The organism is Aerococcus sp. UBA6277 (assembly GCF_002440555.1).
Taxonomy (GTDB): Bacteria; Bacillota; Bacilli; order Lactobacillales; family Aerococcaceae; genus Aerococcus.
Genome location: NZ_DJUR01000016.1, coordinates 1 through 51,199 on the forward strand (window position 1 = coordinate 1; position 51,199 = coordinate 51,199).

42 protein-coding genes, 1 pseudogene and 1 riboswitch are annotated in these 51,199 nt (G+C 40.8%); of the genes and pseudogenes, 40 read left to right on the plus strand and 3 right to left on the minus strand.

Annotated features, from left to right (window positions below; translation table 11 throughout):
* Nucleotides 1–93: 93 nt before the first annotated feature.
* The gene (gene yidC / locus B2V22_RS02595) at nt 94–1,020 is read right to left on the minus strand and encodes a membrane protein insertase YidC (protein WP_290490332.1); all 927 of its coding nucleotides are present in this window, start codon (nt 1,018–1,020) and stop codon (nt 94–96) included.
* A 90-nt stretch (nt 1,021–1,110) separates the two neighbouring features.
* A complete protein-coding gene (locus tag B2V22_RS02600) occupies nt 1,111–1,389 on the minus strand; it encodes an acylphosphatase (RefSeq protein ID WP_290490333.1) in 279 nt (92 codons plus the stop codon).
* Between the two features lie 193 nt (nt 1,390–1,582).
* Between B2V22_RS02600 and B2V22_RS02605 the strand changes: the two genes are divergently transcribed.
* The 12 genes from B2V22_RS02605 (at nt 1,583) to B2V22_RS02660 (ending at nt 15,078) form a co-directional block, all read left to right on the plus strand.
* Entirely contained in the window at nt 1,583–1,960 is a 378-nt protein-coding gene (locus B2V22_RS02605; protein WP_290490335.1) for a DUF1033 family protein, read from the plus strand.
* A gap of 1 nt (nt 1,961) precedes the next feature.
* Nucleotides 1,962–4,385 (plus strand): DNA translocase FtsK, encoded by a 2,424-nt coding sequence (locus B2V22_RS02610; protein ID WP_290490337.1) that lies wholly within the window; start codon nt 1,962–1,964, stop codon nt 4,383–4,385.
* A gap of 89 nt (nt 4,386–4,474) precedes the next feature.
* Nucleotides 4,475–5,053, plus strand: a complete 579-nt coding sequence (gene pgsA / locus B2V22_RS02615; RefSeq protein WP_290490339.1) for a CDP-diacylglycerol--glycerol-3-phosphate 3-phosphatidyltransferase — start codon at nt 4,475–4,477, stop codon at nt 5,051–5,053.
* Nucleotides 5,054–5,167: 114 nt separating this feature from the next.
* Nucleotides 5,168–6,394 carry a competence/damage-inducible protein A gene (locus tag B2V22_RS02620; RefSeq protein WP_290490341.1) on the plus strand — a complete coding sequence of 409 codons (1,227 nt, stop codon included), beginning with the start codon at nt 5,168–5,170 and terminating at the stop codon, nt 6,392–6,394.
* An 89-nt stretch (nt 6,395–6,483) separates the two neighbouring features.
* Nucleotides 6,484–7,575, plus strand: coding sequence for a recombinase RecA (gene recA / locus B2V22_RS02625; protein ID WP_396159498.1), 1,092 nt, complete (start codon nt 6,484–6,486; stop codon nt 7,573–7,575).
* A 229-nt stretch (nt 7,576–7,804) separates the two neighbouring features.
* Nucleotides 7,805–9,376, plus strand: a complete 1,572-nt coding sequence (rny, locus tag B2V22_RS02630; protein ID WP_290490342.1) for a ribonuclease Y — start codon at nt 7,805–7,807, stop codon at nt 9,374–9,376.
* Nucleotides 9,377–9,663: 287 nt separating this feature from the next.
* Entirely contained in the window at nt 9,664–10,101 is a 438-nt protein-coding gene (locus tag B2V22_RS02635; RefSeq protein ID WP_290490344.1) for an AAA family ATPase, read from the plus strand.
* Nucleotides 10,073–10,864, plus strand: a complete 792-nt coding sequence (locus B2V22_RS02640; protein ID WP_290490346.1) for a hypothetical protein — start codon at nt 10,073–10,075, stop codon at nt 10,862–10,864. The genes B2V22_RS02635 and B2V22_RS02640 overlap by 29 nt, the downstream gene beginning before the upstream one ends.
* A gap of 30 nt (nt 10,865–10,894) precedes the next feature.
* Nucleotides 10,895–12,451 carry a VWA-like domain-containing protein gene (locus B2V22_RS02645; protein ID WP_290490347.1) on the plus strand — a complete coding sequence of 519 codons (1,557 nt, stop codon included), beginning with the start codon at nt 10,895–10,897 and terminating at the stop codon, nt 12,449–12,451.
* 9 nt (nt 12,452–12,460) lie between these two features.
* Complete coding sequence (locus B2V22_RS02650) at nt 12,461–12,910, plus strand: hypothetical protein (protein WP_290490349.1); 450 nt, start codon at nt 12,461–12,463, stop codon at nt 12,908–12,910.
* Nucleotides 12,911–13,046: 136 nt separating this feature from the next.
* Complete coding sequence (locus tag B2V22_RS02655) at nt 13,047–14,762, plus strand: DUF2075 domain-containing protein (RefSeq protein ID WP_290490351.1); 1,716 nt, start codon at nt 13,047–13,049, stop codon at nt 14,760–14,762.
* Entirely contained in the window at nt 14,752–15,078 is a 327-nt protein-coding gene (locus tag B2V22_RS02660) for a nucleotide pyrophosphohydrolase (protein WP_290490352.1), read from the plus strand. Before B2V22_RS02655 ends, B2V22_RS02660 begins: the two co-directional genes overlap by 11 nt.
* 58 nt (nt 15,079–15,136) lie before the next feature.
* On the opposite strand, the gene B2V22_RS02665 is transcribed toward B2V22_RS02660, so the two are convergent.
* A complete protein-coding gene (locus B2V22_RS02665) occupies nt 15,137–16,678 on the minus strand; it encodes an Nramp family divalent metal transporter (RefSeq protein WP_290490354.1) in 1,542 nt (513 codons plus the stop codon).
* A gap of 307 nt (nt 16,679–16,985) precedes the next feature.
* On the opposite strand from B2V22_RS02665, the gene mutS reads away from it, so the two are divergent.
* The 28 genes and pseudogenes from mutS to B2V22_RS02805 all read left to right on the plus strand — a co-directional run bounded on the left by mutS (nt 16,986) and on the right by B2V22_RS02805 (nt 50,969).
* A complete protein-coding gene (gene mutS, locus B2V22_RS02670; RefSeq protein ID WP_290490356.1) occupies nt 16,986–19,595 on the plus strand; it encodes a DNA mismatch repair protein MutS in 2,610 nt (869 codons plus the stop codon).
* 12 nt (nt 19,596–19,607) lie between these two features.
* The gene (gene mutL / locus B2V22_RS02675) at nt 19,608–21,662 is read left to right on the plus strand and encodes a DNA mismatch repair endonuclease MutL (RefSeq protein WP_290490357.1); all 2,055 of its coding nucleotides are present in this window, start codon (nt 19,608–19,610) and stop codon (nt 21,660–21,662) included.
* 240 nt (nt 21,663–21,902) lie between these two features.
* Nucleotides 21,903–22,343: a peptide-methionine (R)-S-oxide reductase MsrB gene (msrB, locus tag B2V22_RS02680; protein ID WP_026465353.1), complete on the plus strand. Its 441-nt coding sequence runs from the start codon at nt 21,903–21,905 to the stop codon at nt 22,341–22,343.
* A 4-nt stretch (nt 22,344–22,347) separates the two neighbouring features.
* On the plus strand, nt 22,348–22,980 hold the full coding sequence (gene ruvA / locus B2V22_RS02685) for a Holliday junction branch migration protein RuvA (RefSeq protein ID WP_290490360.1): 633 nt from the start codon (nt 22,348–22,350) through the stop codon (nt 22,978–22,980).
* A gap of 27 nt (nt 22,981–23,007) precedes the next feature.
* Nucleotides 23,008–24,069: a Holliday junction branch migration DNA helicase RuvB gene (gene ruvB / locus B2V22_RS02690; protein ID WP_290490361.1), complete on the plus strand. Its 1,062-nt coding sequence runs from the start codon at nt 23,008–23,010 to the stop codon at nt 24,067–24,069.
* On the plus strand, nt 24,070–25,194 hold the full coding sequence (gene queA / locus B2V22_RS02695) for a tRNA preQ1(34) S-adenosylmethionine ribosyltransferase-isomerase QueA (RefSeq protein WP_290490362.1): 1,125 nt from the start codon (nt 24,070–24,072) through the stop codon (nt 25,192–25,194).
* Between the two features lie 42 nt (nt 25,195–25,236).
* Complete coding sequence (locus B2V22_RS02700) at nt 25,237–28,734, plus strand: DNA polymerase III subunit alpha (protein ID WP_290490364.1); 3,498 nt, start codon at nt 25,237–25,239, stop codon at nt 28,732–28,734.
* Between the two features lie 101 nt (nt 28,735–28,835).
* Nucleotides 28,836–29,807, plus strand: coding sequence for a 6-phosphofructokinase (gene pfkA, locus B2V22_RS02705; protein WP_290490366.1), 972 nt, complete (start codon nt 28,836–28,838; stop codon nt 29,805–29,807).
* A gap of 30 nt (nt 29,808–29,837) precedes the next feature.
* Nucleotides 29,838–31,604, plus strand: coding sequence for a pyruvate kinase (gene pyk, locus B2V22_RS02710; protein WP_290490368.1), 1,767 nt, complete (start codon nt 29,838–29,840; stop codon nt 31,602–31,604).
* A gap of 228 nt (nt 31,605–31,832) precedes the next feature.
* Nucleotides 31,833–33,029 (plus strand): chorismate synthase, encoded by a 1,197-nt coding sequence (aroC, locus tag B2V22_RS02715; protein WP_290490370.1) that lies wholly within the window; start codon nt 31,833–31,835, stop codon nt 33,027–33,029.
* A 7-nt stretch (nt 33,030–33,036) separates the two neighbouring features.
* Nucleotides 33,037–34,320: a 3-phosphoshikimate 1-carboxyvinyltransferase gene (gene aroA / locus B2V22_RS02720; RefSeq protein ID WP_290490372.1), complete on the plus strand. Its 1,284-nt coding sequence runs from the start codon at nt 33,037–33,039 to the stop codon at nt 34,318–34,320.
* Between the two features lie 34 nt (nt 34,321–34,354).
* Nucleotides 34,355–34,879, plus strand: coding sequence for a shikimate kinase (locus tag B2V22_RS02725; RefSeq protein ID WP_290490374.1), 525 nt, complete (start codon nt 34,355–34,357; stop codon nt 34,877–34,879).
* Between the two features lie 232 nt (nt 34,880–35,111).
* A complete protein-coding gene (locus B2V22_RS02730) occupies nt 35,112–35,972 on the plus strand; it encodes a CvfB family protein (protein ID WP_290490376.1) in 861 nt (286 codons plus the stop codon).
* Nucleotides 35,973–36,093: 121 nt separating this feature from the next.
* Nucleotides 36,094–36,993, plus strand: a complete 900-nt coding sequence (gene xerD, locus B2V22_RS02735; protein ID WP_290490378.1) for a site-specific tyrosine recombinase XerD — start codon at nt 36,094–36,096, stop codon at nt 36,991–36,993.
* Between the two features lie 257 nt (nt 36,994–37,250).
* Nucleotides 37,251–38,163: pseudogene (locus B2V22_RS02740) on the plus strand (ABC transporter ATP-binding protein).
* Nucleotides 38,153–39,448 carry an ABC transporter permease gene (locus B2V22_RS02745; RefSeq protein ID WP_290490379.1) on the plus strand — a complete coding sequence of 432 codons (1,296 nt, stop codon included), beginning with the start codon at nt 38,153–38,155 and terminating at the stop codon, nt 39,446–39,448. Before B2V22_RS02740 ends, B2V22_RS02745 begins: the two are co-directional and overlap by 11 nt.
* Nucleotides 39,449–39,972: 524 nt before the next feature.
* Nucleotides 39,973–40,386, plus strand: coding sequence for a GNAT family N-acetyltransferase (locus B2V22_RS02750; RefSeq protein WP_290490380.1), 414 nt, complete (start codon nt 39,973–39,975; stop codon nt 40,384–40,386).
* A gap of 15 nt (nt 40,387–40,401) precedes the next feature.
* Nucleotides 40,402–41,157 carry a segregation/condensation protein A gene (locus B2V22_RS02755; protein WP_290490382.1) on the plus strand — a complete coding sequence of 252 codons (756 nt, stop codon included), beginning with the start codon at nt 40,402–40,404 and terminating at the stop codon, nt 41,155–41,157.
* Nucleotides 41,154–41,783: an SMC-Scp complex subunit ScpB gene (scpB, locus tag B2V22_RS02760; RefSeq protein WP_290490384.1), complete on the plus strand. Its 630-nt coding sequence runs from the start codon at nt 41,154–41,156 to the stop codon at nt 41,781–41,783. Before B2V22_RS02755 ends, scpB begins: the two co-directional genes overlap by 4 nt.
* 24 nt (nt 41,784–41,807) lie before the next feature.
* Complete coding sequence (locus B2V22_RS02765) at nt 41,808–42,530, plus strand: pseudouridine synthase (RefSeq protein ID WP_290490386.1); 723 nt, start codon at nt 41,808–41,810, stop codon at nt 42,528–42,530.
* A 63-nt stretch (nt 42,531–42,593) separates the two neighbouring features.
* A riboswitch (FMN riboswitch) is annotated at nt 42,594–42,711 on the plus strand.
* 108 nt (nt 42,712–42,819) lie between these two features.
* Nucleotides 42,820–43,440 (plus strand): ECF transporter S component, encoded by a 621-nt coding sequence (locus B2V22_RS02770; protein WP_290490388.1) that lies wholly within the window; start codon nt 42,820–42,822, stop codon nt 43,438–43,440.
* An 87-nt stretch (nt 43,441–43,527) separates the two neighbouring features.
* Nucleotides 43,528–44,595, plus strand: coding sequence for a helix-turn-helix domain-containing protein (locus tag B2V22_RS02775; RefSeq protein WP_290490390.1), 1,068 nt, complete (start codon nt 43,528–43,530; stop codon nt 44,593–44,595).
* Entirely contained in the window at nt 44,579–46,060 is a 1,482-nt protein-coding gene (locus B2V22_RS02780; RefSeq protein ID WP_290490392.1) for a RecQ family ATP-dependent DNA helicase, read from the plus strand. Before B2V22_RS02775 ends, B2V22_RS02780 begins: the two co-directional genes overlap by 17 nt.
* Nucleotides 46,061–46,156: 96 nt before the next feature.
* Nucleotides 46,157–46,957 carry a LysM peptidoglycan-binding domain-containing protein gene (locus B2V22_RS02785; RefSeq protein ID WP_290490394.1) on the plus strand — a complete coding sequence of 267 codons (801 nt, stop codon included), beginning with the start codon at nt 46,157–46,159 and terminating at the stop codon, nt 46,955–46,957.
* A gap of 24 nt (nt 46,958–46,981) precedes the next feature.
* A complete protein-coding gene (cmk, locus tag B2V22_RS02790) occupies nt 46,982–47,662 on the plus strand; it encodes a (d)CMP kinase (RefSeq protein ID WP_290490396.1) in 681 nt (226 codons plus the stop codon).
* 175 nt (nt 47,663–47,837) lie between these two features.
* Entirely contained in the window at nt 47,838–49,124 is a 1,287-nt protein-coding gene (gene rpsA / locus B2V22_RS02795; RefSeq protein WP_396159486.1) for a 30S ribosomal protein S1, read from the plus strand.
* 96 nt (nt 49,125–49,220) lie between these two features.
* Nucleotides 49,221–50,531 carry a ribosome biogenesis GTPase Der gene (gene der / locus B2V22_RS02800; RefSeq protein ID WP_290490398.1) on the plus strand — a complete coding sequence of 437 codons (1,311 nt, stop codon included), beginning with the start codon at nt 49,221–49,223 and terminating at the stop codon, nt 50,529–50,531.
* Nucleotides 50,532–50,693: 162 nt separating this feature from the next.
* Nucleotides 50,694–50,969, plus strand: a complete 276-nt coding sequence (locus tag B2V22_RS02805) for an HU family DNA-binding protein (protein ID WP_290490400.1) — start codon at nt 50,694–50,696, stop codon at nt 50,967–50,969.
* The last annotated feature ends 230 nt before the right edge of the window (nt 50,970–51,199 follow it).

Consider the following 51,199-nt stretch of genomic DNA (forward strand, 5'->3'; position numbering starts at 1 on the left):
ATTTGACGAAGAGCCTTTTTAATAGCGTAAGAAAAGCCCTCTGGCTAGCGTATTGAACGACAAGTCAGAGGGCTTTTATTGTGCAGTCAGTTGTTATTTACGTTGTTTGCCAGCATTACGGTTTGTTTTGCTGTCACTATTTGTTAAGCGTTTGTTTGTAGATTCTTTCTTAACAGAATCAGTCACATCTTTACGGCCGCTAGAAGGTTTCTTCACCTTGATTGGATTCTCAGCCATTTCTTTATCTACTTCTGCCTGAATTCTTGGCTTGAAGTAGAAAGTGGTAAATAATGATTGAAGAATTGACCAAATGGCACCTGCTAAGAAGTAAAGTGTTAACCCGGCTGGTGTTGTAAATACGATGAATCCCATCATAACTGGTGTCATGAATAGGGTAGAACGCATTTGTGCTTTTTGTTCTTCTGGCACACCTTGCAAGGCAATGAATGATTGAATCACGTACATTACAATGGTGATAATGGCTAATACCATATGAGATTCTCCAAGTGAGATACCGAAGAATTCAGAGTTGGCAATTTGTTCACTGACGCGGATAGCGGTGTATAAACCAGAGATGATTGGTAATTGTAATAATAATGGTAAACAACCCATACCACCAAACATAGAAACGTTATTTTCGCGCATAAATTCTTGTTGTTCAGTCGCTAATGCCATTTTCTCTTCTTGCGTTGTGGCATTTTTCTGACGCTCTTGAATTTCTTTTAAGTATGGTTGGAAAGCAGCCATCTTAATTTGTTGACGCGTTGAACTTTTCAGCTGGTTCAGGGTAAGTGGCAATAGAATAATACGAATGGCAATAGTAATAATGATAATGGCAATTCCGTAATTACCAGCAAACTGATCAGCAATCCATACGATAAGTTGACCAATCGGTTCTACTGTTAGGCGGTACATAATACCATCTGGATTATTTGGGTTGGCACATCCACCCAAAAATACCACGAGTGACATCACTAACACCATTAGCGATAGGCGTTTATTTATTAAACGGCTTGACAATACTTCACGTCCTTTAATTTACATAGTTATTTGATTTTTGTTTAAGTATCTTGACTAACGTTACTATTGTAGCTAATTTAGGGGGTTATTTCAATAAACGGTGCGAAAATTTACCATTTCCTCACTATTGAAGGTTTCAACGACTTGGATATTATCGACATAGGCGGATGGATTTTCCGGCATTTCTTTGACTTCTTCAACAAAAGCACGCAAGGTGTCATCATCTGCTTGAACAAGAATTTCTACTGATCCATCATTCTTATTCTCAACAGTACCCGCTACTTTCATTCTTTTGGCGATTCTTTCGGTAAAATAACGAAAACCTACACCTTGCACACGTCCGGTAACAACAATTCGACTTGTTTTCATGAATATCCCTTCTTTCATTATGATTATTTAATTATACTAGATATGAAGCTGATTAACATCAGCCTAAGTACTGATTTTTAAATAGATTTTTTATTAAAATGAAGTCCTCTCTTTACGTTAGGTCAAAACATCACCAAGATGAAAATCGACCATAAGTTTGGTATAATAGGATGCTGATTGGAGAGTGAAGCAGATGAGTTTCCAAGTATATCAAATAGATGGATTCGACGAGCCATGGTGGTTTAAAGATGACTGGCATGAGCATGTTGTCGCTGTTCAAACGGCTGACAGTTTAGAAGAAGCAGCACGTATTTTTCAAGGTGAATCATTAAAGTTGCAGAGCTTGTTTCCGAAGACGCGTAGTCGAGTAGAAGGCATGCGCGCTTTCTGGCAACCGGGTGAAACGGATTGGTGTGAACCCTGTGCAAATGATGAACAAGTCTACCATAGCCTAGTCCTTTATGAGAACCAACAAGCTTTAAGTGAAGCACGCGTAAAAGAATTAACCAGTATTTTAGACAATATCAATCACCGTTCGAGCGGTAAAAATCATTTAAAAGAGGAGGGTTAGCGTGGCAAGAAAAAAGAAAAGACGAACTAAAAAACAACAAGAACTATTCCGCATGCAATTATTTTCTGGGATCTCATTATTTTTCGCCATTATTGGTGTATTAGAGCTTGGTGCACTGGGTCGATTATTCATGCATCTGATGGAATTTTTTGTTGGGGGACTAGCCATTCCTGTATTCATTATTGAAATTATCTTCACAGGCTGGGTTCTTGTGACGGGGCATGGCCCATTAGTTTTAGGTAAAATCATGAACACGGTGATTTGGGCAGTACCTATCCTAGCTATATTAATGCATGCTTGGGATTATTTAGCCATTGCCTTATCCAGTGATACATCTGTATTAGAGGTGACATGGCAACGGGCTATCGCCAATTTTACCGCTGAAGGTGCCGGTCAACCCTTGGGTGGTGGGCTTTTAGGTGGTTTATTATACACCTTCACCTTCTACACAGTAAGTCAATTGGGGACCTATATTTTCGTGGGCATCGCTTTAATGATCCTATTGTGCTACTTGTTCAGTATTACCTGGTTAGATCTAGTCGAAGGGATTCAGTCCATTACCAGTGTGGTCTTTAATTGGTTAGGTGAATTCTGGGACACAACGATACAACAATTTTCAAGTTACCGTGAGGACCGGGAAAAATATAAGGCAGATCAATCTAAACAAAAAGCTAGCCGAAGTAAAGCTGTTAAAAAAAGCAAGCTGTCTAATGAAGACCAAGAGAGTTCGGAAAACAACAACCGCATTAAACCAAAACAAGAGGATATAGACGACGAAGATTTAGTCATTGTCGGGCCAAGCGCTAGTGCAAGTAATGGCAACCAACCAGTCGAAATAGAACAAACTTCTCTTGAAATTGGCACGCAGGCTGATGAATTCCGCAAGGCTGAACAAGCAAATGCGCAAGCTAGTCCAGATACTGACGACCAAGATGTTGATACTGAACCAGATGACGGTAAAGACATTGTCATGGATATGGCTGCAGAGCCAGATAATCCAGAGTACAAATTACCACCAGCCCACTTGTTGACGCCAATTAAAGCGACAGACCAAAGTGGCGAATATGCTGTTATTAAAGAAAATGTCCGTAAACTCGAAGCGACTTTTAAGAGCTTTAATGTGGATGCTAAAGTCACTAAGGCTAACTTGGGACCAGCTGTAACAAAATATGAAATTCAGCCAGCGATTGGGGTAAAAGTAAGTAAGATTGTTGGATTAGCCGACGATATCGCCTTATCACTAGCTGCTAAAGATATCCGGATTGAGGCGCCAATACCAGGTAAATCATTTATCGGGATTGAAGTGCCCAATCAAGATGTATCCTTGGTTTCCTTCCGTGATTCTTTCGAGCATCAACTGCAATCGGGTAAAGTCTTGGAAGTCCCATTAGGAAAAGATATTTCAGGCAATATTCGTTCAGCAGACTTGACCAAGATGCCCCATTTACTGGTTGCTGGGTCTACCGGATCTGGTAAATCAGTCGCTATCAACGGGATTATTGTATCCATTTTGATGAAGGCCAAGCCTAATGAAGTCAAATTGATGATGATCGACCCTAAAAAAGTGGAACTATCGATTTATAACGGTATTCCACACTTGTTAACACCAGTTGTAACCAATCCAAGAAAAGCAGCTCAAGCCTTACAAAAAGTCGTTCAGGAGATGGAACGTCGTTATGAATTGTTTGCTGCTTCGGGCCAACGGAATATTGACGGTTACAATGACTTCGTTCATGAAGAAAACCTTAATGAAGGTACCGCACATCCGACCCTACCTTATATCGTTGTGATTGTAGATGAGTTAGCCGACTTGATGATGGTCGCTTCTAAAGAAGTAGAGGCCGCAATTACCCGTCTAGCGCAAATGGCACGTGCAGCTGGTATACATATGATCCTAGCGACACAAAGACCATCTGTTGACGTTATTACAGGGATCATCAAGGCCAACGTACCATCAAGAATTGCCTTTGCGGTATCCTCAGGAACTGACTCAAGAACCATCATCGACCAAAATGGGGCTGAGAAATTATTGGGTCGAGGAGATATGCTCTACCTACCTATGGGTGAGTCGAAACCAATTCGTGTTCAAGGGGCCTTTATCACAGATGACGAAGTGGAACAAGTGGTTTCTTTTGTAAAAGACCAACAAGAACCAAATTATGTTGAATCTATGATGCCAACTGAGACCAAAGAATCAGCGCCAGGTGAAGATTTAGATGAAATGTGGGATACTGTCCTAGAATTTGTTAAAACCCGTGAAACCGTCTCAATTTCTATGTTACAACGTCAATTTAGGGTCGGTTACAACCGGGCCGCCCGTCTAGTAGATGATATGGAACAACGCGGAATTGTCGGCCCACAAGAAGGGTCTAAACCACGTACGGTTAACATCTTCCAAGAAAATGGCGACGAACCAACCGAATAGGTTATGTAATAGACCGATACATACATTTGCCAAGTAAAAAAATGTTATACTATATTTAACATGGTAGACAGTCAACTAGGAGGGATTATTTGAATTTACCAAATAAATTAACCATCATTCGGATTATCATGATTCCAATCTTCATGATTTTCGTATCTATTCCAGCGAGTGGAGATGGGACACAAGTACTCGGCAGTCAGTGGTACTGGCAATACGTGGTGGCAGCTATCATTTTCGCAGTCGCATCATTCACCGACTGGCTAGACGGTTACATCGCACGTCGCGACAATCTTGTCACTAATTTCGGTAAATTTGCCGACCCGTTAGCCGACAAGATGCTCGTTGCAACAGCCTTTATCGCCTTAGTTGGTATCGATTTAGCCCCAGCATGGTTAGTCTCAATCATTATCATGCGCGAATTAGCTGTCACCGGACTCCGTCTATTACTAGTGGAAAAAGGGACAGTCATGGCAGCTGGGAGTGCTGGGAAATTGAAAACATTCACCCAGATGCTTTCCATTATCTTCCTGTTAATCGGGGATTTCCCTTTAGGGTTCTTGCCGTTTTCAATCGGACAAATCCTACTATATCTAGCATTAATCTTCACCATCTATTCAGGTGTAGACTACTTCGTTAAAAATATTTCCGTATTTTCAGATGGATTATAAGCACAATTTTTAAGGGCTTCGGTTTTTACCGGGCTCTTTTTTGTTCTATAATATACAGGTATCACTATGCGCAAACGCATAAATAAAACGTATATACTAATAGGTGGGAAAAGAATGAAAGTAGAAATTATAGCTGTTGGAACTGAATTGTTAATGGGACAAATCGCGAATACAAATGCACAATTTATTGCACGAAAATTGAATGAATTAGGCTTTGACCATTACATACAAACGGTCATTGGCGATAACCCTGAACGGTTAAAGAAAGTGACTGCTCAGGCTGAACAAAGGTCGGATATCATCATTTATACAGGTGGTTTAGGCCCTACCCGGGATGATTTAACTAAACAAACTATTTCAGCATACTTAAATCAACCACTCATTCACGATGAAGAGGGGATGAAAACCATCAAAGCAGCCTTTAAAGGCAGAGTTATGACTGAAAACAATCTGGCTATGGGACTGACTTTTGAAGCAGGACATACTTTCCCCAATGATGTAGGGCAAGCGCTTGGTACAGCGATTGAACATGATAACCATACCTATATTCTACTGCCAGGACCACCATCTGAAATGAAGCACATGTTCAACCATTATGTAGTTGATTATTTACTAGACCAATATCAAAATGATATCGTACTAACGTCTAAATACCTGCACTATTTTGGGATTGGTGAATCGCAATTAGCTGATACTATTGATGACTTAATTATAAGTCAAGAAAATCCAACTGTTGCCATTTACTTCGGAAATTTCATGGTAACAGTTAGACTAACTGCAGCGGGCAAAAATGAAGCAGAAACCAAGCCTTTATTAGAAAATATGGCTACAGACATCAATGACCGGTTAGCCGACTATTATGTAGGTGAAGGAGAAAACTTAGGCATCAATGAAGTATTGGTAGAGAAATTGACTGAGCGCGACCAAACGATTGCCTTTGCTGAAAGCTTCACTGGGGGACTAGCAGCTAAGAAAGTTGTCGATGTTCCAGGCGCTTCAAAAGTCTTACAAGGGTCAGCCGTCACTTATACAGAAACAGCCAAAGCCAATGTCTTGAATGTGAAAGAGGACACACTGCAAACTTACGGTATGGTGAGTGCAGAAACAGCCACTGAAATGGCAGAAAATATCCGAGATCTATATCAATCTGACTTTGGGATATCCTTTACAGGCGTCGCTGGACCAGACGCAATGGAAGGGAAAGTGGTGGGGACTGTCTATATTGGTATCGCCCAAGCTGGCCAAGAAACTAAGGTTTTAACACCGGCATTAAGGGGCAGCCGTCAAAATATTCAATATCGTTCAGTCTATTCAGCTTACTTTGATATCATTAAAAATTAACAGAACATTCGTTCGCTTTTCTCTTGCTTATTCAGCAAAAGAATTATAAAATAAAAGAAACGCAAGAGAACATTTAGGAGGATTTACGCATGACTATGGATAAAAACGATAGCAACCGTCAAAAAGCACTAGACGATGCAATGAAAAAAATTGAGCGTAACTTTGGTAAAGGCTCAATCATGAAAATGGGTGAACGCGGAGACGCTAGAGTCTCTACTGTTCCAACAGGTTCATTAACATTGGATATTTCTTTAGGAGTTGGGGGCTACCCACGCGGTCGTATTATTGAAGTCTACGGACCAGAATCATCTGGTAAAACGACTGTTTCATTACATGCAATTGCAGAAGTACAAAAACGCGGTGGTATTGCAGCCTTTATCGATGCTGAGAATGCGCTAGATCCTGAATATGCAGCTAAATTAGGTGTAAACGTTGATGAGTTACTCCTTTCTCAACCAGACACTGGGGAACAAGGTTTGGAGATCGCTGACGCTTTAGTATCTTCAGGTGCCATTGATATCATCGTTGTCGATTCAGTTGCAGCCTTAGTACCACGTGCCGAAATTGAAGGTGAAATGGGTGACTCTCATATCGGTCTTCAAGCCCGTTTAATGTCTCAAGCATTACGTAAATTATCAGGTACCATCAACAAAACGAAAACAATCGCCATCTTTATCAACCAAATTCGTGAAAAAGTTGGGGTAATGTTTGGTAGTCCTGAAACAACACCAGGTGGTAGAGCCTTGAAATTCTACTCTACAGTACGTTTAGAAGTGCGTCGTGGTGAACAAATTAAAGAGAGCGGTAGCGCAATCGGTAACCGTACTAAAATTAAGATTGTTAAAAATAAGGTAGCACCACCATTCAAAGTGGCAGAAGTTGACATCATGTATGGGGAAGGGATTTCTCAAGAGGGTGAATTAGTTGACTTGGCAGCTGAATTAGACATCATTAACAAGTCCGGTTCTTGGTATTCATATGGTGAAGATCGTATCGGTCAAGGTCGTGAGAATGCAAAACAATTCTTACGCGAAAACCCAGAAATTCGTGAAACGATTGATGGACAGGTTCGTCAACACTTTGGTTTTGGCCAAAATGGTAAATTAAGCGAAGAAGAACTAGCGGCCTTAGAAGCAAATGATGAAGGGCAAGTGGAATTGTTGGAAGAAGCAACAGAATAAAAATTATTTTTAAATAGATAACGACCATGCCTTTCCCACTGAATCACTATTGGAAAGGCATTTTTTGCCATCTTTTTTGAAAAGGCTAACATGCTTTTGATTGCCGACTTGATTGACATTCATTCCACTTAAATATAAAATGAACTTATGTGCATGTAATGCATGTTTTATAATATTTTAATATTTACGAAAAAAAAGAACACAATTAAATAGATACGGAGGTGAAACTATGGGATTTACTGAAATTGCCTTCGCTATCATTGCTTTAATTGTTGGTCTATTGGGTGGCGTTTATGTAGGGAAGAAGTCTTTATTACAAGAACAAGAACGTGAAAAAGACGAAGCACACATAACCGCACAAGGAATCATTGAAAATGCTAAACGTAGCGCAGAATCTGAGCGGAAAGAAATTATCTTAAACGCAAAAGAAGAATTGCAACGATATAGAAATGAAGTAGATAGTGAAGTTAGAGATCGCCGTAGTGAAGTTAAGAAACAAGAAGACCGTTTAAACCAAAAAGAAGAAAAATTGGATAGACGAGATGCATCTATTTCTGACAAAGAAAATAAATTAAGTAATGAAGAACAGTCTTTACGTGATCGTAAGAAAAAGGTTGCTGAGACTGAAAAAGCAGCAGACGCATTAATTGAAAAACGAAATGAAGTTTTAGTTAGTGTAGCAGCTATGTCTCGTGAAGATGCCAAAAACTTATTACTAAAAGAGATGGAAGAAACATTAGCGCATGAAAAAGCCTTATTAATCAAGAAGGCAGAGCAAGAAGCTAATGACACGGCAGATCGAGTTGCAAAACAAATTGTACTTCAAGCTATTGAACGTTCTGGAGCGGATACAGTTACAGAATCTACAGTTACAGTTGTCCACTTACCAAATGATGATATGAAAGGTCGTATCATTGGTAAGGAAGGGCGAAACATTAAGACATTAGAATCCTTAACCGGAATTGACTTGATTGTGGATGATACACCTGAAGCTGTTGTATTAAGTGGATTTGATCCAATTCGTCGTGAAATTGCAAAAATCGCTTTAGATAAATTGATTGGAGATGGAAGAATCCATCCAGCCAAAATTGAAGAGGCAGTTGAAAAAGCTCGTAAACAAATGGATAGTAAAGTTAGAGAAATCGGTGAAGAAACTGTTTTTGATTTAGGTATTCATTCTCTTCACCCTGACTTAGTGAAAACATTAGGTCGCTTATACTACCGAACAAGTTACGGCCAAAATGTTTTGAATCACAGTATAGAAGTTGCTAAATTAGCAGGGGTGATGGCAGCAGAACTTGGTGAAGACGTACAGTTAGCTAAACGCGCTGGTCTAATGCATGATATCGGTAAAGCCGTTGATCATGAAGTAGAAGGGTCTCACGTACAAATAGGTACGGAATTTGCTATCAAATACCAAGAACCTGAAACTGTTATTAATGCCATTGCTAGCCATCATGGTGATGTTGAAGCAACAAGTGTCATCGCTAGCTTAGTTGCCATTGCTGATGCACTTTCGTCAGCACGACCAGGTGCACGCAGTGAATCATTAGAAAACTACATCCAACGATTACGTAGCCTTGAAGCTATTGCCAAAGATTATGACGGCGTTCATAATGCTTACGCAATTCAAGCTGGACGAGAAATTCGTGTAATGGTTAAACCAGATGAAGTAGATGATTTAAAAGCAATTGAATTAGCACATGACATTTCAAAACGCATTGAAAATGAACTGGATTACCCAGGACAAATTAAAGTAATCGTGATACGCGAAAAACGAGCGGTTGATTACGCAAAATAGTTTACCAAAGGAGCATGCAAATGCTCCTTTTTAGTTGGTCAATTTTAGTTGGTAATGGCCATTAAAACTTATTATGTTAAGGATAAATCTACCAGAAAAACCATCTTTTAACAGTGTCTGACAATAAAATAAGATTCTTTGAAAAGGACTATAATACAGTTTTTTTGAATACAATCATGTATTTATAAAGATTACAATAGATAAAAATATTTGGAAATAGGTAGATTTACGAGCGTAATCTCGTATAATAAAAAAGAAACGATGAATACAGAAGGTGTGAACAGATTATGACAGATAGAGTTGCTGGTTTACCTTATACAGCTGTATATAAGGGGCTAAATTTAATCCTGCAGCAAGATACGGATATTGTGCCAAATATTGTCGGCCACGGTGGAATTGGAAAGTCCCAAATGGTGCGTGACTTAGCCAAACATAACGGTTTTGGTTACTTTGAAATTACCTGTTCATTACTGCAACCAGGGGATTTGACCATGCCAGTTCCTAAAGAAGACCATATCCAGTACTATTTAAACCCTCAAATTCAAGGGGCCATTACAGAAGCAGAAGCTAATCCAGACCGCAAAGTCATTCTTTTTTTGGATGAATTTAACCGGCCAATCGCCATGGTGCAAGGGGAATTGATGAACCTGGTCTTACAACGTAACTTGATGGGCCACCCCCTTACCGGACAATGTGGTGATTATTACCGCAGAAAACCCGTCTAGTGATGTGGAAGGTTTTGAGAACACTTCATATGCTACAAATGCCCGTGACATGGCCATTAACGACCGGACCATGCGGATTCGAATGGGTGCCAACTTAGAAGATTGGCTTACCTCTTTTGCCCAAAAGACACGCACAAGTAATCCAAGTCGGACCATGATTCATCCCTTGATCACTGAATTCTTGCAGGCTGATGGCCGTCAATATTTCATTGTCATTGATGAAACAAGGGATAAAAACCCAACGCCACGTGCCTATGAACGATTATCTAACCTCCTGTACGCTTTTGAAGATGCGGGTCATGATATTTATCACCCAACGGATGACTACCTTGAATTCTTGGTTGAAGGAATCGAGGGGAATATTGGGGACGAAGCGGGTCAAGTTTTTGTGACTTTCTTGAGACAGCAACAAACAGATTTTATTAAACCAACAGAGATTATCCAAACGCAGGGCCCGGACTTAGACCAAGCCATCCTTGGCCGCTACCAAGCGATGCCAATCGTGCGTCGTAAACGTGTAATTGAAGATTTAACGGATTATATCATTAACCAACCGAATTTAATTGAAGACAAGCATCTGATCAGCCGTTATACAGATATTTTCGTCGCTTCTGAACCGGATGAAATTTATATTTTAATCAAACGAATGCATGACGGGCCGGATGATTCGGCTATTGCGAACTTCTACCAAGCCTTGAACCAAAATCCTGACTTTGTGGAGAAAACGTTTGACATCACTATGGCTGTGAACGCTAACCAATAGGCAATAATCAGGAAGAAAGGGGGTGCCTAAGTGAGTGAGCAGGTATTATTTTCCAACTTTGAATTTGAAAATATCGAGTCGACCTATCGGAAAATGAGCATCGCTTATATAACCTTTCTAAACCATGGTCAATACGAGGACTATGAGAAATTTGCTGACGCCCAAAATCAACTGTTGGGGATTTTGACGGCCACCCTTATGAACAATCAAGACTCTCAAAAGGGGGCAAGAGATGTACTTTTTGCGGGGATTCTCTTCCATACCGACCGGGAGATGAATGGATCACTAGCAAAACCGATTACCGTTGGTTTCCGTGGTTTAGACCTGGTTATGACCATTAATCCAATCCTATTCTATCTTTATTATGAAACACCCGAGGGGATGCTAGCGGCCATTAGACAGATGTGTTACCACGTTTTATTTGGCCATATCGTTGAGTATGATTGGGCTTTTAAAGATGAGGAATCAGCTAAAGTCATGACTGTGGCTATGGAAGCTGAGGTGAACCAATATGTGGATGACCTACCTGATACGGTAGTAACCTTGAAATGGGTCAAGCATATCACAGAAAATAGACACATTTTGCCTAAAGCAGGGACCTTGTATTATTATAATGAGTTAAAAGCGGTCAAAAACGACCCGAAAAAACAGGGGCACAACCAGACAGAATCGACCTTCAATAAGATGCTTGGGTCTGGGCAAATGGACGAATTATACAGCCAATTAACCGGCAATTTCGATCCTAATAAGGCGGAAGAATTGCGGATTGACTCGGCCAAACAATTGAAAGAGGAAATGAAAAACAACCGGACCATGCAACCGATAACCCCAAACAGCCAGCACGCGGACCTATACCGGAAATTGATGAATGGGCTGATCAAAGATTCTTATAGTCAGATGACTGAAGAATTAAGGTTAAAATTATCCAGTGAAGTCAAGGTCAACATCGACCAAATCACCAAACAGCGGGCATTAAACTGGCGGGATGTAATTAAACGAGGCATGGGGACGTCATTAGTGCCTTATAAAATGTCTAAAAACCGGATGAATCGTCGGCAACCGCACCGGTTAGATTTACCGGGCCGGATTTTAGATACAGCCAGTCGCTTGGTTGCCTTCTTTGATACCTCAGCCTCACAAAATGAAGAGGCTTTAGCTTATTCCCTAGGTGAATTGGCCAATATTCAAAAGACCTTGCATGCAGAAGTATGGGTTGTTCATGTGGATATGACAGTCCAATACGCCAAACCTTTAACCTGTCAGTCTTTGGAAGATATGGCATTTGCGGGTCGCGGGGGGACATCTTTCGCACCGGCCTACCAGTGGCTACATGAAAAAGGCTTCACCAATGAAGATACAGTAGCCGTTTATTTCACAGACGGCTATGGAGACGACGACTTTGAACGTTACGGTTTTACCAATATGTATTGGGTACTGACTGAAACAGAAGTGGGCGATCCCTCGCCTCTATCTACTGATGGTGGCGGAAAAGTTTTATATCTGAAAGCGGACGAGCGGTATAACCGACATGTCTTGCATTACCATAATAACGCCCCAAACAGTCACCAAGACAATGACCATATCTAGGAGGTTCAAATGGATACCATCAAAATCAAGAAAGCCTTGGTAAAGGCGCAAATGGGTGACTACGCCCCAATGGTAAAAGATATTCCCTATGCCACCTTTAAACAACTGAATATTCCCTTTCAATTTAATTTCAAACAAATTGACGAAGAAATCGCAGCTTATATTGTGGCCAATGGCTATTTAGACATGTTTCCAAGTCAGATGAACCAGTTAAATCTCTTGCAAAAGGGCAACCATTTTAGAATGGAAACAGGCATTTCAAGTGACAAGGACAAGCAATTTCTAGCCAATGCATGGGCAAAATACGAAACTATCAAACGGGCTGACTTAGCCAATACAACTAAAGAATCCATGATCAGCCGAACAGGTAGCCAAGTGTCCATGTGGGACAAATTAATCGGGCAAGATATACCGGAATTAAAAAATCAGCAAGAAGCATTATTAGCGGAATTTGCATGAATACTCGTTTAAAAAATGCTAACGAAGATAGAAGCTGACTAAGTCATGTCAAATTGGATGTGCACTTTGTCAGCTTTTCTGTCTATTATTTTGGGTTGCATTTCAATTTTCCTTGGCGCATTATGGAGGTAAGAATATGATGAGTGAGGGGAAGCAGATGGAGAAGCAAGACAGCTTAAAACCGATTGTTTTCGAGCGTCAAAAGTTTGATCTCGATGACATCCGGGAGATGCATACTTTATATATTGAAGATTACCCAATTGTCTATATCCTGCATCAAAATAAAGAGACGAATTCTCGGCCTAAAGCCTATATCGGCCAAACAGTTCATGTCCACAACCGGATGCGGGACCATTTAAAAAATAAAGCACGAAAAGACTTAACAGACGCTCTGTTTATTGGCCACCAGGCCTTTAACCAGTCGGCGACCTTTAATATTGAAACTAATTTAATTAACTATTTTATTGCGGACAACCAATTTTCCTTGCAAAATGTGAGTCAGACAGCCAACCTGTCTATGCATAACTATTTTCAAAAGTCCTTATATGACGATGACCTATTTGAAGATATCTGGGAATCTTTACGACGTGAGGGTTTGGCTAAGGAGACAACTGATAACCTTAAAAATCGAGATATCTATAAATTATCACCCTTTAAAACCTTGTCTGAACCACAGCGTGCTTTAAAAGAGAATATCCTCGATTATTGCAAGCGGGTGATGCAAGCTATTCACCAAGAAAAAAACGTCAAAAAGAAGGTCTATGTCATTCACGGTGAAGCTGGAACGGGTAAGAGTGTCATTTTGTCATCCCTATTCAATACCTTGCAAGAAGAGGCCCGGCAAAGTCATTCAGTATTGGCTGGGACTAAAAACGTCTTAGTAGTCAACCATTCGGAAATGTTGAAAACTTACCAACAAATCTCAGAATCACTGCCTTATCTAAAGAAGAAGGATTTCGCTAAACCGACGACCTTTATCAATAATCAAAAAATTGAGGAAGCAGATATTGTCTTGATTGATGAAGGCCATTTGTTGTTGAGCCAGCCGGATCCCTATAACAATTTTCGCGGGGAAAACCAATTAGATGCCATCATGGACAAGGCCAAGGTTGCAGTGCTAATTTTTGATGAAAAGCAATATTTGAAGGTCAAGAGTAAGTGGCAATCGGAAGATTTAAAGACGATTTTGAAGAAATACGACGCCGACGAATTCCATCTGACCGACCAATTCCGTATGAACGCCTCACCAGCAATCATGAATTGGGTGAATGATTTTGTTGGGCAAAAAGTGACGCCACTTCCGCCTTCTGACGACCACTTTGAATTCAAGGTCTTCGACGATCCAACTGCCTTTAAAGATTATATCTATCAAAAGAATGCGGATAAGGGATTGTCACGAATTGTGTCCACCTTTGATTTCGCCCATAAGAAGAATGGCGACGTCTATCTAGTGGATGAAGCTGGCATCAACCTACCTTGGAATACTACCGATAGTAAGGTGACCTGGTCAGAGCGGCCAGAAACAATCAATGAAGTCGGGTCCATTTACACTGTCCAGGGATTTGATTTAAACTATGTGGGGATTGTACTTGGACCGTCGATTGATTACGATTTTGAGACTGAAAGATTAACAGTCGATCCAAGCAAATATCAAGATACGGGTGGTTACAGCGGTGCGAATCGTTTTGCCAGTCATAAGGAGGCAATGGCTGCTAAAGAGCAGATCATATTGAATTCAATCAACGTCTTGATGAAGCGGGGGATATACGGCTTAGCCATTTATGCGGTTAATGACAATTTGAAGCGGAAATTACAGGACATGAGAGTGGAGGCAATGAAGAATGGCATCTAGTATGGACAAGGTCAATCAGTTCCGGGATGAGCGAAATTGGCGACAATTTCACAATGAGAAGGATTTAGCCCTTTCAATCACCTTGGAAGCGTCGGAATTACTGGAAATCTTCCAGTGGAAAACGGCAGCCGAGGGTGTTGAGGATTTGGACGCTATTAAAGACGAGTTAGCGGATGTGCTGATTTATGCTTATATGTTGGCCGATAATTTAAATTTGGATATAGATGACATTATTGAACGCAAGCTGATTAAAAACAATGAGAAATACCCGGTTGAAAAAAGCCGTGACAACAACAGTAAATATACAGAACTGTAAGCAAAATCGCGACCAGCCTCATTCAGGACTGGTCGCGATTTTATTTATATATAAGTGTTTATTTTGCAAAGGCCTTATTGCCTTTATATAAAGTAATGATGGTCCAAACGAGTAAGGATAGGATAAAGATCATAGTTAAAATAACTAGGACATGGGCTAGGGAAATTTGCCCAGCTGTCGGGTTGTCACCGAAGAAGGACAAGATTTCATCCGGTAAACCAAGCATGTTTAAAACAGTTAAACCAATGACAGATAGCCAACCCAAAACTTTGACAATAAGCGTATTTTTAAAGCGGTGACCCATATCTTTTTCAGAGTCGGTAATCATGAGTAAAGGAATGATTGAAAATGGTAGGGCAAGGGCTAAGAAGACTTGGGAATTGTTCATCAAGTTATTCAAGGCGATATGCTCTTCGACAGTCCCTTTTTGGCTGGTATAGATGACACTTAGGACGACTGGGATAATGGCGATTAAACGAGTCATTAACCGACGGGCCCAAAGTGGCAATTTCATTTCAATAAAACCTTCCATAATCACTTGGCCGGTTAGGGTGCCAGTAATGGTTGAATTTTGACCAGAAGCAAGTAGGGCGACGGCAAATAATGTGGCTAATACGCCTTTTGATGCTAAATCTGCTAAGACAGAATTGGCCATAAAGTTTGGATTAGACAAGGCTTCATATAAACCAAAGAATGACGGGTCTTGAACGACGCCAGTTTTGAACACAGCAGCCCCCATGACAAGTAATAAGGCATTGACGACAAAGGCAAGCCCTAATTGAATATTAGAGTCCCACATGGTAAAACGTACTGCAGCCGCCACTTGGTCTTGATTAGCGTGGTCTATTTTCCGACTTTGTGAGATAGCGGAATGCAGGTACAAGTTGTGGGGCATGACTGTCGCACCAATAATGCCTAGTGAACCGGCTAAGGGAGTCATCCCGTTCACTGCTGGACTGGTTTGGAGGACATCGCTGGTTGGTACAAAGGATGCGATAATGGCTGACCAAGTGGGATTTGATAAGGCCACTTGGTAGACAAATACGAATAGGATAACAAAAATTAAACAAACGACAATGGCTTCAATCTTCCGAAATCCGATACGAGCGAGTAATAATAGGAGCAGAACATCGAAGACCGTAATCAGAACAGCAATGAGTAAAGGTATATTGAATAGAAGGTACAAGGCAATGGCAGCCCCAATAACTTCTGCAATATCAGTTGCCATAATCGCCAATTCAGTAATGATCCATAAGATAAAAGCTAGTTTCTTACCGGTCCGTAAGCGGATGGCTTGGGCCAAATCTTCTTGGGTGACAATCCCTAGTTTGGCTGCCATATATTGGAGTAGCATGGCCACAAGCGATGATGCTAAAATCACAGACATCAGCTTGTATTGGAAATTTTGCCCGCCAGTAATGGAAGTTGACCAGTTACCTGGATCCATATAACCGACGGCAACTAAAGCACCAGGTCCGGAATAGGCTAATAGTGTTCGCCAAAATCCTTTACCGGTTGGGACTTCAACTGTTCCATTTATTTCACTTAATGAAAGATCACTAATTTTTCTTTTATGCTCTATACTCGATTCTTCTGTCATGGGCTACCGTCTCCTTTGGAAATTTCTTTTGCAAATAGAGTATACGCCTATAAAAGGTAAAGGTAAATATAAAAATAAGGGAAACCTAAAATAAATACATAAGAAAGCCACAAATGGTTGGGTGATGACTTGGTTAGCTAAACTTTCTTGGCCTATATAGACAAAGGCCAGACTCGTACAAGACATCAGATTTGTGGTAAAATGACAGAGATTAGGAAAAGTGAAGGGGAGACCTTTTTGTCATGCCCTTATACATAAAATAGATGAAAAAAGAAAATGTAAAAAAGATAAAGTGAGTGAATCTAAGATGCCTCAAAAAACCAAACAAACGCCTATGATGGAACAATATAATGAAATGAAGGGCCAATATCCGGATGCCTTCCTGTTTTTTCGTCTAGGTGACTTTTATGAAATGTTTAATGATGATGCCTTAAAAGCGGCTCAAATTTTAGAAATTACCTTAACCTCGCGCAATAAAAATGCGGAAGATCCAATCCCTATGTGTGGGATTCCTTACCATTCAGCCAGCGAATATATTAAGACCTTGGTCAGCCAAGGCCATAAGGTAGCGATTGCTGAACAATTGGAAGACCCCAAATTAACCAAGGGGATGGTCAAACGTGGTGTTGTGAAAGTCTTGACACCAGGGACCTATATGAATGACAGTATTGGCATAGTTGAAAACAATTACCTTTCTGCCCTAGATTACGTTAACGGCCAATACGTTTTAGCCTTTTCAGATGTGGGTACTGGGGAATTAAAAGTGACCACGCTTGACGACTTTAATGCTGTTTTGACAGAATTTGCCCAACTACAATCGAAAGAATTGGTTGTTTCCCAAGCTGTACCAAAAGACCAGGTAGCAGAATTACAACACCTACAAACCTTCACCTTATCACCTTTTGAGTTAACAGCTGAAGCTGGGTCGACAACAAGAGAAATTTACAAGCAAATCCTAGCCGACATTTCTGATGACCGGGAATTGAATGGCCTCTTATTATTATTGACTTATATAAATTCTATGTCCCACCAAGCAATTGACCATTGGCAGGTGGCGACTCACTATGAAGTAGCGCATTACCTCCATATGGACTACTATGCCAAAGGTAATTTGGAATTAACCGAATCAGTTAGAACCAAGAAACGGCAAGGGTCCTTGTTAGCCTTTTTAAATAAAACAGAAACGGCTATGGGCTTTCGCTTACTAAAAAATTGGTTGGATAGACCACTGATATCCCTGCCGGCAATTGAACGGCGTCAATCTCAAATTGAAGATTTGATCGAACATTATTTCCAACGTCTTGAAATTAAAGACCTATTACACGGGGTGTATGACTTAGAACGGTTAGTGGCAAAAGTAGCCATGGGGAACGTTAACCCTAAAGAATTATTACAATTAAACCAGTCACTAAGTCGGGTCCCAGGAATTATTGACACCGTTGACCAAATTTCAGCGGATAATGAAGATGACAGTGTCTGGGCCAATATCCAAGGGCAAATCACAGCCTTACCATCATTAACCGATACGATTACAGCGGCCATCAAGGAAGATGCACCGGCGACTTTAAAAGATGGAAATGTCATAGCGGATGGCTTTAATCCGCAATTAGACGAATACCGGGATGCCATGCGTAATGGCCAACAGTGGATTGCTCAATTGCAGGCAGATGAGCGGGCCAAAACGGGCATTAAATCCCTCAAAGTTGGCTATAATAAGGTCTTTGGTTACTATATCGAAGTGACAAAAGCTAACCTACATTTACTTGAAGGAGGCAGTTATGACCGCAAGCAGACCTTAACCAACGCTGAACGGTTCATTACGCCTGAACTAAAAGAAGTAGAAGCAAAAATTCTTGAAGCGGAAGAACAGTCACAAGTTCTTGAACACCAACTTTTCCAAGCTGTTCGTGAAGAAGTGAAGCGTCATCAAGCGACTTTGCAGGCGATTGCAAGTACAGTAGCTACTATTGATGTGCTTCAGTCTTTAGCGGAAATTTCAGAAACCCACCAATACGTAAAGCCACAATTTATGACCGATAAGCGTGACTTGTACTTGAAAGAATCAAGGCACCCGGTTGTTGAAGGGGTCATTGGCCAAGATCGATTTGTACCTAATGATATCGTGATGGATCCTGAAACAAGCATTTTGATGATTACTGGACCAAATATGTCCGGTAAATCAACTTATATGCGGCAATTAGGACTGATCGTCATTCTGGCCCAGATGGGTTCTTTTGTACCAGCTAGGGAAGCCCGTTTACCGATTTTTGATAAGATTTTCACCCGGATTGGGGCGGCAGATGATCTTTTAGCAGGTCAGTCGACTTTCATGGTGGAAATGATGGAAGCCAATCAAGCCTTGCAGCACGCCACCGATAATTCCCTATTATTATTTGATGAATTGGGACGGGGAACGTCTACTTATGACGGAATAGCCTTGGCCCAAGCCATCTTGGTCTATATCCATGACCATTTCGATGCGAAAGTCCTTTTTTCAACGCATTACCACGAACTCACAGCCTTAGATGAAAGCTTACCGCGTCTAGCCAACATTCATGTTGGGGCCAGTGAAGAGGACGGGGAATTGGTCTTCTTGCATAAGGTATTTAACGGTGCAACGGACAAGTCTTACGGGATTCATGTAGCCAAATTGGCCGGTATGCCGGGTGAATTGTTGCAGAACGCCCAAGTGGTCTTGCAAGAACTTGAAGCCAACAATTTAAATGAAGTCAATAAGGACCAACAGCTGTCGTTATTTGATTTAGTCCAAGAAGAACCGCCAACGAAACTGCTAGATAATAGGCCAGTGGATGCAGATAGTCAAGCAGTGATCGCCCAATTGAAGGCTGAAGATATTTATAACTTAACACCGATTCAGGCCTTAAACTTCTTAGCAGAATTAAAGAGCCAATTATAAAGGATGATGTAAATGGCGATACAAGAATTACCCATTCAAGTAGCCAACCAGATTGCAGCGGGGGAAGTGGTTGAACGACCAGCCTCAGTTGTCAAGGAACTTGTGGAGAACGCGATAGATGCAGGCGCCAGTGAAATTGTGATTCACCTAAAAGAAGCCGGATTACGGTCTATTCAAGTGATTGATAATGGAAAAGGGATTGCAGCAGACCAAGTTGGCCTAGCCTTTAAACGACATGCAACCTCAAAAATATATAGTTCAAGTGATTTGTTTAGAATACGGACACTGGGATTTAGGGGTGAGGCTTTGCCGTCAATCGCCTCAGTTTCAGAAGTGACCATGAACACCTCAGATGGGGAATCTTCAAGTGAAATCTATATTAAAGATGGGGAAATCGTTGACCAGAAGTCATCTGCTTTAAGACGTGGGACGTCTGTATTGGTAGAGAACCTCTTCTACAATACGCCAGCCCGTTTGAAATACTTGAAGAGTTTGCAAACAGAATTAGCACACATTACAGATATCATTAATCGTGAGGCCCTTGGACATCCGGACATTCGCTTTAACTATACCCATGACGGGAAAACCTTATTGTCAACAAATGGTAAGGACCGCGTCAATGAAGTCTTAGCAGCTATTTACGGCTTTAGACAGGCAAAAGATATGATGTCTATCGAAGGGGAGAACTTAGACTTCCACATTTCAGGCTACGTGTCCTTACCAGCTGTGACTAGAGCCAGCAAGTCTTATATGTCCTTATTTGTGAATGGTCGCTACATCAAAAACTATAAATTGAACCAGGCCATTTTAAAGGGTTATGGATCTAAATTAATGGTGGGACGGTATCCAATTGCGGTTATATATATTGAACTTGACCCGCAATTGATCGATGTGAACGTACACCCAACCAAACAAGAGGTCCGTATTTCTAAAGAAGATGACCTCTATGATATGATCAAAACCGCCATTATTGATGCCTTGGCCCCTGTACAACGGATTCCGGATGTATACGCAGACGGTGAAGGGGATGATGGCCAATCAGCCAATAATAGCGATTCAATTGATTCAACATCTTCTGGGCAAAGTAATTACCGCACTCTAAGCCAACCAACTACTTACCTTGGCGAGCAAGCTACTTTAGACTTCTCGGCTAGTCATGGCAGCAATAGCCAGCAAGATGCCACTAGCGCTTTTTCAGGTAATGGTTTCTCTAATGTTTTCGAAGAAGATGTCAATGAAGAGGTCAAACAATCTGTCCAAGTGCCGACTTACTTGCGGGATGAAGCCCAGGTGGTTCAAGCAGAGGACCTTGAAAATGAGGCTGATCATTCAGATGAGACGCCTGTAACTTATTTGGATACAGAACAAAAAGTGGACTTACCAAAATCTCACAACAAACCAGTCTGGCAAACGGTTAATCAAGTCCGGGCGCTTGACCAGGCTATCATGGACCGGAATATGTCCTTTCCAGAGTTGACTTATGTGGGGCAAATGCAAGGAACTTATTTGGTGGCTGAAAATGAGACGGGTATGTATTTGGTGGACCAACATGCGGCCCAGGAGCGGATTAAGTACGAATACTATCGGGATACCATTGTAGAATTTGGAGCGGCAATGCAGAGTTTACTATTACCGATTGTTTTTGATTTCTCAAATTCAGAGGCTCAAGAGATTGACCAAATCCGGCCAAAATTGCTAGAAATGGGGATTGATTTAGAACCCTTTGGCCCAAATGCCTTCCAGTTACAGCAGCACCCAATTTGGATGGGTAAGAAGAATATCCAAAAAATTGTGGAAGATTTGATCGCCTTAATTTTAGAAGATCCTAAAGCGACGGTAGGTAATTACCGTGAAGCAACGGCTATCATGATGTCTTGTAAACGATCGATTAAAGCCAACCATTATTTAGACGACATGCAGGCGAAACAACTGCTGCATGACCTGGCTTATACCAAAAATCCTTATAACTGCCCGCACGGTCGACCAGTACTGGTTCATTTTTCAAATTATGAAATTGAGCGGATGTTCAAGCGAATTCAAGATCCGCACGAGTCACCGCAATTGTAGAGCAATTAAAACTGTAATCTAGATTTTCGTGTATAAACGGATTTTGTGCTAGAATGTAAACAAGGGAAAGAGAGGTGCGACAAAAGTCGTTAAGACTTAATGTGCTGGACCAAAAGCTGAACAATTATTGCCAAGTAATTGGCACATTTTGGTCTAGTATCGGAAGAGTTTGACTTTTGAAGCCCGATATGACGACACCTGTTTTTCGGGTGGTCGAACGAGAAAAAAAGGAGTTTCATGATGACAAAAGACTACAATAAAGAAGAACGTTTGAAAGAACTATCTGAATTAGAATATGAAGTAACACAAAATGCGGGTACTGAACGCCCATTTACTGGTCAATATGATGACTTCTATGAGCAAGGTATTTACGTGGATATCGTGAGTGGTAAACCATTATTTGTATCTACTGATAAATTTGATGCCGGTTGTGGTTGGCCATCATTTTCAAAACCAATTTTGGAAGATGAAATTGAAGAGTTAGATGACTCCTCATATGGTATGAAACGTATCGAAGTCCGTTCAAAAGACGCAGATACCCACTTAGGCCACGTATTTAACGATGGCCCAGCTGAATTAGGTGGCTTGCGTTACTGCATCAACTCAGCTTCACTTCGTTTCGTATCGCTAGAAGATATGGACAAAGAAGGCTACGGCGACTTGAAAGAATTAGTGAAGTAAGACCATGTACGAATTTATGATAGGTCAGGTTGAAAGTGTCTACCCAGATGCTGTCATACTTGAAACGGGAGGGATTGGCTACTATATTTATATGGCCAATCCTTATCGTTTTACAGACAAAATCGGGCAAGATCAACCAGTAAAAATCTGGTTGTACCAATCTGTTTCAGAGAATGACATCCGTTTATATGGCTTTAAATCACAAGAAGAGAAGATTATCTTCCTGCAGTTGATTTCGGTTTCTGGCATCGGCCCTAAATCCGCCTTATCCATCCTATCATTAGACGATAACGCCGGTTTAGTCGCAGCCATCCAGGCAGAAGACAATGCCTTTTTAATGAAGTTTCCAGGTGTTGGCAAAAAGACAGCCGGTCAGATTGTGTTGGATTTGAAAGAAAAACTGCCAAAAGTTTTAGCTGAGTCTCCATCTTCTGCACTATTCAAGCAAGAAAGCCTGGATATTCAAGGCCCAGACCAAGTCAACCTACCATTCATGCATGAACTTGAAGAGGCCATGGCTAGTCTTGGCTACAGCCAAAGAGAAATCAATCGCGTAGTGAAAAACGCTGACTTCTCGGATGTAACCACTACAGCAGAAGCCATTCGCATCGCCTTGAAATTTATCACAAAACGTTAATATAGGAGAAGAAGGGAGGCAGTCGCCATGGATGTTGATCATCATGAAGATTTTGACCAGGAAGATTTAGCTGTTGAAATCGTCCATAACGGCCAAATTCACTCACCCCATGCACAAGCAGATGAAGCCCAGGAATTATCCTTACGACCTAAGTTTTTGCGGGAATATATTGGTCAAGCTGAGTTAAAAGAAGAGTTAGCGATTTATATACAAGCAGCTGAAAATCGTGATGAAGCTCTTGACCATGTCCTCCTTTATGGACCACCAGGTTTAGGGAAAACAACCCTGGCGAATATTATCGCCAATGAAATGGGGGTTAATATTCAAACCACCTCTGGACCAGCCATTGAAAAAACAGGAGACTTACTCGTCTTGTTAAATGAGCTGTCAGCAGGAGATGTCTTGTTTATTGATGAAATTCATCGCTTACCTCGTGTGGTAGAAGAAATGTTGTATTCTGCTATGGAAGACTACCAAGTAGATATTATTGTCGGTCAAGATGAAGGGGCCCACCCTGTACATTTTCCGCTGCCACCGTTTACCTTAATTGGGGCAACAACTAGACCAGGCGCCTTATCGTCACCATTAAGACACCGGTTTGGGATTGTTCAACATTTACGCTACTACACAGTGGATGAATTAGCGACCATTGTTGAACGGACCGCCCGTTTATTTGAGGTGCCAATTAAAGATCAAGCAGCAAAAGAAATTGGGATGCGGTCACGAGGGACACCTCGTATCGCCAACCGATTATTAAAGCGGGTCCGTGATTTTGCTCAAGTTTATCACGAAGATGGTTTAATTGACGATCCTATCACGGACAAGGCCTTATCTATTTTGAAAGTAGACCAGGCAGGTTTAGATGAAACGGACCGAAAAATTCTCGATGTGATTATTCGCTATTATGGTGGGGGACCGGTTGGTTTGTCGACCATAGCAGCGAATATCTCAGAGGAAACGACAACAATAGAAGATATGTATGAACCCTTCTTAATTCAAAACGGGTTCTTACAAAGAACGCCACGTGGACGTCTAGCAACACTAAAGGCCTACGACCATTTAGGCATACCTTATGCGGAGGAATTTTAAGTGACATTAACGACAAATGATTTTGATTTTGACTTACCAGAAGAACTGATTGCCCAGGTACCCATTCAAGACCGGTTGGCTAGTAGACTGTTGAAACTTGACGCCCAAACTGGGGATTTCCAGGATGGCCATTTTCCAGATGTAGCTAGTGAACTTGAAGCGGGCGATGTCTTGGTATTGAATAATACCCGAGTATTACCAGCGCGTTTACACGGGATTCGTCCTGATACGGGTGGACATATCGAAGTCTTACTATTAAATAATACGGAAGGCGACAAATGGGAAACCTTGGTTAAACCAGCTCGTCGTATTCGTGTGGGAACTGAGATTGTTTTTGGAGACGGTCAATTAGTGGCGGTTGTTACTGAAGTGCTTGACCATGGTGGCCGAATTGTGGAATTCAAATATAATGGTATCTTTTTAGAAGTTCTTGAGACTTTAGGTGAAATGCCATTACCGCCATATATCAAAGAGAGACTAGACAATCCTGACCGGTATCAAACCGTTTATGCCAAGGAAAATGGGTCAGCGGCAGCCCCAACAGCGGGCCTTCATTTTACAGAAGAATTTATGGCCGACTTAAAAGACCGGGGCGTTGAAATTGCCTACCTAACCTTACATGTTGGGCTTGGGACCTTCCGTCCGGTATCTGTTGAGGATATCGATGCCCACAAAATGCATTCAGAATTCTATCGCTTAGATCAAGAAAATGCAGCTAAAATTCGTCGTGCTAAAGAAGGTGGACACAAGGTGATTGCGGTTGGGACGACATCTATCCGCACCCTTGAAACGATTGGCACTAAATTTAAGGGGCAAGTCCAAGCTGATTCTGGTTGGACCGATATTTTTATCGCACCAGGCTATCAATTTAGCGTGGTTGAAGGTTTTATTACGAACTTCCACTTACCTAAATCGACTTTAATTATGTTGGTTTCAGCCTTTGCCGGACGCGACCATGTCCTTGCGGCGTACCAGCATGCAGTTGAAGAAAAATACCGGTTCTTCTCCTTTGGGGATGCCATGTTCTTACGAGGACCCCAATTCGCTGATCCAGCGATTACTGCACAAGATATTGAAGCGGCGAAGCAACGAAATAGTCAGTTTTTCACTGATGAAGACAAATAAATAGTGATTTTTAACAAACCATATGCATGAGGAGGTGACCGGATGTTTGTGCCATTACATGTAAATTCAGCCTATTCCCTATTAACCAGTCCCATGTCTGTTGAGGCATACGTGCAAGCCGGGGCGACTGCAGGTTATACCCATTTAGGCTTGGCCGATGTCAATGTCATGTCAGGCAGCTTGGCATTCGTCCGGGCCTGTGCGCAAAATGGCATCACACCTTTAATCGGACTAACTGTCCAGTTTAATATTGACAATGTCAAAGAAGAATTGGTTGTTTACGCAAAAAACTACGAAGGCTATCAGCATCTGATGGCCCTTTCGTCGTCTTTAAAATTACAAGTAGAAGCCAACCGCCGGGCCATTTACCAAGAAATCACCATGCACGCGGATGATTACATTGTAATTTTTTCTGCTATGAGCGGCCCCCATATGCGGTACTTGAAACAAGGCGATGGTCAGGCAGACTACGACCAGTTAGAGAAAGAGTTGCTTTGGTGGCGACGCCATTTTTCAGATGACCAATTATTTCTAGGTCTTTCAGCCTTGGAGAATGAACAATTCCATGCAAAAGCCATCATCGAATTGAGTGAGCAAGCAGGGATTCCATTAGTTGCTATGCCACACATTCAATATGCCAATCCGGATGACTTCTTCACCCAACAAGTCCTTGAAGCCATTGACAATAATAAGCCGATGACAAGGATTGATGAGTTGAAGCAAGTGAAAGGGACCCATGCACTTAGAAGTCCAGGTCAATGGGCTAAGATGTACCAAGATCCAGATGTTCAAGATTCAGTTTATAAAGAATCCTTGGACCGATTAGAGGCAGCGGTTAAGGGTATTGATATTGTATTTCCTCAAGTTGAAACCTTGCTGCCCAAATACCCCCTACCAAGTGAATACACGGATACACCAAAATACCTAAAAGACCTAGCAGAAGCAGGGTTAGCTAAGCGGGTGACGGAGATTACAGATGCCTATACCGACCGCTTGGCTTACGAATTGTCAGTTATCCATGATATGGGCTTTGACGATTATTTCTTAATCGTTTGGGACGTGATGAACTATGCTCACCAACACCATATTCAAACGGGCCCAGGACGTGGATCGGCTGCTGGAGCCTTAGTGGCTTATGTCCTAGAAATAACAGACGTAGATCCGATTGCAAACGACTTGCTATTTGAGCGATTCTTGAATCCAGAACGGCAGAATATGCCAGACATTGACCTGGATTTCCCAGATAATAAACGGCAAGAAGTGCTCGACTATATCTACCGGAAATACGGGGACAACCGTGTAGCACAAATTGCGACCTTTGGGACATTTGGTGCTCGGCAAGCTTTGCGAAATGTCGGAACTGTCTTTGGGAAAGCGCAAGTGACATTGTCAGAATGGGCGAATACAGTAGGCAATAATCCTAATTTACCAGCTGAAACACTAACATCAGTCTACGACCAGTCACAGAAATTGCGGGAATTAATTGAAAACGAAGACCACGGGCAATTGTGGTTTGATACCGCCCGTAAACTAGAAGGGTTACCACGTCACGTCTCCACCCATGCGGCCGGTGTTGTGATTGCGGATCAACCTTTAACCTTGCATACACCGCTTCAAGCCTCATCCACCCATATTCCAAATACCCAATATACTATGGGGGATGTTGAGGCAGTGGGTCTACTGAAGGTCGACTTCCTGAGTCTATCCAATTTAACTATTTTGCATGATGGGTTAGCGGCCGTTGGTAAATTAACCAGGCGACCAGTCAAAGCCTTGGATATTCCATTAGATGATCCAAAAACTTATGAAATCTTCCAACATGCAGATACCAATGGCGTCTTCCAATTTGAATCGGATGGTATTAAGAATGTTTTGAAACAAGTAGCCCCTACATCCATTGAAGATGTGGTGGCTGTTAATGCCTTGTACCGACCCGGTCCAGTCCAACAAATTCCACATTTTGTGGCCAGAAAGCATGGACGTGAGTCTATTGCCTACCCACACCCTGATTTAACACCAATTTTAGCCCCTACATATGGAATTATGGTATACCAAGAACAGGTCATGCAGGTGACCCAAAAAATCGCAGGCTTTAGCCTGAGTGAAGCGGATATCTTGCGACGTGCCATCGGTAAAAAGAAACACGAAACCATTGAAAAAGTCCGCAAGCAATTTATCAGCGGGGCTATTGAAAATGGCTACCAGGAAAGTGTCGCTGTGCAAATTTACGACTATATTGAAGCCTTCGCCAACTATGGTTTCAATAAGTCGCATTCCTTCGCATACTCATACTTGGCCTACCAGTTGGCTTGGATCAAGGCTAACTATCCAGTTGCTTTTTATTATGGCAACTTGAAACATACAAGGATATATGATAAAAAAGGGAAGAACCTGGTACTCGAAGCGAAAAACCATGGGGTTGAAGTGGTCAATCCAGATATCAATAGGTCATTTTATGGTTTGTCAGTTGTGGACGACCACCAATTACAACTCGGTTTAGGGGATATTCGAGGCATTCCTAAGCGGGCAGTAGAAGAAATGATTCAAGCTCGGGAAGCGGAAGGACCATTTAAGGACTTTACCGACTTTATCCACCGACTCGGAAAGTTTGCCCTCAAAGAAGACATCTTAGTCAAATTAGCCCAAGCAGGTGCATTAGATAGTTTTGGCTACAACCGCCGGACCTTACAATTGGAAGCTATCCCTAAGATGATTACCCATGAGCAACTCTTTAAAACAGACAATCAACACCAAACCTCGCTACTTGGGGACGATGACTTGTCAGCCATATTCGCACCGAAGATTATTGAAATCGATGAATTCGACCAACACCAATTAATTGAGAATGAAATAGAAACACTGGGGCAAGCTTTATCGATTAACCTTTTTGAAGACTATGAAGGTTTTTATCAAACAGGGCTTATTGATTACATTGAAAACCTCAAAGAAAATGGCAAAGCCTTTTTCCTAGGGGAGGTAATGGCGGTGAAACGAATCACCACTAAGAAGAATCAACCCATGGCCTTTGTGACAATAGAGGACCAAACGGGACAGATTTCTGTCACAGCCTTTCCGGAAGCTTATATCACTTTCGCCAAACATTTAAACCAGGGCAATGCCTTGTTGGTTTACGGAAAGACGCAGAAGCGAAATGATGAATTGCAAGTCCTCTTGACTAAGGCTTGGATGTTGGATGAAGATACAAGAGCTTATTTAAACAACTTGCAACAAAAACAAGCAGGTGGGTCTGATCAAGCAGGTTATAGCGGCGGACAAAGTCAGCAAATCAACCAAAGTAAACAATCTAAGCAATCCCCAGTTTGTTGGATTCGCGTTGAAGACAAGGCCAAGGCTAGTGCGCTGAAAGCTGGACTACTAGAAGTTGTTGGGAAATATCCGGGTCAAACCAGGCTTCATTTCACAATTGTGGCGAGTCAGGAAAACTACTGGTTGTCTGAAAAATATGCCATTAAAGTGACGGAGGAATCCGTTACTGAATTGGTTGCTGTCTATGGCGAGGGAAATGTGGTTGTAAAATAAGAAAAATCCTTGTTTATCTTTGCACAAATTGATAAAACGTAAGACATTAGCTATGAAAAATGGTAGAATAACACTATAAATAAATTAATTGAGGTGGAAAAATGGGAAAACGTATAGGAGTTTTAACTAGTGGTGGAGACGCCCCTGGTATGAACGCAGCTATTAGAGCAGTTGTCCGTAAAGCAATTCATGATGGAGATGAAGTATTCGGTATTCGCTACGGTTATCGTGGCTTAGCTGAAGGCGATATTTTCCAAATGGCGGAACGCGATGTGAGTGATTTGACTGCTCGTGGAGGCACTATGCTGTATACTGCCCGTTATCCTGAATTTCAGGATGAAGAAGGCCGTAGACCAGCGATTGAACAATTAAAAAAACACGGTATTGATTCTTTAGTAGTAATCGGTGGGGACGGTTCATACCGAGGTGCAGCAGCATTAGCGGCAGAAGGTATTCAAACTGTCGGTATTCCTGGAACAATCGATAATGATATTCCTGGTACCGAGTATACAATTGGTTTCGACACTGCTTGTAACACTGCCTTAGAAGCTATCGATAAAATTCGTGACACAGCAACTAGTCATCTTCGTACATTTATTATTGAAGTGATGGGTCGTAATGCAGGTGATATTGCCGTTTGGACTGGTATCGGTTCAGGGGCTGAACAAATTATTATTCCAGAAGCAGATTTTAATATGGATGATATTGTTGCAAATATCGAAGACGGTCGTCGTCGTGGTAAGAAACACTCTATTATTATCCTTGCTGAAGGTGTAATGGAAGGTCATGAATTTGCTGATAAACTTTACGAATATGATGACTACCATGCACGTGTTACCGTATTAGGTCACGTTCAGCGTGGTGGTGCACCAACAGCTCGTGACCGTGTATTGGCAGCACTATTCGGCTTCAATGCTGTGGAATTATTACACAACGGTGCCAGCGGTGTTTGTGTAGGTATTAGCGGTGAAAAGATTATCTCTACTGATATTAACGAAGCATTGCAATCAAAAGGTCACTCTCATACGTCTCAAGTAGACCTATACAATATCAACTCAGAAATTTCATTTTAATTTTTTCTAAGAAAGGATGCATTAATCATTATGGAAAAAAATACCAAGATTGTATGTACCATTGGACCCGCATCGGAGTCTGTAGACACTTTAGTTCAACTGATTGAATCAGGTATGAACGTTGCTCGTTTGAACTTCTCTCATGGAGATCACGACGAACATTTAGCACGTATCAATAACATCCGTGAGGCTTCAGAAAAAACCGGTCGTCGCGTTGCAATCTTATTAGATACTAAAGGTCCTGAAATTCGTACAAACAACATGAAAGACCACAAACCTGTAACATTGGTTAAAGGTTCTGAAGTTCGTGTGTCAATGACAGAAGTTGAGGGTGACGAAACAAAATTCTCAATTACATACACTGAATTGATTAATGACGTAGAAAAAGGTTCTCATATCTTAATTGATGATGGTTTAATAGACTTATTAGTAACTGATATCGACACTGCAAACAACGAAATCGTTACTGAAGTACAAAACACTGGTGTCATCAAAGATAAAAAAGGTGTCAACGTACCGGGCGTTTCTGTTCAATTGCCAGGTATTACTGAAAAAGATGCAAATGATATCCGTTTCGGTCTAGAAAATGATATTGACTATATTGCAGCGTCATTCGTACGTAAACCAGGTGATGTCTTAGAAATCCGTGAAATTCTAGAAGAAACTGGTAACGAATCAGTTCAAATCATCCCTAAAATTGAAAACCAAGAAGGTGTAGATAACTTAGACGATATCTTATCTGTATCTGATGGTTTAATGGTTGCTCGTGGTGACTTAGGGGTAGAAATCCCAGCTGAACTAGTACCAGTTGTACAAAAAGAAATGATCCGTAAATGTAACTTAGCTGGTAAACCGGTTATTACAGCTACACAAATGTTAGATTCAATGCAATCTAACCCACGTCCTACTCGTGCAGAAGCATCTGACGTTGCTAACGCAATCTTTGATGGTACGGACGCAATCATGCTTTCAGGTGAAACTGCTGCTGGTGACTATCCAGTAGAAGCAGTTCAAACAATGAACCGTATTGCCTTAGTAACTGAAGGACGTGAAGAAGCGAAAACTGACATTAGTTCATTGAAACCAAGTACAGAAGGCGACATGGCAGAAGCAATTAGTCAATCTGTTGCTTACACTGCTCGTAGCTTAAGCGTTTCAACAATCGTTGCAGCGACTGAATCTGGTCACACTGCGAAAATGATTTCTAAATACCGTCCAAGCGCTAAAATTATCGCTTTAACTTTCTCTGAAAGCCAAGCACGTAAATTAGTTTTAGCTTGGGGTGTAGAGCCATTTGTTGTGGAAAAACCAGCTTCAACTGATGAAATGATGTCATTAGCAGGTACTGTAGCGAAAGAATCTGGCTACGCTCACGACGGTGATACAATCATCATCTCTGCTGGTGTACCAGTTGGTGAAAAAGGTACTACTAACTTGATGAAAATCCAAGTTATTGGTGAAAAATTAGTATCAGGTTCTGGTATTGGTGAAAAATCTGTTGTTGGTCATGCAGTAGTTGTAGACAACGCAGCAGATGCAGTAGCTAACGTAAAAGCTAACTCTGTATTAGTTGTGAAATCAACTGACAACGACTACAATGAGGCAATTAAAAACGCTGCAGCAGTAGTTGTTGAAAAAGGTGGATTAACAAGCCATGCAGCAGTATTAGGTGTAGAAAATGGTATTCCAGTTGTTGTAGGTGCAGAAAATGCAACTTCTTCAATTGAAAACGGCCAATTAGTAACAGTTGATGCTCGTCGTGGTATCGTTTATAACGGTGCAACTACAACTATCTAATCTTTCTTAACCTGAGTCACTAAAATCTATTATTCGGACATTTAAAAAGTGTTGACTGAGCTTTGTTAGCTCGGTCAACACTTTTCTTTTTCATAAAATGATACATTATATTAAATGATTCGATGAATTCTTCATTATTTTCTAATTTTTGTACAAATATAATTGCCCCTATTGGAAATAAAGGCTAAAATGGATAAGAGAAATTGAAAAATTAGGAGGAAACTGTACATGCTACGTTTCATTACAGCTGGTGAATCACATGGTCCATTGGAAACTGCGATCATTGAAGGCGTTCCAGCAAACTTACCAATCGATATAGATAAAATCAACGAGAATCTTGCTCGCCGTCAAATGGGTTATGGTGCAGGTAATCGTATGAAAATTGAAAAAGATCAAGTGCGCATTACTTCAGGTGTTCGCCATGGATTAACTTTAGGTTCACCAATTACGTTGATTGTTGAAAATAGAGACTTTAAAAAATGGACTGAAATCATGAGTGCAGAAGATGTAGAAGAGGGTATTAAAAAACGTCGTACTGTACATCATCCACGCCCGGGGCATGCTGACTTAGTTGGTGGGATCAAATACGGTTTTAAAGACCTACGTAACGTTTTAGAGCGTTCATCTGCTCGTGAAACAACGATGCGTGTAGCCGTGGGTTCTATTGCCGAACAAATCTTAGATGGCTTAGATATTGAAATCATCGCTTACGTTAAAGCTTTAGGTGGCGTTGAAGGTAAGGTTGATGCAACAAGTCTTTCTTATGAAGAAATCCGTCAAACAACGGATGAATCAGAATTAAAAATGATTGACCACTCAATTGATGAAGAAATCAAAGCGAAAATTGACCAAGCGAAAAAAGATGGCACTACTTTAGGTGGGGTTATCGAAGTGATTGCTAAAAATGTTCCTGCTGGTTTAGGTTCATACACACATTGGGACAAGAAATTAGACGCTAAATTAGTAGGTGCTATGGTATCGATTAACGCCTTTAAAGCGGCTGAAATCGGTGATGGTGTTGAAGTGGCTAGCCGTTTTGGTAACGAATTAATGGATGAAATTGCCTACGACGATACACAAGGTTTCTACCGTTTAACCAATCATATGGGTGGTTTTGAAGGTGGTATGACAACTGGTATGCCAATTATTGTCCGTGGATACAAAAAACCAATTCCAACACAATACCATCCATTACAATCAGTGGATATCTACACCAAAGAACCTTACAAAGCGTCGATTGAACGTTCTGACATTACGGCGGTACCACGTGCAGCCATTATTGGTGAGACAGTAATCGCTACTGAATTAGCCCAAGCAATTTTAGAAAAATTCCCACATGATGACTACAATGAATTAGTCAAAGCAGTAAACAACTACCGTGAATACGCTAAAAACCCTGACATTTGGCAAAATGAAGGAGAGTAAGACATCCATGAAAGAATTAATGATTGATGCCAATCCATTAGAAGGGACAATCACGATTCCTGGTGATAAATCAATTTCTCACCGGGCGATCATGTTCGCTTCTATTGCTAAAGGCACCACAAAAATTGAAGGCTTTCTACATGCGGAAGACTGTATTTCAACCATGAATATCTTCCGTGATTTAGGTGTTCAAATTGATGAAGAGGCAGATGGGTCTGTCGTCGTTCACGGTAAGGGTATTGAAGGCTTAACAGCACCAAATCATGCCTTAGATGCTGGAAACTCCGGTACGACCATGCGTTTACTGGCAGGACTTTTTTCAGGATTTCCATTTAAAATTAAAATGATTGGTGACGAATCTCTATCAAAGCGACCAATGAACCGTGTTATGCTACCATTACGTCAAATGGGGGCATCGATATCTGGTTCAGAAGGTAGCGAGTTTGCGCCTTTGTATATCCAACCAGTTGACCACTTAAATGCCATCGAATATGATATGCCAGTGGCATCTGCCCAGGTAAAATCAGCAATCTTACTGGCAGGTTTATCTGCTAAAGGTACAACAATTATCCATGAAAAAGAGCGGTCACGTGACCACACTGAAAACATGTTAAAAAACTTTGGCGTTGAACTAAAAGTAGACGATAAAGACATCTATCTAGAAGGTGGCCAAAGCTTAACAGCTACGGATATTACAGTCCCAGCAGATATTTCTTCAGCAGCCTTCTTCATTGTTGCTGCACTATTAGTTAAAGGGTCTAAACTCCACATGCCAAATGTTGGTTTAAATCCAACCCGAGCTGGGATTATTGAAGTCTTGCACAATATGGGTGCCAACATCGAAACATGCTTGCATGAAGGAGGCTTGAGCGGTGACTTAACTGTTTCTGCCAGCGACTTAAAAGCAACAGAATTTGGTGGCGACATTATTCCAGCATTAATTGATGAAATTCCAATTATCGCTTTAGCGGCTACCCAAGCGGAAGGTCGGACAGTGATTCGCAACGCTGAAGAATTAAAAGTAAAAGAAACTGACCGTATTCAGGTCACAGCCCAAGAATTAAATAAAATGGGTGCCAACATCGAAGAAACTGAAGATGGCATGATTATTACTGGTCCAACACCATTGCACGCAGCGGATGTGGATAGTTACGGTGATCACCGTATTGGTATGATGCTACAAGTTGCTGCTTTATTGGTAAAAGAAGGAACTGTCAACTTGGCTCGCCCTGAAGCAGTCAACATTTCTTTCCCAAGCTTCTTCGATGACTTAGCCGCTTTAAGCGCGTAAATCACCAAATTGGAAATGAAAGGTTGATCAAAGGATGCCAATCATATTAACAGGATTTATGGGTGTCGGAAAGACAACAGTCGGGCGCATTTTGGCCAACAAGTTAGGGGTCCCATTTGTGGACATGGACTTGTATATCGAGACCCGTCGAGGTCAGACGATTGCAGAAATCTTTGATCAAATTGGAGAATCGGGTTTTAGATTATTGGAGTTTCAAATCTTGACGGAATTACTAGAGGCTGAAGAAAATGCCGCTTTAGTGATTTCAACCGGTGGTGGTATTGTGGAAACGGCTGAATGCCGTCAACTGCTAGCCCAACATGACAAGGTTTTCTACTTACAAGATACCTTTGAAACCTCGTGGCAACGGATTAATCGTGGTGGTCCCGGTAACAATGACCGCCCTTTAGTCAATGCCAATAGTAAATGTCAAATGGCTGCCAAGTATGAACGCCGAATTCCTTTATACGAGGAAGTGTCGAATTACCTACTGGATGTTCGTCAAAGCGATGCACATGAAACCGCAGAAGTAATTAGGAAAATGTGTGAAATGAATTAATTAAAATGTACTTGTGTAAAAAGGAGGTATCAGCTTAAGTGCGGGCCTCCTTTTTTCATGCAAAAAAAGGCGGAACAATGACAACTTATACATTATTTGCATAATCGACGTTTACCTTTAGTTGAGAATCGAGTATAATCTGATGTTTGAAGAATGAAGCTGCGGCCAAGTAATTAATAAATATGATACAATGAGATTAACATGCAAAAGCACCGTTTTAAGGAGAAAATATATGAGCGCACAATTAGGGACCGTTACTACAGCGTTAGTAACCGATCAAAATGACAAATTTTATTCAGTACAAAAAGAGGGTATTACTTATCAACTTGATAAGAACGAAGGGGATTACCAATTAGGTGATGCGGTTCAAGGTTTCATCTATGAAAATATGAAACACACTAAAATGATGACCACCCAATTACCTGACGTTCGTCAAGGACGTTATGGTTGGTCAACGGTTACTGCAGTCCGTAAAGACTTGGGGGTCTTTGTAGATATTGGTTTAGCGGACAAGGAAATTGTGGTTTCTTTAGATGACCTACCAAGTGAAAAACACCTATGGCCGAAAAAAGGCGACCGCTTATTTATCCGTTTAGAAGTGGATAAAAAAGAACGGATTTGGGGTAAATTAGCTGAAGACCAAGTTTTCCAACACATTACCAACAAACTATCACCCCAATCAAAATCTTGGACCAACCAAGAAGTAAAAGGGACCGTCTACCACGCAAAATTAGTGGGGACTTATGTAATTACAGATGACTACTTTCTAGCCTTTATCCATGAAAGTGAACGCTTGGAAGAACCACATTTAGGACAAGAAGTCCAAGGGCGTGTCATCGGTATCGGACAAAATGGGAACTTGAATATGTCCTTGAAACCATTAGCCCACACGGTAATTTCTGAGGATGCACAAATGATTTTGGCCTTGTTACAACGCCAACCGAATCATTTCTTGCCATACCACGATAAATCGAATCCAGATGATATCCGTGAATACTTTGGCATCTCTAAAGCACAATTCAAGCGTGCCTTAGGGAACTTATTGAAGAATGGTCAAGTTGAACAAGTCGAAGGCGGCATCCGTCTTAAATAATGAGTCATTAAAAGTTTATCCGCGTAGTTTGATGCATTTCATTTTTTGGAAAATTATATCATCCATCAAGTAGGTAAACCTTTGACTATATATGTTTTTGTGAAGTGAAGAAAGGGTAAGCATGAAGCTAACTGAAGTGATTGAAGATTTTTTAAATACCATGCGCGTAGAAGAAGGGTTGGCAGAAAATTCCATCATCTCCTACAAGCAAGAATTAAACCGAATGATGACCTATTTAAATCGACAAGGCATTGAAAAAGTCCAAGTTATTAGTCAGGATACAGTGTTAGACCATTTAAAGTGGATGGACGAAGACCATTTGGCCACGTCAACCCGGTCACATTACGTGTCAACCTTGCGTCATTTCTTCCGCTACCTAAAATTGGATGGGGTCATTGAAGACAATCCAATGGAGAAGATTTCTTTACCTAAGAAAACCCAACATTTACCAGCTGTTTTAACCTTAGACGAAGTTGATCGGATTTTAGCGACGCCAGATATCACTAAACCACTAGGGTTGCGGGATAGAACCTTGTTAGAAACCCTGTATTCAACCGGCATGCGGGTATCTGAAATCATCCATATCAAACTAGAAGACATTCATTTAGATATGGGCTTTATCCAAACCATTGGTAAAGGGGATAAAGAAAGACTAGTCCCAATCGGTGAGATGGCAGAAGACTGGATTAACAAGTATCTAACAGAAGGGCGTCCAAAACTAGTAAAAGATGAGGACGAGACCCAAGGCTATTTATTCGTGAATAACCGGGGTAAGCCTTTATCTAGACAAGGTGTTTGGAAGAACTTGAAGAAGATGGTGGTTATGGCTCATATCACCAAAGACATCAGTCCCCATACCCTCCGCCATTCCTTTGCCACCCATTTACTTGAAAATGGGGCGGACTTAAGAGTTGTCCAAGAACTCCTTGGCCACTCTGATATTTCAACAACGCAAATATACACGCATATTCATGCCCAACATATGAAGGATATTTATCACCAAAATCATCCGCGGGCATAAAAATACAAGAAATGTTTGCATAACCCCATACTCAACTAAAAAGGCAGGATTATCCTGCCTTTTTTTTGCATGTTTTCAGAAAATGGTTATTTATTACCTGGTTTGAAGCCACAAATTGCTTCATGTAATTTATAATGTATATATGGGTGCAATAAAATTCGTTGAATTACTTGGATTTTTGCCTTAAACAAGTCATTTCGGCAGAACAAGGGAAAGAAACAGAGAAAACATAAGAAAGCAAAGGGAGGAGAAAGTGTATGTTACAAGTAGAACATCTACGAAAAACCTTCGGCAGAGTTGTCGCAGTAGATGATGTATCATTTGAAATTCAACCGGGCACCATACTTGGAATTGTTGGCCAGAATGGATCTGGCAAAACGACAATTTTTCGAATGATTCTAAATTTTCTAACACCAGAAAATGGGGGGGCAAGTTAAATGGGACGGCCAACCCTTACATATGAAGAAAGTGTATGACACGGTGGGATACTTACCCGAGGAACGTGGACTTTATGAGACCATGACCATTGAAAAACAAATCATGTATTTTGCCCGCTTGCGTGGCATGAAAAAGAAAGAAATCAATGCCAAAATTGATGAATGGCTAGAAAACTTCAATGTTAAAGGTGACCGTAAAGATAAGATTAAAACCTTATCCAAAGGGAACCAACAAAAGGTTCAATTGATTGCCACCTTAATCCATGAACCAAAATTGGTCATTTTAGATGAGCCATTTTCAGGATTAGACCCAGTGAATGCAGGCTTTTTGATGGAAGGTATTCTACGACTGCGCGATCAAGGCGCATGTATCATTTTTTCAAGTCATAATATGGCCAACGTCCAAGATGTTTGTGATTCAGTTATTATGATTCATAACGGGGAGCAGAAACTTTACGGGCCAATTAATCAAGTGCGTGATGCCTACGGAAAAACAAGATTATTCGTCCAAGCTGAAGGATGGGATCAAGAAGCCCTAGCCGCCTTAGAAGGGGTGGAATCGGTTAGCAAATTAACAACAGGGGAATATAAGTTAATCCTAGAAGATGAAAATATAGGGCCTGAATTGTTCAAGACCATCTCAAAAGGTGAATACATTCAATCCTTTAGCCAACAACCGCCAACACTAGATGAAATATTTAAAATGGAAGCAGGTGGACGTCATGAGAAATAGTCGTTTAGGTATTATTATTGAAGAGGTCTACAAGAAAAATGTCTTTTCATGGTCATTTGTCATGCTATTACTAAGCCCAATCTTGATGGTTGCTGTAGTGGCTATTATTTCAGGTGTTATCGGTATGGCAACCGCCTCTGATTCAATCGGTACGGTAGCCATCATTGGTGCTACTGACCAAACAGCCAGCGCAATTGAAACTGAAGACAATGGCCAGAACCAATTGATTTTTGACCAAGATGTCGACCAGGCAGCAGAAGCGCTTGTAAACGAAGAAATTGATGGCTACCTAGTCATTGACGAAAGTGATCCAGAAGCCATCCATGTTGAATTCTACAAAAGTAATACCGGAAAGAACATATCAACTACTGGCTTCCAAACTGTATTAGAAAGTATTCAATTATCCAACCGGGCGCAAGCATTAGGCCTGACGGAAGAAGAATCCAGTCATTTACTCGATTCAAACGTGGCCATCCATAGCCAGACCATTGATTTAGAATCCGGTACCAGCAAAAGTGACCAAGACATTCAATCTATGGTACGAACAGGTGTCGCCTACCTTGTATCCTTTATTGTATTCATGTTTGTCATGAATTATATCTCTATCATTTCGCAAGAAATTGCCGTGGAAAAAGGATCACGCATCATGGAAATTGTCCTATCTTCCATTTCATCAACCACCCATTTTATGGGTAAAATGTTGGGGATTTTCCTCGTATTGCTGACACAAGTTGCCTTCTACGCAATCTTACTAGGCATCATCTTTATCCTGATCATGAACACGCCAATGCCAGCAGAATTACAAGCCCTATTAGGGGACGAAACAATTCCAGGCCTGTTATCTAACTCAGCATCTATCATTGCTTGGTCCAGTTTATTAGCCTTCTTGGGCATCATCACCTATTCAGTATTGGTTGCCTTCCTTGGATCACTTGTTTCAAATGTACAAGACGTGAATAAAATGATCACACCAATTATTATATTAAGTATTATTGGTTTTTATATTGGGATGTTTGGACTAGGTTTCTCAAACAATATTTTAGTTCGAGTAGCCTCACAAATCCCATTCTTCACACCATTTGTCATGCCATTCAGAATAGCTGCTGAAACCGTATCGACCCAAGAATTAATCCTGTCGGTCATCATTTCACTACTATTCTCAATCCTTTGCCTATGGTTATCCGCCAACTTCTACAAGTCAAATGTCCTGACATACTCAGACAAAGGCTTATTCGGCACACTGAAACAATCTTATACTTTAACACAAAGTGAGAAAAAAGGCTAACAACAACTATCTAGTCAGGTCTGTTTAGACCTGGCTATTTTTAGTGAAATCGATATGGGAAAGATTAACTATCGTGACGGACCACAACTTGTCATCGGTCATTAATTAAACTGAAACTGCCTTTTTTGAAAAAATATACACTACCTTATGCTGACAATTTATCATCAGTCAATTTGTTAAAAATGCATATATTTTACAATTTATTCAAAAGGTACATTATATTATCAGCAAGCACATTGTAAAAAATATTGCCAAGGCAGGAGCCTCCTCGCATGCCTTAGCAGTGAACAAGGATGTAAAGCGTCCTCCTTTTCGTAGTCGGGTTGGTTCGACCAGCTCAAGTCCGCTTCAAATTATTTTGCATCACATTGCGTGTGATACGGCACTAATTTTCCAGGGTTGTTGCGCTATACGGTCTCTATCACCCTTAATTATTTTTAATAAAAATTGCCTTGATTGACGATGTATGCTAATGTACTCTTACACATACTTTGTTATTATGCAAAAGTAAAAGGAGGGCAAAGATGTTAGTGCCTTATATAGGAAGATACGAGAAAATCGTAATGGGCCTATTATCCTACATCCCTGAGTTTAAAGAATTTTCTGAACTTACAGAAGAAATGGATAAAATTAATCAGCAAGAACGTAAAATCTATTTATGGAAAGAAGCTGATTCTGATAATATCATCGGTTTAGTAGGCTTTGACCAACATGATGATACAGATACTTTAGTCGTGCGTTATCTATCAATCAATCCTTCATTTAGAGAAGAAGGTCTTACATACGATCTCTTAACGGCTTTAAAGAAGGAATTTCCAGTGTACTCCCTTACTGGGGTAATTTCTCTTTCACCGATTTTGTCAAAATGGGCAAAACGTCGTCAAGAAGAGTCGGACAAGGAATTGGATAGTAAACAAGAAAACACACCCCAAGTCTAGGAGACAAGTGTCAGGATGAACGAACAAACAAGTGAATTAACATTAGATCTAGCGGCCTTTGAAGGGCCGCTTGATTTACTATTACACTTAATTAAAGACTTAAAGGTAGATATTTTTGATATTCCCATCAATTTGGTTACCGATCAATATTTAGCCTATATTCATACCTATGAAGCCTTATCTCTGGATATTGCGTCAGAATATTTGGTGATGGCGGCTACTTTATTGGAAATCAAAACCCAAATGATGCTACCAAAAACGCCCAAAGAAGCGGTTGAGGAAGAAGATGATCCACGTGACTCACTAGTGGAACAATTACTTGCTTTCCAGCAATATCAGGAAGTTTCCCATATCTTAGCGGATAAACAAGCTGAACGGTCGTTAGAATATACTAAGCAACCATCAGACTTATCGGCTTATCAAGAGAAAATCCCTATGAAGGGTCGCCAATTAACGCCTGATGACTTGTATAGAGCCATTCAAAAGATGGCCTTTCGCTTGAAAAATCAACACCCCATCCAAACCACGATTGCAGGAGAATCCTACTCAGTAGGGACTGCAATGGCGGAAATTCGGCAAGCTTTCGTTGAGGTCGACCGGGATGTTTTAATGTTTCAAGAAGCTGTTTTTCTTGGGAAAATTCAATCGCGCAGTCAAATTGTGAGTATGTTTTTAGCGATTTTGGAATTAGTGAAGTCAAATGAGTTATACTTATACCAAGAAGATTTAAGAGCAGACATTCAATTGATTAGACGGGAGGAAAGTGAATGAATGCAGTCGCTGCAATAGAAAGTTTACTTTTCGTAGCAGGAGAAGATGGGATTGCTGTCGATGAACTTGCTAACTTATTAGAGATAGGCCAGGAGTGGGCTTTATACCACGTGATGGTTTTGCGAAATCGTCTCCAACATGACCCACAATCTGGATTAAGAATTACCGTTATTAACGAACGTGTTCAATTAGTGACTAAGGCAGCATATGGTGAAGTAGTGAAAAATTACGCGGTTTCTCCTTTTGCGACGAAATTGTCTCAAGCGGCATTGGAAACATTGGCGATTATTGCCTACCAACAGCCGGTCACAAGAATGACGATCGATGAAATTCGAGGTGTTCAGTCATCTAATATGATCCATAAATTACTAGAGCGAGATTTAATTATGGAAACGGGCCGTCAGGATTCACCAGGCCGGCCGATTATTTACGGGGTAACATCTTACTTCTACCAATATTTTGGTTTGGAGTCCTTAGAAGACTTGCCGGATATTCATAATCTAGTCTTAGATGGCTCGGTAGATGAAGAGACACTTTTTAAAATTGACGATAACGGTGAACCTGAGCAAAAAGATTTTAACCAGACAGACTTTAACCAAATAAAAACAGAAGAAACGACTGAATAGGTCACCAATAGGAGTTATTTAAAGATGGAAAGATTACAAAAAGTGATGGCACACGCAGGTGTTGCCTCGAGACGTGAGTCTGAAAAATTGATTGCCGCAGGACGGGTGAAAGTAAACGGTGAGGTTGTAAGAGAGTTGGGCCATAAGGTATCTAACGCTGACCGTATTGAAGTAGACCAAGTACCAATTTACAAAGAAGAACCAGTTTACTACGTATTTTACAAGCCAACTGGTGTGATTTCTGCAGTGAAAGATGACAAAGACCGGAAAGTGGTCACTGACTTTTTCCCAGGGATCGAACAACGGATTTATCCAGTAGGGAGATTAGACTACAATACCTCAGGACTATTGTTGTTAACAAACGACGGTGAATTCGCCAATACCTTGATGCACCCACGCTATGAAATCAACAAAGTCTATGTGGCTAAAGTTGAGGGTGTCATTACCGGAGAAGAACGTAAGCAATTAGAGCGAGGCGTTGAAATTGACGGCGTGAAAACTGCCCCAGCACAAGCGAAAATTCTTTCTGTTGATAAGGACAAAAAGACCACCATTATCGAATTGGTTATCCATGAAGGTCGTAACCGCCAAGTCCGTAAAATGTTAGAAGCAGTTGGACATCCAGTTGCTAAGTTGAAACGTGAACGTTACGGAGCTATAGACCTTAAAGGGTTGAAACCTGGTGATAGCAGAACCCTATTAAAGCACGAAATCGAAGAATTATTAGCAAATGCCAAGAAAAAGTAAGCTTTATACTTGAAAAAAGTAAGATACTTGTTATAATGGGAACTGTAATTAAATAAAATTTGAAGCAATCTTCAGGGCAGGGTGAAATTCCCGATCGGCGGTAAAGTCCGCGACTCCCATTTGGGACTGATCTAGTGAAATTCTAGAACCGACTGTAAAGTCAGGATGGAAGAAGATGGGCGGACTATGTCTGTTTGCCTATACTCTTTTTACCTTGAAGGTGGAAAGAGTTTTTTTATTTCCACTTTTGAGTGCCAACCCCATGAAGTAGAAAAGGAGAGAAATTCACATGGGAAAAAATCACACTAAGGAAATCGTATTGGTCGCAATTGTTGGGGCACTATCATTTATATTGATGTTCATTGGTTTTCCAATCATCCCCGCCTTACCTTATCTAAAGGTAGACTTCTCACTCGTACCAATCTTACTCGTTGCATTCATTTCAGGACCTAAAAAAGCAGTTGCTGCCAGCCTAATCGCCAATGGATTACATTATATGTATACAGGTGGTGAAATGGGGATTCCAATTGGTGATGCAACAGCCTTTATCGCAACTATCGCTTACATCTTGCCAATTTACTACTTATTGAAAGACCAAATGGCGACAGTCTATGCAGGCAATAAATCAGCGAAAGAAATGAATTTCGGCAAAACGATTGCTACATACCTAGCTGCAACCCTTTCTTTAACAGTAGTGATGACTATCTTAAACTATTTCGTGATCACACCATTCTATATGCAAGTCATGAACTTCGATATAGGTAACATGCAAACTTATATTCTTACGGGTATCATCCCATTCAACTTAATCAAAGGGGTATTGGTTTCCCTTCTAGCACATTTCGTCCTAGTTCAAACCTTACCAACCTTGGTCAATCGATTCGGTACGCGCGAATATTCACATCATTAAAAGTGAAGCCTGGACAAATTTCTGGTATGATAGGACCTAGAGAATCATGTCGAGCAGAATAATAGTAGGAATGTTGGAGGGATAGGATTGGATACTTTATTAATGGCGATTGCTTTTAAAGTCCAATCCTTACCCCCTAATTCCATATATCAAGTGTTGATTGGCAAGCGAACAGCCACAACACTTTTTTTTGCATTTTCAAACAATTTAACTGCCTATTTCGGGCTTTATCCAAAACTTGAAAAAGACGTATGGATGTCCTATATCCAAAATGTGGCTGATTACATCTCGGTGGAAGCTATTTTTCGTCAAGAAAATCATAGTCATTATATGCATTTGCTATTTGAAAATATCCTTCAAAAACGAAACGGTCTCATTATTCCAAGCCACCACCACAAGCACCATTTAGCCTTTAAATTATTGCTGCAAGTCCTCTCCAATATTCAGGCCAAAAACCCGCACTATAGCCCAATCGTCCAGGATTTAGAAGTCCAGCAGCTGATCAAAGACTTTATTTCAATGGCCAAAAGGGCAGACACGGCCCAAGTTGGCTTACAAGCCATAGGCAAAAGCCTTCACCAGCAACTCGCTAAGGAACTATCTGCCTTTCCAGACCAGGCAGCCCTTATCTTCCTAGAACAGTTTGAAGGCGCCAAATTACCGGCAAAAACCCTTGAACAAGGAGCAGAAAGCCATCAAATTTCTAAGCGGGCAATCGTCATTAGCCAACAGGCCTTGATGGACCAAATATATCAAAATTGGGTAAGTGGTCATACTTTAGAGGCAGAAACGCAATGGCTGCAAGTCTTCGCCCAAGGGGTTTGCAAACAATTCCCAATTTGGAATCAGACTACGCAAGATACTTTAAATTTAATCAATCAAGGTTGGACGCTGCAGAAAATAGCAGATAGAAGACGGTTAAAATTATCTACCATAACGGAACATATCATAGAAATTGCCTTAAGTTATCCTGCAATCATTGAACCTTTGGTGGTTGAAGAACTTCATTTGACAGACATTTCACCCCTTTTAAGACAAGAACCGGATGAAAATTACGAAGCCTTTAAAGCGCGATTCGGCGAGAAAGATTATTGGTTATATCGGTATTGGCATATCGTCTACCAGAAAGGAGCCCATGATGATAGATTGGCATAAGCGCCTGGAAGAAATGACAGGTTATCAAGAGTTTAAACCCGGTCAATTGGCGAGTTTAGAGGCTTTAGACCGCCAGGAAAACGTGGTGGCCATTTTACCAACTGGTGGAGGTAAATCTTTAATATACCAAATCAACCAATACCACGAATCTGGGGTAACTTTGATTATTTCGCCCTTGATTTCCCTGATGCAAGACCAAGTTAGTCAATTACAACGGATGGGGTTAGGACGGGGCATTGCCTTAAATTCGACCTATGACCGCAGAGAACAAGCTTATATTTTAAGTCACCTATCTGACTATCAATTCCTATTTCTATCACCAGAAATGCTCCTGAAAGATCAAGTAATCCGGGTCCTACAGCGGATGGACATTCATTTATTAGTTGTCGATGAAGCCCATTGTATTTCTCAATGGGGATATGACTTTAGACCGCAATATACTGAATTAAAAAAAGTTCGTCAGCTCTTAAAGCAACCAAAAACATTAGCCTTATCTGCCACTGCCAACCAATCCGCACTATCAGATATCATAGCTTACTTATTTGAAGAGGGAGAGGCTATTCAATTGATAAAAGAATCTGTTGATCGGCCTAACATTTTCTACCTATTCGATGAAATTGATGTTGGTGAAGTGAGGGTAAACAAATTGCAAGAATGGTTGGACAAGCTACCCAAACCGGGTATTGTTTATGTCCACCATAAAAGTGAACTCGAGGAACTCAACCAATGGATGAAAGCTCATACAGATTTGCGAGTCGCTTCTTACCACGGGGATAGAAGCCTAGAGGATAGGCATATCATCCAAAGTCAGTTTCTACAAAATGAATTGGATGTTGTTTTTGCAACATCAGCCTTTGGTATGGGCATTAACCATGGTCATATCCGCTTTGTATTGCATTACCATCTCCCCAAGAATATGGCAGACTTTATTCAAGAAGTGGGGCGGGCAGGACGAGACCAGGAACAATCAGTATCGATTGTCTTATATGATAATCGTGAGGCGGCTAGACTGCAGCAAATGCGTCGGCTATTAGAAGACGAGGCAGACTTGTTGGATGATTTGTTGGCGCGTTTATTTAAGCAAGAATTGACTCAAAGTGAGGTAGACCAGTATGCAGATGCAATAGGTGCTATGCTTTACTTTTATCGTCATCATTTTACGGATTACCAAGAAGCTAAGAAACACGCGCAAAAACTTCGTCAGGAACGGTTACGGCAAATCTACCAAATGTTAGATTTATTGGCTAATGACCAGTGTTACCGTACTTTCTTATTAAATCAAGCTGACGAACAGGCAGTGGACAAACCGGTCTTATGTTGCAATAATTGCCAACCTGACTATGCTAGTCAACCGATATGGCAAGACTTGATGGATCTACCGAATCGAGTGACAGTCGATAAAGACCAGCGTGATGGTGATTTCAAGAAAAGCTGGACCCGGCGTTTGCAGCTCTTATTGTCTTGAAATGGGTCCATAAAGTTTTGTTAAATTGCCTAAAGAAATACTGACATAAAAAGGGGTTCATGGTACAATTCTTAGTGTTAAGAAAGGGGTATATGGATGAAATTCTGGGACAAGTTGGCGAAAAAAAATCAAGAAAATACAGAAGTAGAAACTGAACAGGCTTCAGAACAAGACAGTTCAGCATCTTCTGACCAAATCCCCCCTACAAGTGATGACTTTCAGAATCAAGGGTTTGGCGAATTTGAGAATTTAAAAAATCAAAAGTATACGAGAACGGCCCGCAATAAGAAGAACAACCAAGATACGATTTCGACTACATCAAAGGTAATTGCCTTCTTGCTATTTGTGATGATTGTTGTTCCGTTCCTTTTGATTGCCTATATGAATAATGAAGACAGGGTGCCTGAACCGGAATCAACTGAGCAAGTCATGATTTCTAAAACGCAAAATGTTGAATCAATTTCAAAAGCCAGTGAGTCAGCATCTATTTCAGCTTCCGAGTCTGTCTCTGAGTCTGTCTCTGAATCAGTTGCTGCCTCAGAAAGCGCAGTAGCTGCCTCAGAATCAGAATCAGCTCGCCTAGCTTCTGAGCAAGAATCTTCAAGTATTGCAGCCAGTGTAGCTGAGTCAAATGCAGCAGTAGCAGCGTCAGAAGCCGCAGCGCAAAGTGCCGCTGAATCAGCTTCAATTGCTGAATCACAAGCAGCCGCAGCCGAAGAAGAATCAGCTTCTTCTGAAAGTGCATCTGAATCAACAGGTACTTATACTGTTCAAGCAGGGGATAACCTATATCGGATTGCAGTGAACAACGGTATGACCCTAGATGAATTACTTGAATTAAACGGTTTAACACAAAGTTCTAGCATAGGACCTGGAACCGTATTACGTGTAAATTAATAGAATGAAAGAGTGGTGGACAGATTGTCTAAAGCGATTCAAGTCGCAATCGATGGACCAGCATCGTCTGGCAAGAGTACAATTGCCAAAAAAATTGCTAAAAAGTTAGCCTATGTTTATTTAGATACAGGTGCCATGTACCGGGCAATTACATTACTAGCCCTTGATGAACACATTCCAGCTGAAGACGCTGACGCATTGAAAGTGTTAGCTGAAGCGAGTGATATTACCTTTGAACCAGGGGAAAATGACCAGCGCGTCTTAGTCAACGGACAAGACCAGTCAGAGGCCATTCGTACAGATCGTATCTCAAAAGCAGTTTCTGCTTACTCGGCAGTTTCTGAAGTACGCCAAGTACTTGTTGAAAAACAAAGAGCCTACACCCAAAATGGCCAAGGCGTTGTAATGGATGGCCGTGATATTGGGACGGTTGTATTGCCGGATGCAGAAGTGAAAATCTTTCTAACGGCATCTGCTGAAGAACGTGGGCGTCGTCGATTTTTAGAAAATCAAGCCAAGGGTTATTCAGAAATGAATCTTGAAGACTTGATTGAAGATATTAAGCGTCGGGACTTGTATGATTCGACCCGAGAAGACAGCCCATTAGTACCTGCAGAAGATGCGGTCATGTTAGATTCCTCTGATTTAACACTTGAAGAAGTAGAAGCATCTATATTAGCTGAAATCCACCGTGTGATTGCATAATTTATATTGCAAAAAATACTGACAATCACAAAAAGAGGTAAAATTCAAGCGAATTCTACCTCTTTTTATTATCTTTGAGGAAAAATGTTGAATATAGTTTAAATAACTGATATAATAATAATTGATCATTGGCTTAGTGCGAATGAGGTAGTACATTTAGGAGAGGATTTAGAGTATGTCAAACGAATTTGAACAAAATCAAAATAATGAAGAAATTCCATCAATGGAAGAGATTCTTGCAGAATCAGTAGAAGTAAAAATTGGTGATACAGTAACAGGTGAAGTATTATCAATCGACGATAACCAAGTAATTGTTGGTATCGAAGGCGCAGGTGTTGAAGGGGTTATTCCTTTCAAAGAATTATCTGCTCAACCAATTGACTCAATCGAAGAAGTTGCTAAAGTTGGCGACACTTTAGAGTTAGTTGTTATTAAACAAATCAAAGAAAAAGAAAATGGTTCATTCTTACTTTCTCGCCGTCGTATCGAAGCGAAAAAAGTATGGGCTGAATTAGAAGTTAAAGCTGAAAACGGTGAAACTATCACTGTTCCAGTTAAGAGCGTAGTTAAAGGTGGATTAGTTGTTGATGCGGGTGTACGTGGTTTCATCCCAGCTTCAATGGTTGAAGACTTTTTCGTTGACGATTTCTCTCCATACAAAGGCCAAGAATTAGAAGTTAAAATTGTTGAAATTGAACCTAGCGAAAATCGTTTAATCTTATCTCACAAAGAAATCGCTGCTGAAAAACGCGTCGCTGAACGTGCAGAAAAATTAAACTCATTCCAAGAAGGCGATAAAGTAACAGGTACAGTAGCTCGCTTGGCTAACTTCGGTGCATTTATTGATTTAGGTGGTATCGATGGTTTAGTACACATCTCTCAAATCGCTCAAGCACACGTTAACCATCCTTCAGATGTATTAAGCGAAGGACAAGAAGTTGAAGTATTAGTTCTTTCAGTTGACGAAGAACGTGGACGTATTTCGCTATCTATTAAAGCTTTACAACCAGGACCATGGGAAAACATTGAAGAAAAAGCGCCTAAAGGTGCTGAATTAGAAGGTACTGTACGTCGTTTAGTTGACTTCGGTGCATTCGTAGAAGTATTCCCAGGTGTTGAAGGTTTAGTACATATCTCTCAAATTTCTCACGACCACATTGCTACACCAGCTGAGAAATTGACAGAAGGTCAAGCTATCCAAGTTAAAGTTTTAGACGTTGATGCTGAAAACGAACGTTTATCATTATCAATCAAAGCTTTAGAAGAAGCGCCAGAAGTTGATGCATCTGCACAACCTGCTGCTCCTCGCGAAGAAAAACGTCAAAGCAAACCTCGTAAACAAAACAACAACCGTCGTAACAATGCTGCTCAAGCATCATCTGACGATGAATCAGGTTTCACTTTCGGTGACTTATTAGGTGACCAATTGAAAAACTTCGATTTCGGCGACGATAACGAATAATTTTATTAATAAACCATAAGTTTGGTTTGATGGTAGGTTGGGGAAACTCGCCTACCTTTTTTATTTCAATGTTTGCTATTGAAAGGAGGCAAAACGATGTCTAATTTAACAATTGCCATTGTCGGCCGTCCAAACGTGGGAAAATCTACCATTTTTAACCGCATTGTTGGCGACCGAATTTCAATTGTCCAAGATGAACCTGGCGTTACCCGTGATAGAATTTATGCACAGGGTGAATGGTTAGGAAAACAATTAAATGTAATTGATACTGGTGGTATCGAATTTAACGATCAAGATTTCATGACACAAATTCGCTTGCAAGCTGAAATTGCTATGGAAGAAGCAGATGTTATCATCATGATGACTAATGTCCGTGAAGGTGTGACAAAGACAGACTCGCAAATAGCCAGTATGTTACGTAAGACAGATAAACCTGTCGTACTGGCAGTAAACAAGGTGGATAACCCTGAACAAAGAACGGAAATTTATGATTTCTATTCATTAGGTTTAGGCGATCCATACCCAATTTCTGGCTCTCACGGTTTAGGTATTGGGGACATACTAGAAGAAGTATTCCACTTGGCACCAGACGATATTGAAAATGATGATGACGATGATACTATTTCATTCGCCCTAATTGGCCGTCCAAACGTAGGTAAATCTTCTTTGGTCAATGCGATTTTAGGTGAGAACCGTGTAATCGTATCGAACGTAGCGGGGACAACTCGTGACGCAATCGATACATCTTTCGAGGATGACGGACAAGTTTATAAAATTATTGATACAGCAGGTATCCGTAAACGTGGTAAAGTATACGAAGCAACTGAGAAATATTCAGTGATGCGTGCCATGCGTGCAATTGAAAGAGCTCAAGTGTGTCTAGTTGTCTTAAATGCTGAAGAAGGTATCCGGGATCAAGATAAAACGATCGCTGGTTATGCCCATGAAGCAGGACGCGGGATTATTATTGTGGTAAACAAATGGGATACTCTTGAAAAAGACAACCATACCATGAAGAAATTCACTGATGACATTCGTCGTGAGTTCCAGTTTATCGACTATGCACCAATCATTTTCGTATCTGCAGAAACCAAACAACGTTTAGTGCAACTACCAGAAATGATTGCCCACGTTCATGGTAACTACAATCGTCGTGTTCAATCATCATTATTGAATGAGGTATTGGTTGATGCGATTCGTATTAACCCAGCACCATCTGACAAGGGTAGAAAATTACGTATTTATTACCTAACACAGGTCAAAACTGCACCGCCAACTTTTGTGGCATTTGTCAATGACGAAGAGCTTATGCACTTCTCATATGAGCGCTTTCTTTCAAATCAAATTAGAAAATCTTTTGATTTTTTAGGCACGCCTATCCAAATCATCACAAGAAACAGAAAATAACAAAAAAGGTTAAAAATACGCTTATTTTTAACCAAAAACGTTGTTATATAGCGGTTTGTATGGTATTCTATAAAAGGATTATCTGAGAGACATTTCGATTATCCCATATATTTATTCTAGAATAAATATATCCGAAAGAATTTCGGAGGAGGTGAAATTAGAATGGCAAATAAAGCAGAATTAGTACAAAACGTTGCAAATGCAGTAGGTGATTCTAAAAAAAATGTAGCACCAGTTGTAGATGCAGTTTTCGAACAAATCGAAGCATTTTTAGCTGACGGTGAAAAAGTTCAATTAATCGGTTTTGGTAGTTTTGAAGTTCGTGACCGCGCAGCGCGTAAAGGTCGCAACCCTCAAACTGGCGATGAAATCGAAATCCCTGCAAGCAAAGTACCAGCTTTCAAACCTGGTAAAGCATTGAAAGATGCAGTTAAATAAGATTTCAAAGAACGTCGTTGATGTCTATGACATCAGCGGCTTTTTTATTTGCAATTTTTGGCCAAGTAGTCCAAAAAATAGTGAAAATATGGTCTCCATGATGAAAGGAGCCAGTGGAAGCTATAACGACTGGTCAGGATAGGTAACGATGACGCTATCCTGAATTAGCTTGGAAAACGCAAGGTATGCACGAAAAAGGAGGCTAGACTATGAACTGCCCCCTGTCAAGT

Bases quoted from the DNA above. Each gene is read 5' to 3' on its own strand.
- B2V22_RS02780 (WP_290490392.1), top strand. From the start codon at position 44,579: ATGATAGATTGGCATAAGCGCCTGGAAGAAATGACAGGTTATCAAGAG.
- der (WP_290490398.1), top strand. From the start codon at position 49,221: ATGTCTAATTTAACAATTGCCATTGTCGGCCGTCCAAACGTGGGAAAA.
- ruvB (WP_290490361.1), top strand. From the start codon at position 23,008: ATGGATGTTGATCATCATGAAGATTTTGACCAGGAAGATTTAGCTGTT.
- rpsA (WP_396159486.1), top strand. From the start codon at position 47,838: ATGTCAAACGAATTTGAACAAAATCAAAATAATGAAGAAATTCCATCA.
- B2V22_RS02655 (WP_290490351.1), top strand. From the start codon at position 13,047: ATGATGAGTGAGGGGAAGCAGATGGAGAAGCAAGACAGCTTAAAACCG.
- B2V22_RS02805 (WP_290490400.1), top strand. From the start codon at position 50,694: ATGGCAAATAAAGCAGAATTAGTACAAAACGTTGCAAATGCAGTAGGT.
- B2V22_RS02765 (WP_290490386.1), top strand. From the start codon at position 41,808: ATGGAAAGATTACAAAAAGTGATGGCACACGCAGGTGTTGCCTCGAGA.
- B2V22_RS02600 (WP_290490333.1), bottom strand. From the start codon at position 1,389: ATGAAAACAAGTCGAATTGTTGTTACCGGACGTGTGCAAGGTGTAGGT.
- mutS (WP_290490356.1), top strand. From the start codon at position 16,986: ATGCCTCAAAAAACCAAACAAACGCCTATGATGGAACAATATAATGAA.
- B2V22_RS02665 (WP_290490354.1), bottom strand. From the start codon at position 16,678: ATGACAGAAGAATCGAGTATAGAGCATAAAAGAAAAATTAGTGATCTT.
- pyk (WP_290490368.1), top strand. From the start codon at position 29,838: ATGGAAAAAAATACCAAGATTGTATGTACCATTGGACCCGCATCGGAG.
- B2V22_RS02770 (WP_290490388.1), top strand. From the start codon at position 42,820: ATGGGAAAAAATCACACTAAGGAAATCGTATTGGTCGCAATTGTTGGG.
- rny (WP_290490342.1), top strand. From the start codon at position 7,805: ATGGGATTTACTGAAATTGCCTTCGCTATCATTGCTTTAATTGTTGGT.
- B2V22_RS02660 (WP_290490352.1), top strand. From the start codon at position 14,752: ATGGCATCTAGTATGGACAAGGTCAATCAGTTCCGGGATGAGCGAAAT.
- B2V22_RS02785 (WP_290490394.1), top strand. From the start codon at position 46,157: ATGAAATTCTGGGACAAGTTGGCGAAAAAAAATCAAGAAAATACAGAA.
- mutL (WP_290490357.1), top strand. From the start codon at position 19,608: ATGGCGATACAAGAATTACCCATTCAAGTAGCCAACCAGATTGCAGCG.
- B2V22_RS02650 (WP_290490349.1), top strand. From the start codon at position 12,461: ATGGATACCATCAAAATCAAGAAAGCCTTGGTAAAGGCGCAAATGGGT.
- msrB (WP_026465353.1), top strand. From the start codon at position 21,903: ATGACAAAAGACTACAATAAAGAAGAACGTTTGAAAGAACTATCTGAA.
- B2V22_RS02755 (WP_290490382.1), top strand. From the start codon at position 40,402: ATGAACGAACAAACAAGTGAATTAACATTAGATCTAGCGGCCTTTGAA.
- scpB (WP_290490384.1), top strand. From the start codon at position 41,154: ATGAATGCAGTCGCTGCAATAGAAAGTTTACTTTTCGTAGCAGGAGAA.
- B2V22_RS02725 (WP_290490374.1), top strand. From the start codon at position 34,355: ATGCCAATCATATTAACAGGATTTATGGGTGTCGGAAAGACAACAGTC.
- ruvA (WP_290490360.1), top strand. From the start codon at position 22,348: ATGTACGAATTTATGATAGGTCAGGTTGAAAGTGTCTACCCAGATGCT.
- B2V22_RS02620 (WP_290490341.1), top strand. From the start codon at position 5,168: ATGAAAGTAGAAATTATAGCTGTTGGAACTGAATTGTTAATGGGACAA.
- aroA (WP_290490372.1), top strand. From the start codon at position 33,037: ATGAAAGAATTAATGATTGATGCCAATCCATTAGAAGGGACAATCACG.
- B2V22_RS02700 (WP_290490364.1), top strand. From the start codon at position 25,237: ATGTTTGTGCCATTACATGTAAATTCAGCCTATTCCCTATTAACCAGT.
- recA (WP_396159498.1), top strand. From the start codon at position 6,484: ATGACTATGGATAAAAACGATAGCAACCGTCAAAAAGCACTAGACGAT.
- B2V22_RS02730 (WP_290490376.1), top strand. From the start codon at position 35,112: ATGAGCGCACAATTAGGGACCGTTACTACAGCGTTAGTAACCGATCAA.
- B2V22_RS02750 (WP_290490380.1), top strand. From the start codon at position 39,973: ATGTTAGTGCCTTATATAGGAAGATACGAGAAAATCGTAATGGGCCTA.
- xerD (WP_290490378.1), top strand. From the start codon at position 36,094: ATGAAGCTAACTGAAGTGATTGAAGATTTTTTAAATACCATGCGCGTA.
- pfkA (WP_290490366.1), top strand. From the start codon at position 28,836: ATGGGAAAACGTATAGGAGTTTTAACTAGTGGTGGAGACGCCCCTGGT.
- B2V22_RS02605 (WP_290490335.1), top strand. From the start codon at position 1,583: ATGAGTTTCCAAGTATATCAAATAGATGGATTCGACGAGCCATGGTGG.
- aroC (WP_290490370.1), top strand. From the start codon at position 31,833: ATGCTACGTTTCATTACAGCTGGTGAATCACATGGTCCATTGGAAACT.
- B2V22_RS02635 (WP_290490344.1), top strand. From the start codon at position 9,664: ATGACAGATAGAGTTGCTGGTTTACCTTATACAGCTGTATATAAGGGG.
- B2V22_RS02745 (WP_290490379.1), top strand. From the start codon at position 38,153: ATGAGAAATAGTCGTTTAGGTATTATTATTGAAGAGGTCTACAAGAAA.